The sequence below is a fragment of the Actinoplanes nipponensis genome, from assembly GCF_016862275.1.
GTDB classification, from domain to species: Bacteria; Actinomycetota; Actinomycetes; order Mycobacteriales; family Micromonosporaceae; genus Actinoplanes; species Actinoplanes nipponensis.
The window spans coordinates 56,030-111,100 of the sequence record NZ_BOMQ01000065.1 but is presented as its reverse complement, the minus strand read 5'-3'; the positions used below and the strand labels follow the sequence as shown (position 1 = coordinate 111,100).

General features: G+C 71.7%; 57 protein-coding genes, 1 tRNA gene and 1 other RNA gene (2 of these 59 only partly in view). 32 read left to right on the top strand and 27 right to left on the bottom strand.

All coding sequences use genetic code 11. From position 1 onward, the window contains the following. A protein-coding gene (locus tag Ani05nite_RS28620; protein ID WP_203773441.1) for a ComF family protein crosses the window boundary here: on the top strand, positions 1-731 show its 3' portion. 88 nt of this gene lie to the left of the window's left edge; 731 of the gene's 819 nt are visible here — the last part of the coding sequence; its start codon lies off the left edge, out of view; the stop codon is at positions 729-731. Between the two features lie 274 nt (positions 732-1,005). After that, positions 1,006-1,626: a ribosome hibernation-promoting factor, HPF/YfiA family gene (gene hpf, locus Ani05nite_RS28615; protein ID WP_203773439.1), complete on the top strand. Its 621-nt coding sequence runs from the start codon at positions 1,006-1,008 to the stop codon at positions 1,624-1,626. A 43-nt stretch (positions 1,627-1,669) separates the two neighbouring features. Here hpf and Ani05nite_RS28610 read toward each other — a convergent pair whose 3' ends face one another. Further along, entirely contained in the window at positions 1,670-2,803 is a 1,134-nt protein-coding gene (locus tag Ani05nite_RS28610) for a GNAT family N-acetyltransferase (RefSeq protein WP_203773437.1), read from the bottom strand. Next, positions 2,800-3,921 (bottom strand): GNAT family N-acetyltransferase, encoded by a 1,122-nt coding sequence (locus Ani05nite_RS28605; RefSeq protein WP_203773435.1) that lies wholly within the window; start codon positions 3,919-3,921, stop codon positions 2,800-2,802. The genes Ani05nite_RS28610 and Ani05nite_RS28605 overlap by 4 nt, the downstream gene beginning before the upstream one ends. 185 nt (positions 3,922-4,106) lie before the next feature. On the opposite strand from Ani05nite_RS28605, the gene secA reads away from it, so the two are divergent. Beyond that, positions 4,107-6,980: a preprotein translocase subunit SecA gene (secA, locus tag Ani05nite_RS28600; protein WP_203773433.1), complete on the top strand. Its 2,874-nt coding sequence runs from the start codon at positions 4,107-4,109 to the stop codon at positions 6,978-6,980. A gap of 964 nt (positions 6,981-7,944) precedes the next feature. Here the strand turns inward: secA and Ani05nite_RS28595 are convergent. From Ani05nite_RS28595 to Ani05nite_RS28585, 3 genes are all read right to left on the bottom strand, one after another. Continuing rightward, complete coding sequence (locus Ani05nite_RS28595; RefSeq protein WP_203773431.1) at positions 7,945-8,523, bottom strand: Rv3235 family protein; 579 nt, start codon at positions 8,521-8,523, stop codon at positions 7,945-7,947. 116 nt (positions 8,524-8,639) lie between these two features. Continuing rightward, entirely contained in the window at positions 8,640-8,852 is a 213-nt protein-coding gene (locus Ani05nite_RS28590; RefSeq protein ID WP_203773582.1) for a helix-turn-helix domain-containing protein, read from the bottom strand. A gap of 83 nt (positions 8,853-8,935) precedes the next feature. Then, complete coding sequence (locus Ani05nite_RS28585; protein WP_203773429.1) at positions 8,936-9,406, bottom strand: Lrp/AsnC family transcriptional regulator; 471 nt, start codon at positions 9,404-9,406, stop codon at positions 8,936-8,938. A 96-nt stretch (positions 9,407-9,502) separates the two neighbouring features. Here Ani05nite_RS28585 and Ani05nite_RS28580 point away from each other — a divergent pair, with 96 nt between their 5' ends. Both Ani05nite_RS28580 and Ani05nite_RS28575 read left to right on the top strand, forming a co-directional pair. Continuing rightward, a complete protein-coding gene (locus tag Ani05nite_RS28580) occupies positions 9,503-9,919 on the top strand; it encodes a rhodanese-like domain-containing protein (RefSeq protein WP_239130716.1) in 417 nt (138 codons plus the stop codon). 119 nt (positions 9,920-10,038) lie between these two features. Continuing rightward, positions 10,039-10,500 carry a DUF6912 family protein gene (locus tag Ani05nite_RS28575; protein WP_203773580.1) on the top strand — a complete coding sequence of 154 codons (462 nt, stop codon included), beginning with the start codon at positions 10,039-10,041 and terminating at the stop codon, positions 10,498-10,500. 6 nt (positions 10,501-10,506) lie between these two features. Here the strand turns inward: Ani05nite_RS28575 and Ani05nite_RS28570 are convergent, their stop codons facing one another. Next, positions 10,507-11,559, bottom strand: a complete 1,053-nt coding sequence (locus Ani05nite_RS28570) for a hypothetical protein (RefSeq protein ID WP_239130715.1) — start codon at positions 11,557-11,559, stop codon at positions 10,507-10,509. 124 nt (positions 11,560-11,683) lie between these two features. On the opposite strand from Ani05nite_RS28570, the gene pruA reads away from it, so the two are divergent. The 9 genes from pruA (at position 11,684) to ssrA (ending at position 20,126) form a co-directional block, all read left to right on the top strand. After that, positions 11,684-13,312 carry an L-glutamate gamma-semialdehyde dehydrogenase gene (pruA, locus tag Ani05nite_RS28565; RefSeq protein WP_203773425.1) on the top strand — a complete coding sequence of 543 codons (1,629 nt, stop codon included), beginning with the start codon at positions 11,684-11,686 and terminating at the stop codon, positions 13,310-13,312. A gap of 255 nt (positions 13,313-13,567) precedes the next feature. Beyond that, positions 13,568-14,083, top strand: coding sequence for a PadR family transcriptional regulator (locus Ani05nite_RS28560; protein WP_203773423.1), 516 nt, complete (start codon positions 13,568-13,570; stop codon positions 14,081-14,083). Positions 14,084-14,149: 66 nt separating this feature from the next. Further along, positions 14,150-15,262: a peptide chain release factor 2 gene (prfB, locus tag Ani05nite_RS28555; RefSeq protein ID WP_203773421.1), complete on the top strand. Its 1,113-nt coding sequence runs from the start codon at positions 14,150-14,152 to the stop codon at positions 15,260-15,262. Between the two features lie 164 nt (positions 15,263-15,426). Then, positions 15,427-16,107 (top strand): cell division ATP-binding protein FtsE, encoded by a 681-nt coding sequence (gene ftsE, locus Ani05nite_RS28550; protein WP_023358989.1) that lies wholly within the window; start codon positions 15,427-15,429, stop codon positions 16,105-16,107. Between the two features lie 64 nt (positions 16,108-16,171). Next, positions 16,172-17,047, top strand: a complete 876-nt coding sequence (gene ftsX / locus Ani05nite_RS28545) for a permease-like cell division protein FtsX (protein ID WP_203773419.1) — start codon at positions 16,172-16,174, stop codon at positions 17,045-17,047. 117 nt (positions 17,048-17,164) lie between these two features. After that, the gene (locus Ani05nite_RS28540; protein WP_239130713.1) at positions 17,165-18,430 is read left to right on the top strand and encodes a M23 family metallopeptidase; all 1,266 of its coding nucleotides are present in this window, start codon (positions 17,165-17,167) and stop codon (positions 18,428-18,430) included. A gap of 75 nt (positions 18,431-18,505) precedes the next feature. Next, positions 18,506-18,982 carry an SsrA-binding protein SmpB gene (smpB, locus tag Ani05nite_RS28535; protein ID WP_203773414.1) on the top strand — a complete coding sequence of 159 codons (477 nt, stop codon included), beginning with the start codon at positions 18,506-18,508 and terminating at the stop codon, positions 18,980-18,982. A 45-nt stretch (positions 18,983-19,027) separates the two neighbouring features. Further along, on the top strand, positions 19,028-19,696 hold the full coding sequence (locus tag Ani05nite_RS28530) for a cellulose binding domain-containing protein (protein WP_203773412.1): 669 nt from the start codon (positions 19,028-19,030) through the stop codon (positions 19,694-19,696). A 54-nt stretch (positions 19,697-19,750) separates the two neighbouring features. Continuing rightward, positions 19,751-20,126: a transfer-messenger RNA gene (gene ssrA / locus Ani05nite_RS28525) on the top strand. Positions 20,127-20,273: 147 nt separating this feature from the next. On the opposite strand, the gene Ani05nite_RS28520 is transcribed toward ssrA, so the two are convergent. Next, on the bottom strand, positions 20,274-20,621 hold the full coding sequence (locus Ani05nite_RS28520) for a type II toxin-antitoxin system VapC family toxin (RefSeq protein WP_239130711.1): 348 nt from the start codon (positions 20,619-20,621) through the stop codon (positions 20,274-20,276). Positions 20,622-20,624: 3 nt separating this feature from the next. Between Ani05nite_RS28520 and Ani05nite_RS28515 the strand changes: the two genes are divergently transcribed. Both Ani05nite_RS28515 and Ani05nite_RS28510 read left to right on the top strand, forming a co-directional pair. After that, positions 20,625-21,050, top strand: a complete 426-nt coding sequence (locus Ani05nite_RS28515) for a rhomboid family intramembrane serine protease (RefSeq protein ID WP_203773595.1) — start codon at positions 20,625-20,627, stop codon at positions 21,048-21,050. Continuing rightward, complete coding sequence (locus tag Ani05nite_RS28510; RefSeq protein WP_307836721.1) at positions 20,966-21,820, top strand: NADPH-dependent F420 reductase; 855 nt, start codon at positions 20,966-20,968, stop codon at positions 21,818-21,820. The genes Ani05nite_RS28515 and Ani05nite_RS28510 overlap by 85 nt, the downstream gene beginning before the upstream one ends. A 43-nt stretch (positions 21,821-21,863) precedes the next feature. Here Ani05nite_RS28510 and Ani05nite_RS28505 read toward each other — a convergent pair whose 3' ends face one another. After that, on the bottom strand, positions 21,864-22,295 hold the full coding sequence (locus tag Ani05nite_RS28505; RefSeq protein ID WP_239130709.1) for a universal stress protein: 432 nt from the start codon (positions 22,293-22,295) through the stop codon (positions 21,864-21,866). A gap of 239 nt (positions 22,296-22,534) precedes the next feature. Between Ani05nite_RS28505 and Ani05nite_RS28500 the strand changes: the two genes are divergently transcribed. The 4 genes from Ani05nite_RS28500 to Ani05nite_RS28485 all read left to right on the top strand — a co-directional run bounded on the left by Ani05nite_RS28500 (position 22,535) and on the right by Ani05nite_RS28485 (position 27,886). Then, the gene (locus Ani05nite_RS28500; RefSeq protein WP_203773408.1) at positions 22,535-24,433 is read left to right on the top strand and encodes an MFS transporter; all 1,899 of its coding nucleotides are present in this window, start codon (positions 22,535-22,537) and stop codon (positions 24,431-24,433) included. Between the two features lie 76 nt (positions 24,434-24,509). After that, positions 24,510-25,295 carry an endonuclease/exonuclease/phosphatase family protein gene (locus tag Ani05nite_RS28495; RefSeq protein WP_203773406.1) on the top strand — a complete coding sequence of 262 codons (786 nt, stop codon included), beginning with the start codon at positions 24,510-24,512 and terminating at the stop codon, positions 25,293-25,295. Positions 25,296-25,349: 54 nt separating this feature from the next. Further along, the gene (locus tag Ani05nite_RS28490) at positions 25,350-25,985 is read left to right on the top strand and encodes a hypothetical protein (RefSeq protein WP_203773404.1); all 636 of its coding nucleotides are present in this window, start codon (positions 25,350-25,352) and stop codon (positions 25,983-25,985) included. A gap of 89 nt (positions 25,986-26,074) precedes the next feature. Beyond that, positions 26,075-27,886 carry a sensor domain-containing diguanylate cyclase gene (locus Ani05nite_RS28485; protein WP_203773402.1) on the top strand — a complete coding sequence of 604 codons (1,812 nt, stop codon included), beginning with the start codon at positions 26,075-26,077 and terminating at the stop codon, positions 27,884-27,886. Here the strand turns inward: Ani05nite_RS28485 and Ani05nite_RS28480 are convergent. Next, on the bottom strand, positions 27,861-28,667 hold the full coding sequence (locus Ani05nite_RS28480; RefSeq protein WP_203773400.1) for an S-methyl-5'-thioadenosine phosphorylase: 807 nt from the start codon (positions 28,665-28,667) through the stop codon (positions 27,861-27,863). The genes Ani05nite_RS28485 and Ani05nite_RS28480 overlap by 26 nt on opposite strands. Positions 28,668-28,792: 125 nt before the next feature. Between Ani05nite_RS28480 and Ani05nite_RS28475 the strand changes: the two genes are divergently transcribed. After that, positions 28,793-29,350 (top strand): YqgE/AlgH family protein, encoded by a 558-nt coding sequence (locus tag Ani05nite_RS28475; protein WP_203773573.1) that lies wholly within the window; start codon positions 28,793-28,795, stop codon positions 29,348-29,350. Between the two features lie 83 nt (positions 29,351-29,433). After that, positions 29,434-29,506: transfer RNA gene (locus Ani05nite_RS28470), tRNA-Ala, on the top strand. 62 nt (positions 29,507-29,568) lie between these two features. Here Ani05nite_RS28470 and Ani05nite_RS28465 read toward each other — a convergent pair. Further along, positions 29,569-29,997 (bottom strand): MarR family winged helix-turn-helix transcriptional regulator, encoded by a 429-nt coding sequence (locus Ani05nite_RS28465; protein WP_239130707.1) that lies wholly within the window; start codon positions 29,995-29,997, stop codon positions 29,569-29,571. 76 nt (positions 29,998-30,073) lie between these two features. On the opposite strand from Ani05nite_RS28465, the gene Ani05nite_RS28460 reads away from it, so the two are divergent. Beyond that, positions 30,074-30,541: a hypothetical protein gene (locus Ani05nite_RS28460; RefSeq protein ID WP_203773398.1), complete on the top strand. Its 468-nt coding sequence runs from the start codon at positions 30,074-30,076 to the stop codon at positions 30,539-30,541. After that, positions 30,538-32,094: a multicopper oxidase family protein gene (locus tag Ani05nite_RS28455; protein ID WP_239130706.1), complete on the top strand. Its 1,557-nt coding sequence runs from the start codon at positions 30,538-30,540 to the stop codon at positions 32,092-32,094. Before Ani05nite_RS28460 ends, Ani05nite_RS28455 begins: the two co-directional genes overlap by 4 nt. Positions 32,095-32,129: 35 nt before the next feature. Here Ani05nite_RS28455 and Ani05nite_RS28450 read toward each other — a convergent pair whose 3' ends face one another. After that, positions 32,130-32,537: a MarR family winged helix-turn-helix transcriptional regulator gene (locus Ani05nite_RS28450; protein ID WP_203773396.1), complete on the bottom strand. Its 408-nt coding sequence runs from the start codon at positions 32,535-32,537 to the stop codon at positions 32,130-32,132. Between the two features lie 75 nt (positions 32,538-32,612). Between Ani05nite_RS28450 and Ani05nite_RS28445 the strand changes: the two genes are divergently transcribed. Next, positions 32,613-33,098, top strand: a complete 486-nt coding sequence (locus Ani05nite_RS28445; protein ID WP_203773394.1) for a YbhB/YbcL family Raf kinase inhibitor-like protein — start codon at positions 32,613-32,615, stop codon at positions 33,096-33,098. Between the two features lie 90 nt (positions 33,099-33,188). On the opposite strand, the gene Ani05nite_RS28440 is transcribed toward Ani05nite_RS28445, so the two are convergent. Next, positions 33,189-34,796 (bottom strand): cellulase family glycosylhydrolase, encoded by a 1,608-nt coding sequence (locus Ani05nite_RS28440; RefSeq protein WP_203773392.1) that lies wholly within the window; start codon positions 34,794-34,796, stop codon positions 33,189-33,191. 192 nt (positions 34,797-34,988) lie between these two features. On the opposite strand from Ani05nite_RS28440, the gene Ani05nite_RS28435 reads away from it, so the two are divergent. The 3 genes from Ani05nite_RS28435 (at position 34,989) to Ani05nite_RS28425 (ending at position 38,574) form a co-directional block, all read left to right on the top strand. Continuing rightward, positions 34,989-36,479 carry a hypothetical protein gene (locus Ani05nite_RS28435; RefSeq protein WP_203773390.1) on the top strand — a complete coding sequence of 497 codons (1,491 nt, stop codon included), beginning with the start codon at positions 34,989-34,991 and terminating at the stop codon, positions 36,477-36,479. A 31-nt stretch (positions 36,480-36,510) separates the two neighbouring features. Next, positions 36,511-36,900, top strand: a complete 390-nt coding sequence (locus Ani05nite_RS28430; protein ID WP_203773388.1) for a PadR family transcriptional regulator — start codon at positions 36,511-36,513, stop codon at positions 36,898-36,900. Positions 36,901-36,987: 87 nt separating this feature from the next. After that, complete coding sequence (locus Ani05nite_RS28425) at positions 36,988-38,574, top strand: Ig-like domain repeat protein (RefSeq protein ID WP_203773386.1); 1,587 nt, start codon at positions 36,988-36,990, stop codon at positions 38,572-38,574. A 106-nt stretch (positions 38,575-38,680) separates the two neighbouring features. On the opposite strand, the gene Ani05nite_RS28420 is transcribed toward Ani05nite_RS28425, so the two are convergent. Genes Ani05nite_RS28420 through Ani05nite_RS28410 form a run of 3 tightly spaced genes read right to left on the bottom strand, consistent with a single transcriptional unit; the run spans position 38,681 to position 40,646 of the window. Continuing rightward, positions 38,681-39,193 carry a hypothetical protein gene (locus tag Ani05nite_RS28420; protein ID WP_203773384.1) on the bottom strand — a complete coding sequence of 171 codons (513 nt, stop codon included), beginning with the start codon at positions 39,191-39,193 and terminating at the stop codon, positions 38,681-38,683. Then, complete coding sequence (locus tag Ani05nite_RS28415) at positions 39,190-39,570, bottom strand: nuclear transport factor 2 family protein (RefSeq protein ID WP_203773382.1); 381 nt, start codon at positions 39,568-39,570, stop codon at positions 39,190-39,192. Before Ani05nite_RS28415 ends, Ani05nite_RS28420 begins: the two co-directional genes overlap by 4 nt. Further along, positions 39,567-40,646, bottom strand: coding sequence for a class I SAM-dependent methyltransferase (locus Ani05nite_RS28410; protein WP_203773380.1), 1,080 nt, complete (start codon positions 40,644-40,646; stop codon positions 39,567-39,569). Before Ani05nite_RS28410 ends, Ani05nite_RS28415 begins: the two co-directional genes overlap by 4 nt. 227 nt (positions 40,647-40,873) lie before the next feature. On the opposite strand from Ani05nite_RS28410, the gene Ani05nite_RS28405 reads away from it, so the two are divergent. Continuing rightward, positions 40,874-41,581, top strand: a complete 708-nt coding sequence (locus Ani05nite_RS28405; RefSeq protein ID WP_203773378.1) for a winged helix-turn-helix transcriptional regulator — start codon at positions 40,874-40,876, stop codon at positions 41,579-41,581. Positions 41,582-41,666: 85 nt separating this feature from the next. Beyond that, positions 41,667-42,572 (top strand): LLM class flavin-dependent oxidoreductase, encoded by a 906-nt coding sequence (locus tag Ani05nite_RS28400; protein WP_203773376.1) that lies wholly within the window; start codon positions 41,667-41,669, stop codon positions 42,570-42,572. A 5-nt stretch (positions 42,573-42,577) separates the two neighbouring features. On the opposite strand, the gene Ani05nite_RS28395 is transcribed toward Ani05nite_RS28400, so the two are convergent. Then, the gene (locus tag Ani05nite_RS28395) at positions 42,578-43,228 is read right to left on the bottom strand and encodes a GntR family transcriptional regulator (RefSeq protein ID WP_203773366.1); all 651 of its coding nucleotides are present in this window, start codon (positions 43,226-43,228) and stop codon (positions 42,578-42,580) included. 74 nt (positions 43,229-43,302) lie between these two features. On the opposite strand from Ani05nite_RS28395, the gene Ani05nite_RS28390 reads away from it, so the two are divergent. Together Ani05nite_RS28390 and Ani05nite_RS28385 are read left to right on the top strand one after the other, a co-directional pair. Next, positions 43,303-44,598, top strand: a complete 1,296-nt coding sequence (locus Ani05nite_RS28390) for an outer membrane protein assembly factor BamB family protein (protein WP_203773364.1) — start codon at positions 43,303-43,305, stop codon at positions 44,596-44,598. Positions 44,599-44,644: 46 nt separating this feature from the next. Further along, a complete protein-coding gene (locus Ani05nite_RS28385; protein WP_203773362.1) occupies positions 44,645-45,214 on the top strand; it encodes a MerR family transcriptional regulator in 570 nt (189 codons plus the stop codon). 4 nt (positions 45,215-45,218) lie between these two features. On the opposite strand, the gene Ani05nite_RS28380 is transcribed toward Ani05nite_RS28385, so the two are convergent. From Ani05nite_RS28380 to Ani05nite_RS28330, 11 genes are all read right to left on the bottom strand, one after another. Further along, positions 45,219-46,721 carry a ricin-type beta-trefoil lectin domain protein gene (locus tag Ani05nite_RS28380; protein WP_203773360.1) on the bottom strand — a complete coding sequence of 501 codons (1,503 nt, stop codon included), beginning with the start codon at positions 46,719-46,721 and terminating at the stop codon, positions 45,219-45,221. Continuing rightward, on the bottom strand, positions 46,718-47,359 hold the full coding sequence (locus tag Ani05nite_RS28375; protein ID WP_203773358.1) for a PulJ/GspJ family protein: 642 nt from the start codon (positions 47,357-47,359) through the stop codon (positions 46,718-46,720). The genes Ani05nite_RS28380 and Ani05nite_RS28375 overlap by 4 nt, the downstream gene beginning before the upstream one ends. Continuing rightward, the gene (locus Ani05nite_RS28370; protein WP_203773356.1) at positions 47,359-49,068 is read right to left on the bottom strand and encodes a putative Ig domain-containing protein; all 1,710 of its coding nucleotides are present in this window, start codon (positions 49,066-49,068) and stop codon (positions 47,359-47,361) included. The genes Ani05nite_RS28375 and Ani05nite_RS28370 overlap by 1 nt, the downstream gene beginning before the upstream one ends. Before the next feature lie 128 nt (positions 49,069-49,196). Continuing rightward, positions 49,197-49,397 carry a hypothetical protein gene (locus Ani05nite_RS28365; RefSeq protein ID WP_203773354.1) on the bottom strand — a complete coding sequence of 67 codons (201 nt, stop codon included), beginning with the start codon at positions 49,395-49,397 and terminating at the stop codon, positions 49,197-49,199. A 2-nt stretch (positions 49,398-49,399) separates the two neighbouring features. Beyond that, positions 49,400-50,002, bottom strand: coding sequence for a type IV pilus inner membrane component PilO (locus Ani05nite_RS28360; protein ID WP_203773352.1), 603 nt, complete (start codon positions 50,000-50,002; stop codon positions 49,400-49,402). Further along, on the bottom strand, positions 50,002-50,715 hold the full coding sequence (locus Ani05nite_RS28355; protein WP_203773350.1) for a PilN family protein: 714 nt from the start codon (positions 50,713-50,715) through the stop codon (positions 50,002-50,004). Before Ani05nite_RS28355 ends, Ani05nite_RS28360 begins: the two co-directional genes overlap by 1 nt. Further along, entirely contained in the window at positions 50,715-51,740 is a 1,026-nt protein-coding gene (pilM, locus tag Ani05nite_RS28350; protein ID WP_203773348.1) for a type IV pilus assembly protein PilM, read from the bottom strand. Before pilM ends, Ani05nite_RS28355 begins: the two co-directional genes overlap by 1 nt. Before the next feature lie 12 nt (positions 51,741-51,752). Next, positions 51,753-52,538, bottom strand: a complete 786-nt coding sequence (locus tag Ani05nite_RS28345) for a prepilin peptidase (RefSeq protein WP_203773346.1) — start codon at positions 52,536-52,538, stop codon at positions 51,753-51,755. Between the two features lie 73 nt (positions 52,539-52,611). Next, a complete protein-coding gene (locus tag Ani05nite_RS28340; protein ID WP_203773344.1) occupies positions 52,612-53,058 on the bottom strand; it encodes a prepilin-type N-terminal cleavage/methylation domain-containing protein in 447 nt (148 codons plus the stop codon). A gap of 127 nt (positions 53,059-53,185) precedes the next feature. Further along, entirely contained in the window at positions 53,186-54,418 is a 1,233-nt protein-coding gene (locus tag Ani05nite_RS28335) for a type II secretion system F family protein (RefSeq protein WP_203773342.1), read from the bottom strand. A 1-nt stretch (position 54,419) separates the two neighbouring features. Continuing rightward, on the bottom strand, positions 54,420-55,071 hold the 3' portion of the coding sequence (locus Ani05nite_RS28330) for a type IV pilus twitching motility protein PilT (RefSeq protein WP_203773569.1). 485 nt of this gene lie beyond the right edge of the window; 652 of the gene's 1,137 nt are visible here — the last part of the coding sequence; the start codon falls outside the window, past its right edge; its stop codon occupies positions 54,420-54,422.

Sequence of the window (55,071 nt, the reverse complement as noted above, 5' to 3'; positions counted from 1 at the left end):
TGCCCCTGCGCTTCGGGGCGTGTGCCGATTGCGTGGCCTTCCTGGAGGCGCTGACGCCGTTTGCGACCGCGCCGGTGCCTCCGCCCCCGGGGATGCCGTTCTGCACGGCTGTCGGGCCGTACGCGGGGCCGCTGCGGGGCGCTCTGCTGGCGTACAAGGAAAGGGGCCGGCACCGGCTCGCCCGGCCGCTGGGCTCGCTGCTCGCCGTGTCGGTGGCCGCCGCGGCCCGGCAGGGCGGCGCCGACCGGGGCACGCCGCTGCGGCTGATCCCCGTGCCCTCGACCGCGGCCGCCGTCCGGGCCCGGCACGGCGACCACATGGCGCGACTGGCCACACACGCGGTGCGACGGCTGCGCGCGGCCGGCTGGAACGCTGACGTCTCTCAGCCGCTCCGGGCGCTCCCGCGACCGGACTCTGCGTCACTGGACGTAACCGCGCGGGCCGTCGCGGCTGAGAATTCGCTGCGAATCCGGGCGACACGGATCCGAATTCCGGGACGCGGGTCCACGATGAGAGGCACGCTGATAGTGGTTGACGACATCGTCACGACCGGGGCCACGCTGGCCGCCGTCGCGCGTCGTCTTCGGGAGGCGGACATGCAGGTCACGGGCGCTGCGGTGCTGGCGGCAACCCGGCTGCGCGGACGCCGGTCGGCCATCCGGGTCCGCTCGCCCACGGCGGGTGCCACCAGGGCCGAAAGTCATCAGGTCCGTTCCCCGAACGAGGGGTGACGAGCGGGCGTCGGCAGGTTAGCGTCTTGGTGACGAGGGTGAGTGTCCGTCACTCATCCGCCACCGGAGCGAAGTCGACGGCCCGCCGCCACAAGGACGGGCTCGGCCCGCCGCACCGGAAAGGAGCGTCCTCGTAAGCCGATTCGGTGATTGGCGCGGGTTCCGCTCCGTGATCCCGGTCAGCACCGAAGCCAGCATGCCGCGTCGTAGTACGGCGCCCCCGGCACCCCGTCGCAGGGCGCCCGCAGGTACGTAACGTTGGGGGAGGTCACGAGTGGACATTGTCGTCAAGGGCCGCAACGTCGAGGTTCCCGATCACTACCGGGAACATGTCGCAGACAAACTGGCGAAGGTCGAGCGCTACGACCAGAAGCTGATCAGAGTTGACGTGGAGTTGTTCCACGAGCGCAATCCCCGGCAGTCGGACATCTGCCAGCGCGTCGAGATCACCGTGGTGACCAGGGGACCCGTGATCCGCGCCGAGGCGTGTGCCAAGGACTTCTACGCCGCACTGGACGCCGCCATCACCAAGCTGGACGGGCGCCTGCGCCGCGCCGCCGATCGTCGTCGCGTGCACCGGGGACGGCACGCGCCGGTCTCCGTGGCCGAGGCCACCGCCAAGCTGCCGACCGACCTGCCGAGCCTGACGCCGCCGGCCGAGGACTCCGCGGTGGCCACGGATCTGCTGGAACACGACGACAACCAGCCCTGGCGCATCGTGCGCGAGAAGGAGCACCCCGCCGACCCGATGACCGTCGACGACGCCCTCTTCCAGATGGAGCTCGTCGGCCACGACTTCTATCTGTTCCACGACAAGGAGAGCGGCCGGCCCAGCGTCGTGTACCGGCGCCGGGGATACGACTACGGCATTCTCAGCCTGGAAGCAACGGCCTGAGCTGAGGAGAAGCCCTCCGGCTGGCGTGCGGCGATCCCGCGCGTCAGCCGTCGAGGCGCGCCGCGTCCGCCAGCAGATCCTCCGCCAGCAGCGCGAACTGCACGTCGTCGGTGCGCCGGCCGTGGGCGGCCGGCAACCGTGAGCGCAGGTACGCCTCGCGCCGGAAACCCGCCTTCTCCAGCACCCGCTGCGAGGCCAGGTTGGACGGCAGCGCGCCGGCGATCAGCCGGGCCACTCCCGTCTCGGCGAAGGCCCACAGCGACACCAGTTGCGCGGCCCGGGTCGGGAAGCCGCGGCCCCGCCACTCCGGCAGCATGCTGTAGCCGATCATCGCCTGTCCGGTGCGCGGCTCCTGGTAGTACAGCCCGATCTCGCCCGCGTTCGTCCCGGTCGCCGCGTCCATGATGATCATGTCGGCGCGGTCGCCGGCGAGCCAGTGCGACTGGGCCCAGGCGCACCGCCGGGCCATGTCGTCGCGGCTGGGCGCGACCGGCGGCACAGTGGTGGCCACGACGTCGGGCAGGCTGTGCAGCCGGGCGTAGAAGTCGACGTCGCCGGGGGCGAGCGGGCGTACCGTCACCACGCCGTCGGTCAGCTCGCCGCCGGGCAGGTCGGGCAGCAGGCGTTCGGTCGGTCCCGGCTCGTCGCCGGCCAGCCGGGCGTAGGCCAGCAGGTCGTCGCGCCCGCCCTCGCGGTTGGGCAGCACCGCGCGGCGTACCCCCTCGGGCCGGAAGCCGGTCGCGAGCGCGACCCGCTGGCTGGCCGTGTTCTCCCGGTGGGTGAGCAGCTCGATGCGGGCCATCCCGGTGTGGAACGCGTGCTCGGTCAGCGTCCGCACGGCCGTGGTCGCGACGCCCCGCCCGCGCGCCCACGGGCCGACCCAGTAGCCCACCTCGCACTGGCCGCGGTGCGGCACCACCTTGTCCAGGCCGATCCCGCCGAGCAGGCGGTCGGTGCCGGGGTCGGCGATCGCCCACAGGCCGCCGCCGTCGGCGAACATGCCGGGGGCCACGTCGCTGATGTACTCCCGCGCCTGGCCGGCGGTGAACGGCACCGGCAGCGGCGGCATGAACCGCTGCAGCAGCGGATCGGCGTATCCGGCGACCAGGTCGTCGACGTCGCGCGGGGTGAGGCCGCGCAGCCGGACGCCGGGGCCGGCGAGTGTGGGAACGATCATGACGCACCTTTCACCAGCGACCCGACCCAGCAGTCCCGCCGTCCTCCGGCGGTCCGCAGGGCCTGCCGCAACAGTCCTTCGACCGTGAAGCCTGCCTTCTCCGCCACCCGCCGCGATGCATCGTTGCCCACCTCGGCGCGCCACTCGATCCGGTGCAGGCCCAGTTCGGCGAAGCCCCAGCGGCAGATCTCGCGGACCGCGGCGCCCGCGTGGCCGCGCCCGCGCGAGCGCGGCCCGACCGCGAAACCGATCTCGCCCACCCCGGGGTCGTCGGCCCGCGGCCGGAGATCGACCGAGCCGAGGTACGCGTCCGCGGCCCCGGCGATCGCGAAGACCGCCTCGGCGCCCCGGGCCCACCGGCCGGGGACGTCGCGCTCGACGTGGGCCAGCGCATCCTCCGCCCGGTACGGCTGCCGCCCCCCGAACCAGCGGGCGGTCAACGGGTCGCGGCGGCATTCCACGATGCCCGGTACGTCGCGACGGGCCGGCGGGCGCAGGGTGACCGGGCCGGCGCTCAGCGTGGGATGGACCCCGCCGAACGTGTGGGCGGCCCGGCGTACCGGATCGGGAACGTCCGCGCCCGCGGCCGTGAGGTCGCCGGGCCGCAGGGCGGCCAGCCACCGCGCCGGGTCCGCCGGCCCGGCGCCGGGCCGCTCGCCGATCATCGTGAAGCCGAGCCGCAGCGCGGTCAGCCGGGAGGCGTGGTTGCCCACGGTGGCCCGCCAGTCGGCCCGGGCCAGGCCCAGCCCGGCGCCGAAGGCCCAGGCCAGCAGCGCCCGGCCGGCGCGCTCGGCGATCCGGCGCCCGCGGGCCCACGGCGCCGACCAGTAGCCGAGCTCGGCCGTGCCGGCGCTCCGGTCGATCGCGTTGAGCGCGACGCTGCCGGCCAGCTCCGCGCCGGCGAACACGCCCAGGTGCAGGGCGGTGCCCGCGGCCAGCCAGCGCGGCGCCAGCTCGCCGACGAAGGCGGCGGCGTCGGTCATCCGGTACGGCCGGGGCAGCCCACTGAGCCAGCGGTGCAGCCCCGGGTCCTGACACGCCCGGCACACCGCCTCGGCGTCCGCGGCGACCCACGGGCGCAGCAGCAGCTCGTCGGTGCGCAGCCGGACCGTTTCCACGCGGTCATCCTGCCCCGACACGCCCCGGGCCGCCAAAAGGTTGCGGGGCCGCGTCCCGATGCGCTGTCAGCGAACTTGCCGCCCTGTTTCGCCGCGTTTGCGAGGTTGATCGGAGGCTCGGGTCACGGTCACCCAGACAAGACGCCTACGATGGTTCGGCAGACCGTCTAGGGGAGCGTTGACCCGTGTCGATTTTGGAAAAATTCCTGCGCGCCGGCGAAGGCCGCATGGTGCGACGGCTCAAGGCGATCGCGAACGCGGTCAACTCGATCGAGGACGACTACACCGACCTCACCGACGACGAGTTGCGCGCGTGCACCGAGCAGTTCAAGGAGCGGGTCGCCGACGGCGAATCGCTCGACTCGCTGCTCGTGGAGGCGTTCGCCGTGGCCCGCGAGGGCGCCCGCCGGGTGCTGGGGCAGCGTGCGTACGACGTCCAGCTCATGGGCGGCGCCGCGCTGCACTTCGGCAACATCCCGGAGATGAAGACCGGTGAGGGCAAGACCCTGACCGGCGTCTTCCCGGCGTACCTCAACGCGCTCAGCGGCGAGGGCGTGCACATCATCACGGTCAACGACTACCTGGCCCAGCGCGACGCCGAGTGGGTCGGCCGGGTGCACGTGTTCCTCGGTCTCACCGTCGGCGTGATCCTGCCGAACAGGCCGGCCGCCGAGCACCGCGCCGCCTACGAGTGCGACATCACGTACGGCACCAACAACGAGTTCGGCTTCGACTACCTGCGCGACAACATGGCGTGGTCGGCGGCCGAGCTGGTCCAGCGCGGCCACAACTACGCCATCGTCGACGAGGTCGACTCGATCCTCATCGACGAGGCCCGCACCCCGCTGATCATCTCCGGCCCGGGCGAGCACTCCGCCCGCTGGTACGGCGAGTTCGCCGCCCTGGTCGGCCGCCTGCAGAAGGGCAAGGACGGCGAGGGCGACTACGAGGTCGACGAGGCCAAGCGCACGGTCGCGGTGACCGAGCGCGGCGTGGCCCGGGTCGAGGACCGCCTCGGCATCGACAACCTGTACGAGTCGGTGAACACCCCGCTGGTCGGCTACCTCAACAACGCCATCAAGGCCAAGGAGCTCTACCGGCGCGACAAGGACTACATCGTCGACGAGAACGGCGAGGTGCTGATCGTCGACGAGTTCACCGGTCGCATCCTGCACGGCCGCCGCTACAACGAGGGCATGCACCAGGCCATCGAGGCCAAGGAAGGCGTCGAGGTCAAGCAGGAGAACCAGACCCTGGCCACCATCACGCTGCAGAACTACTTCCGGCTGTACTCCAAGCTCGGCGGCATGACCGGTACGGCGCAGACCGAGGCCGGCGAGTTCAACCAGGTCTACAAGGTCGGCGTCGTGTCCATCCCGACGCACCGTCCGATGATCCGCATCGACCACCCGGACGTCATCTACAAGACCGAGAAGGCCAAGTTCAACGCGGTCATCGAGGACATCGCCGAGCGGCACGCGACCGGCCAGCCGGTCCTGGTCGGCACGGTCTCGGTGGAGAATTCCGAGATCCTCTCGACCCTGCTGCGCAAGCGCGGCATCCCGCACAGCGTGCTGAACGCCAAGTTCCACGCCCAGGAAGCGACGATCATCGCGCAGGCCGGCCGCAAGGGCGGCGTCACGGTGGCCACCAACATGGCCGGCCGCGGCACCGACATCCTGCTCGGCGGCAACCCGGAGTTCCTGGCGGCCAGCGAGCTGCGCCAGCGCGGCCTCGACCCGGTCGAGGACCCGGAGGAGTACGCCAAGGCCCTCGAAGAGGTCCTGCCCAACTGGAAGGCCGCCTGCGAGGCCGAGGCGGCCGAGGTCACCGCGGCCGGCGGCCTGTACGTCCTGGGCACCGAGCGGCACGACTCGCGCCGCATCGACAACCAGCTCCGCGGCCGCTCCGGCCGGCAGGGCGACCCGGGCGAGTCCCGGTTCTACCTGTCGCTGCAGGACGACCTGATGAAGCGGTTCCGCGCCGGCGCGGTCGAGGCGGTCATGGACCGCTTCAACATCCCCGAGGACGTGCCCATCGAGTCGAAGATGGTCACCCGGCAGATCCGCAGCGCGCAGACCCAGATCGAGGGCCAGAACGCGGAGATCCGCAAGAACGTCCTCAAGTACGACGAGGTGCTGAACAAGCAGCGCATGGTCATCTACGCCGAGCGTAAGCGCGTGCTCGACGGCGAGGACATGCACGACCAGGCCCAGCACATGATCAACGACGTGGTCGAGGACTACGTCCGCGCGGCCACCTCGGACGGCTACGCCGAGGACTGGGACCTCGACCAGCTCTGGGTCAACCTCAAGCGCCTGTACCCGGTCAGCATCACCGTCGACGATCTGGTCGAGGAGTCCGGCGGCGAGCGCAGCACGCTGGACCAGGACTTCCTGATCGAGGAGCTGAAGAAGGACGCCCAGGCGGCGTACGCGGCCCGCGAGGAGGAACTCGGCGAGGACGCGGTGCGCGAACTGGAGCGCCAGGTCCTGCTCGCGGTGATCGACCGCAAGTGGCGCGAGCACCTCTACGAGATGGACTACCTGCAGGAAGGCATCAGCCTGCGGGCGTACGCCCAGCGCGACCCGGTGGTCGAGTACCAGCGCGAGGGCTTCGACATGTTCAACCAGATGATGGAGGGCATCAAGGAGGAAGCCGTCGGGTTCCTCTTCAACCTCGAGGTCCAGGTCGAGGAAGCCCCCACCGTCACCGTCGACCCGTCCCAGGCCGTCCCGCTGCCGGGCGCCGAGCCGTCCGTCGAGGTCCGCGCCAAGGGCCTGGGCGGCAACCGCCGGCCGCAGGCGCTGCAGTACACGGCGCCGACCATCGACGGCGAGGCCGGAGCCGGCGCGCCGCAGATCCAGCAGGAGCAGCAGGCCCCGGCGCTGGGCCTCGGATCGCCCGTGGTCCCGGCCGGGCCGGCGCACACGTCGGCCGGGCGGGCCCGAACCTCCGGCCAGGCCGAGGCCAGCAACGGGCCGTCGCGGAACGCTCCCTGCTACTGCGGGTCCGGGAAGAAGTACAAGCGGTGCCATGGGGCGCCTGGGGCTGTCTGAGCCTGAGTTTTGGTCGCGGCCCGCCGGTTCTCTTTCTGAGCCGGCGGGCCGCTTCTTTCTGTTCGGCTGGGTGCCTGGTGGGGCTCCGTCCGGGGGCAGCTTCGATGGCCGCGTGGGCCATTCCTGCCCCGCCGCGCCGCTCCCGGTTCCGAACTGCCATGCTGCGTCTGGCCTGGCCTGGCCTGGCCTGGCCCGGCCCGGCCCGGACTGGCCCGGACTGGCCGCTGGCCAGCCCGGACCGCGGCGCGGTGGCCAGCCCAGCCTGCGTGTGGTGGCCAGCTTGACCCGCGGCGCGGTGGCCAGCCTGGCCCGCGGCGCGGTGCCGGGCTCCGCGGCGCCCACCGCCCCACGCCCATCGCGTGCCCGGTCAGGTCGCGCCCGCCGGGCCGGGCCCACCGCGGCCATCACGCCACCTGGCTATGTGCTCCTCCGCGCCACGTCGGTTCGTTCAGCGCTCACCAGCTGCGCCCAGCGCCCCGCCTTTCGCCGAGCCCGGCCGCCCGCCGGCCGAGCCCGCCCGCCCGCCGGCCGAGCCCGCCCGCCCGCCGAGATCACGTCGGCCGCCCGCCCGCCGCGCTCGCTCGCCGGGACCGCCCCGGCCGGTCGTCTGCCGGGACCGTCCCGGGCCGCGCTCGCTCGCCGGGATCACCCCGGCCGGTCGTCTGCCGGGACCGTCCCGGGCCGCGCTCGCTCGCCGGGACCGCCCCGGTCCGAGCCCGCCCGCCGAGCCCGCCCGCCGAGCCCGCCCGCCGAGCCCGCCTGGCCTGCCACGCCAACCCTGGCCCACGCCCCCAGCACCCATGCCCTGCCCAACCCGCCCACCCGTTCGAGCGGCCCCACCGCAGGCGGCGGGAATCAGCTCGGCCAGCGCCCGGTGCAGGTCGGTGCGACCGGCCGTGGAGCCCGGGACGGCCACCGCCTGAACTGCTCGGTAGACGCCCCGGGAGCCTGCCGCGCCGGCCGGTCAGATCAGGCGGAGCGTGGTCGCCTGCCAGACCTCGTCGTGCAGTTCCAGCCGGAGGGCCATGGCGTGCGTACGGTCGCCGATGACGAGCACCGCCGCCGCCTCCACCGCGCCCTCCCGGGGCTCGCACAGCTGCAGGCGGACCACCGCCGCCGGGACCGGCCGGCGGGGTCTCGCCGCCCGGCCGGTCGTGCGGGCCTGGCGGGCCTGCGTCACCCGGTACGCCCCGGCCAGCCCCTGGGCCACGACCGTCGCCGCTTCCCGGGGCTGGGACAGCCGGCGCAGGTGGGCGGCGGGCCGGTAGCCGTTGAGGACCTCGACGCAGGTGCTCACGAAGCGGCGGACCGCCAGCCTCGCCTCGGCAGACACGCCGGTCACCGCCGTGCGCCTGCGCGGGGGCGGGGGCGGCTGCGGTGGGGGCGCCGGCCTGGTCGGTGTCGGCCAGGTCAGGGCGAGTTGGTGGGGCGGCGGCCAGGAGTGCGGGTCGCGTTCGTCGTCGAACGGGGGCTCGTGGCGGGGCGCCGGGCGCAGCCGGATCGCCGGCCTCTGCTGTTGTCTGGTCACCTCGACCGTCGACATGGCATCCCGCCAATCCTTGCGTTTGCCTACGTTTGCCTGTGACTGCGAGTGTGGCCGGACGCGTCGAGCTACGTCAATGCCAGAAATCAGCCTGTGGACAACCGCGTAGCGGGGTGTCAGTCGGGCTCGCGGTCGGTCAGCGGGTTGCGTTCCACCCAGGCGGCCGTTTCCTCGTACTTCTGCGCGATGTACTGCTCGAGCTTGGCCCGCTCGACCCGCCACTGACCCCGGCCGCCGATCTTGATCGCGGGGAGCTCGCCGCTGCGGACCATGTGGTAGACCTGCGAGTCCGAGACGTTCAGCTCGGCTGCCACGTCGGACAGCAGCATGAACCTGGACTCCACGCCTGATCTCCCCACGCCGGGTCCACCCGGCCGCCGACGATGTGCGGCTTCAGTTTGCCACCGTTTGCCTACGACGGCTGACCCTGATCCCCACCCGCCAGCGCGCGGCCGGGCAGCGGGCTCGAGTAGACCACGCTCGTGGTGACCGCGCCCAGGCCGGAGATCCGGCCGGTGACCTCCTCCAGGTGGCGCATCGAGCGGGTCAGCACCTTGAGCACGAAGCAGTCCTCGCCGGTCACGTGGTGCGCCTCGATGATCTCCGGCGTGCTGTCCAGCAGCGCGTGGAACGGGCGGTAGTTCCCGGTCGGGTAGCGCAGCCGGACCATGGCCATCACCTGCAACCCCACCCGTTCCGGGTCCACCACCGCGCGGTAGCCGGCGATCACGCCGGCCTCCTCCATCCGGCGTACCCGCTCGGCGACCGCGCTGGGCGACATCGCCACCACCCGGGCCAGCTCCGCGAAGGAGGCCCGGCCGTCGCGCTGGAGTTCTTCGAGCAGTCGCCAGTCGGTCCGGTCGATGGTGGGATCCACGGTCATGGCGGCAACCTACCGTTGATTCGAGCGCAGTCTCAAGGAATGACCATTGACCGGCCATGCCGCCGCCGGCCCGCGGACAATAGCGTGGAGACCATGATGACCCCCACGAGAGCGGCCGAGATCTTCGCCGAGCGCCTGGCCACCCAGACCGACGTCGCCGATGTGCGGGCCGCCCTGAGCACCGCCGCGCCGGGCTTCGTGCTCGTCGACTCGCGCTCGGCCGCGGCCTGGACCCAGGGCCACATCCCGGGCGCCCTGCACCTGCCCACCGCCGACATCCCCGCCCGGGCCGCGAGCCTGCTGGATCCGGACGTCCCCGTGGTCACGTACTGCTGGGGGCCCGGGTGCAACGGCGCGACCCACGCCGCTCTCGCGCTCTCCCGGCAGGGGTACGCGGTGCGGGAGATGCTCGGCGGCGTCGAGTACTGGGCGCGGGAGGGCTTCCCCCTGCGGGGCCCGGGCGGCGAGGTCGCCCGGGAGGCTGATCCGCTCACGGCACCCTGTGGATGCTGAAAACCCCCGAAAGGCCTTCCGGTAGCCTCCCCGGCGGTGTACTACGGGGACGGTCAACCGCAGGGGGAAGAGTGCCGATCACCGATCTGGTCCGGGTCTACGTGCCGGCCACCGTACCGATGCTGGCCGAGATGCGGGCTTCCGGGCATCTCGGCGCGGGCGCGACGGTCGCGCATGCCGTGACCCCGGCGCTGCGCGAGTGGTACGCCGAGGGCGACGAGGAAGAGCTGGAGTACGTGGCCTTCACCCGCGCCGCCCAGGCTGCCCTGCAGCTGTTGCGCCACGACCCGAAGGCCCCGCGCCGGCGGGTGGTGGTCTCGGCCGACGTGGCCGCCGGGGCGCTGGCCCGCGAGGACGTCGAGCTGGGCTCCAGCACCGTGCGGCTGCCCCAGGCGGTCGCGCTGCAGGAGGTCGCGTCGATCCACGTCGACGGCGAGGGCGCCGCGGAGGACATCGGCGCGGCCGCCGACGTGGTCGAGGAGGCCCTGGCCGGGGATCCCGACGCCCAGTTCACCGTGGACAGCGCCGAGGACCACGAGCTCGAGTGGTACGCGGTCAGCGAGCTCGACGAGCTGGTCTGAGCCGGCTCAGTCGTCCTGCCGCGCCGGGACGGTCTGCGCCTCCTCGGCGCGCGCGGCCCGCTCGATCTCGTCGGGGTCGGCCGGCCGCGGCGGGGCGGACGGCGGCCCGCCCGGCGCCGATTCGGCCGGTTCGGCGGGGGCGGGGCCGAGCGTCCGACCCACCGCGATGATCGCCGTGAACGCGCCCACGAAGAGCACGATCAGGCCGTTGTTGAGCCGCGACCCGCTCAGCATCTGCTGGACCGTCAGCTCCAGCTCGCTCACCTTGCCGGCCAGCTCCAGCACCCGGGAGCCGGCCGTCCGGGTCAGCCCCTCGCCGACGACCAGCAGCAGGCCGGGGCCCGCGCCGGCGAGCGCGTACAGCGGCCAGCGCAGGTCCGGGCCCTGGGTGTGGCGCCCGGCCCGGCGCAGCACCCGGTAGCCCACCAGCCCGCCGGCCAGGCCGCTGAGCACCGACTGGACCAGGCTGAACCAGCTCGCGGCGCTGGTCTGCGAGGCGGCCGAGTCACCCGAGCCGAACACCGGCAGCAGCATGTCCTGGAGCACGTTGAGCACGAAGCCGACCACGAAGACGGTGACCGCGCCCCAGCACACCGCCGCGATCACCCGCGGGTAGCGGAACCCGGCGAGCGCGCCGCCGATCGTCGCCGCGGCCGCGATGGTGCCGCCGACGACCGCGTACAGCCAGCCCTCGGTGTTGATCGTGATGATCGCCAGGGCACCCAGCAGGCCCACCGCCAGCCCGGCCCCGGTCGCGATGATGAAGCGGACGGTGACGCCCGGCGTGCGGGCGCCGCGGGTCAGCAGGGCGAGGACGGCCAGCGCCACGGCCGCGCCCGCGACCAGGCTCGCGGAGATCGCGCCGGGCAGCGCGTACGCGGTGGAGGTGACCTCCATCTCGGCCTCGGCCCGGCCGGTGATCGTGGCCCGGGCGGACCACAGCATCGCCACCATCCAGACGACGCCGACCGCGGCCAGCAGCAACCCCCGCGAGGGTGCCCGCTCCGCGCCGTTCTGAGCGCTCTGGGCCGCGTTGACCTCGCTGTCCGCCTCACTCATGGCCCTCAGGGTACGCGGGCTCCCAGCGTCCCGTGAGGGCCCTGGACGGCGGTTGTCCGCGTGCGAGGATGAACCCGACACACAATGTCGGGACGAATGAACCCACAAGGTTGAGGAGTACGTGATGGACGCCCTGCTTGCCGTACCGGAGCCCCGGAACGAGCCGGTCCGCAGCTATGCCCCGGGCAGCCCCGAGCGGGCCTCGCTGCAGGCGCGGCTGGACGCGATGGCCGGCGAGCGCCTCGATCTGACGATGACGATCGACGGCAACCGCAAGCTCGGCGGCGGCGCTGCGATCGAGGTGGTGCAGCCGCACAAGCGCCACCACGTCCTCGGGGTCGCCGGCAACGCCACGCACGAGGACGCCACCGCGGCCGTGGCCGCGGCCAAGCGGGCCGCGCCGGGCTGGCGCGCCCTGCCGTTCAGCGAGCGGGCCGCGGTGTTCCTGCGCGCCGCCGAGCTGCTGGCCGGCGGCTGGCGCGACACCCTCAACGCGGCGACGATCCTGGGCCAGTCGAAGTCCGTCCACCAGGCCGAGATCGACGCGGCCTGCGAGCTGATCGACTTCCTACGGTTCAACGTCGCGTTCGGCGAGAAGATCCTGGGCGAGCAGCCGCAGTCCTCGCCGGGGGTGTGGAACCGCTTCGACCACCGCCCGCTCGAGGGCTTCGTCTACGCGATCACCCCGTTCAACTTCACCGCGATCGCCGGCAACCTGCCCTCGGCGCCCGCGCTGATGGGCAACACCGTGGTCTGGAAGCCGTCGCCCACCCAGCAGCTCTCGGCGCACTTCACCATGCGGCTGTTCGAGGCGGCCGGCCTGCCGCCGGGCGTGATCAACATGGTCACCGGCGACGGCCTGGCCGTGTCCGACGTGGTGCTGGCCGATCCCGACCTGGCCGGCATCCACTTCACCGGCTCGACGGCGACCTTCCGGCACCTGTGGCGCGAGGTCGGGTCGAACATCGACCGCTACCGGTCGTACCCGCGGCTGGTCGGGGAGACCGGCGGCAAGGACTTCGTCTTCGCGCACGCCAGCGCCGACGCCGACATGCTGCACACGGCGCTGCTGCGCGGCGCGTACGAGTACCAGGGTCAGAAGTGCTCGGCCGCGTCGCGGGCCTACGTGCCCCGCTCCATCTGGGAGGGCGGCCTGCGGGACCGGCTCGCGGCCTCGGTCTCCTCGATCCGGTACGGCGACGTCACCGACCTGTCGGTCTTCGGCGGCGCGGTGATCGACGGCCGGGCGTTCGCCAAGCACGCCGCGGCGCTCGACCGGATCAAGAACAGCGCCGCCTGCACCGTGCTGGCGGGCGGCACGGCCGACGACAGCGAGGGCTGGTTCGTCGCACCGACCCTGGTGGAGTCCAGCGACCCGGCGCACGAGATCTTCACGACCGAGTACTTCGGCCCGATCCTGGGCGTGCACGTCTACGAGGACGGCGCCTTCGCCGACGCGGTCGCCCAGGCCGAGTCCGTGTCGCCCTACGCGCTCACCGGCTCGATCTTCGCCACCGATCGCTCGGTCGTGGACTGGGCCACCACCGCGCTGCGCGACGCGGCCGGCAACTTCTACATCAACGACAAGCCGACCGGCGCGGTCGTCGGGCAGCAGCCCTTCGGCGGCGCGCGCGGCAGCGGCACCAACGACAAGGCCGGCTCGGTGCTGAACCTGCACCGGTGGGTCTCGCCGCGGACGATCAAGGAGACCTTCGAGGCGCCGACGTCCTGGCAGTACCCCCACATGGGGTGATTGTCGGGGTTTGGGGGCCGCTGCGTTTTCTTCACGCGGCGGCCCGCGTTCTTTGGGGGAGTTGTCGACCTGCAGCGCCGTCTGACCGTTTTCGTGCACCATCTTACCTCGGCGGAGTCCTCCTCACCGGCAAAACGCCCGGTCCCGACCCTCGTGGTCGGACTGTCTGTGCGGGACAGTCGCTTGTGGAGACGCAAATTGGACGGATCGGGCGAAATCCTGGACGCCGGGACGACAAAGTGGCAGCTTAGAGGCATGCCCGACTCTCAAATCAATCCCACGGCTGCCGCCCTTCTGGGCCTGCTCCACGAGGGCCCGATGACCGGTGGACAGCTCATGGCGGCTGCCGAACGCCGCCTCGGGCCGTACTGGTCGATGACGCGGAGCCAGGTCTACCGCGAATTGCCCGTGCTGGCCGAGATGGGCTTCGTCCGCCTCGGCAAGCCTGGACCCCGGTCCAGCCAGCCCTATGCCATCACCGCCAGCGGCAAGCGTGCCTTCAGCCGCTGGCTCGCCGAGTCACCCGGCCGCGACGCGATCCGCAACCCGGTCGCGCTGCGCGTCGCGTTCGGCCAGCAGCACTCCGGCAACCAGCTCAGGACGCTCTACACCGGCGCCAACGAGTACCACTCGGAGGCCCTGGCGATGGCCCGGGAGCAGGCCAAGGAGGCCAAGAAGGCCGGCGACGCGTACGGCGCGGCCGCCCTCGAGTTCGCCGTGGCCTACCACAAGGCGGCCCTGAGCTGGCTGAAGGTCGCTCCGGCGGAGTAGCTCCGCAACCAGGAAGTACCGGCCGCCCGGCCGGACGACCGGCCGGGCGGCGTATTCTCGACAGTCGTGAGTGCAGCCGACTTCCCTGAACAGCTCAAAGCCCTCGACGCCACCCTGCGCAACATCGAGAACGTCCTCGACGTGGACAAGCTGCGCCGAGACAAGGCGGAGCTCGAGGAGCAGGCCTCCGCCCCCGACCTGTGGGACGACCAGGCCCGCGCCCAGGAGGTCAACTCGCGCCTGTCGTACCTCAGCGGCGAGATCGCCCGGCTGGAGAAGCTCCGCCAGCGCATCGACGACGCGGAGCTGCTGCTCGAGATGGCCCGCGAGGCCGCCGACGAGGAATCCATCGCCGAGGTCGGCCACGAGCTCGTCTCGCTGAGCAAGGCCGTCGAGGAGATGGAGGTCCGCACCCTGCTCTCCGGCGAGTACGACTCCCGCGAGGCCGTGGTGGCCATCCGTGCGGGCGCCGGTGGCGTGGACGCCGCCGACTTCGCCGAGATGCTGATGCGGATGTACCTGCGCTGGGCCGAGCGCCACGGCTACCCGACGGAGGTCTACGAGACCTCGTACGCCGAGGAGGCGGGCCTCAAGTCCGCGACCTTCGCCGTCAAGGTCCCGTACGCCTACGGCACCCTGAGCGTGGAGTCGGGCACCCACCGGCTGGTGCGGATCAGCCCGTTCGACAACCAGGGCCGGCGCCAGACCAGCTTCGCCGGCGTGGAGGTCATGCCGGTGGTCGAACAGACCGACCACATCGACATTCCGGACAACGAGCTGCGGACGGACGTCTACCGTTCGTCCGGGCCTGGTGGACAGAGCGTTAACACCACCGACTCGGCTGTGCGCCTCACGCACATTCCGACGGGCATCGTGGTGACGTGTCAGAACGAGAAATCTCAGCTGCAGAACAAGGCCTCCGCGATGCGGGTGCTCCAGGCGCGACTGCTCGAACGCAAGCGCCAGGAAGAGGAGGCGAAGATGGCCGGCCTCAAGCAGGACACCACCGGATCGTGGGGCGATCAGATGCGCAGCTACGTCCTGCACCCGTACCAGATGGTCAAGGATCTGCGCACTGAGCAGGAGACCGGCAATCCGAGCTCGGTCTTCGACGGCGAGCTCGACGAGTTCATCGAGGCCGGCATCCGGTGGCGCAAGCAGACCCAGATCAAGGCCTGAGCGGGCGCCGACACGCCGCCTGAACGAACGGTCAGGCGGCGTTCGCCGGGCCGGTGGTCCGGGTTGCCCGCACGGGGGAGGGGCGACTGGTCGGCACCGAATGTGCCAAAATCCTGACCCCGCCGGGCTTGGCGTTTTCGTTACACCGCGTAGACTCTCGACCCGTGATTCAGCTCGAGAACGTGACGAAGACGTATCCGAAGGCGTCTCGGCCGTCGTTGGACGATGTCAGCGTCGGTATCGAGAAGGGTGAGTTCGTCTTCTTCATCGGCCCCTCCGGTTCCGGCAAGTCGACGATCATCAAGCTCCTGCTGCACGAGGTGGCCCCCTCGCGCGGCAAGGTCGTGGTGAACGCGAAGGATGTCACCACCATGCGGTCGTGGAAGATCCCACACTTCCGGCGCTCCATCGGATGTGTGTTCCAGGACTTCCGCCTGCTGCCCAACCGCACCGCGTACGAGAACGTGGCGTTCGCCCTCGAGGTGATCGGCAAGACCAAGGCCGTCGCCCGCCGGGTGGTGCCCGAGGTTCTCGAGCTGGTCGGCCTGGGCGGCAAGGAGCACCGCTACCCGCACGAGCTGTCGGGCGGTGAGCAGCAGCGGGTCGCCGTGGCGCGGGCGTTCGTCAACCGGCCGCTGATCCTGCTGGCCGACGAGCCCACGGGCAACCTCGACCCCGACACCTCCATCGAGATCATGCGGCTGCTGGACCGGATCAACCGAACCGGCACGACGGTCGTGATGGTCACCCACGACTCCAACATCGTCAACCAGATGCGCCGCCGGGTCATCGAGATCGAGAGCGGACGGATCGTCCGCGACCAGGCCCGGGGCGTGTACGGCTGACCGCCGGGCCCCGCCCCCCACACTGCATCTGAAGTAAGCCGCGGAGTCCCGGAAGGAACCCCCGATGCGTTTCAAGTACGTCCTCAACGAGGTGCTGGTCGGCCTGTGGCGCAACGTCACGATGACCATCGCCATGATCATCACGATGTCGGTCTCCCTCACGATGCTGGGCGCCAGCGTGCTCATGTACATGCAGGTCGACCAGATGAAGAACTACTACTACGGGGAGATCGAGGTCTCGATCTTCCTGCGTGAGGACGTCACCGACGCGCAGCGCGCCACGATCGAGCAGGCGATCACCTCCAGCCCGCTGGTCGCCGAGAAGGTGTACGAGACGCGCGAGCAGGCCTTCGAGAAGTTCAAGGTGCTCTGGCGGGACTCGCCCGACTTCGTCAAGTCGGTCACCCCGGACAGCCTGCCGGAATCGTGGCGGGTGAAGCTCAAGGACCCGGAGCAGTACGAGGCGTTCCACGCGCAGATCGAGGGCACCCCGGGCATCCAGGACATCGTCGACCAGCGCGAACTGCTGGACAAGGTCTTCAAGATCTTCAACGCAATCCAGGTGGGGGCGCTGGTGGTCGCGGGCTTCATGGCCCTGGCGGCGCTGTTGCTGGTCGGCAACACGATCCAGGTGGCGGCGTACAGCAAGCGGCGCGAGGTCGCGGTGATGAAACTGGTCGGCGCGTCCAACTGGTTCATCCAGGCGCCGTTCGTGCTCGAGGCGGTGGTGGCCGGCCTGATCGGCGCGATCCTGGGGTTCGTGTTCATCTTCGTCGGCAAGGTCGTCCTGCTCGACGGCCGATTGCAGGCCCTGACGAACGTGCTGACGCCCATCCCGGACGGCAACGTGTGGCTGATGTTGCCGCTGCTGGCCGGCGTCGGCGCCGGCGTCAGCGCGATCACCGCCTGGATCACCCTGCGGTTCTACCTCAAGGTCTGACCCTGTTCCTGCCCATCGCCGCGCGTCCTTGTCGGGAGACGCGCGGCGATGGCGTTTTCGGGGGATTAGCCGGCTAACCGCGAATTGTCACGGATGGTCGGAGTACGGTGACTCTTCGTGGACTCCAGTCACTCGCGACCCAGCCGGTTCACCGCGGCCCTCGCCGCCGGCCTGAGCCTGCTCTGTGCCGCCACCGTGGCGCTCGCGGCGCCCGCGGCCGCCGCCGGCCCGGGGGACGACGCCAAGCGCGCGAGCCGGGCGGTGGACCGCGCGGAGGCGATCCTCGAGCACGCCACCGCGACGGCCCGCAACGCCGCCCGCCGCCTGGCCGCGGCCACCGCGGCGCTGCCCGCGGCGCAGCAGAAGGTCGCCACCAGCCGCGGCGTCGTCGTCGCGGCCTCCGTCCAGGCCGGCACGGCCCGGCGCAAGGCCGACACCGCCCGCGCCGCCTACGACGCGGTCGCCGGCCGCTTCGAGCACGCCCAGCATCGGGTCGTCGAGGCCCGCGACCGGGTCGACGAGATCGCTGCCGCCTCGTACATGGGCGGCAACTTCGCCGCCCTCAACGTGCTGGTCGGCGCGCGCGGGCCGCAGGACGCCATGGACCGCCTCGGCCTGGTCGACCAGGTCATGCAGAAGCAGCGGGGGAGCGTGGACGAGCTCATCGGGGCGCGGCGCGCCGCCCGTACCGCCCAGGACCGTGCCGGGCTCGCCAAGCGGGCCGCCGAACAGGCCGAGCAGGAGGCTGTCGACAAGCTCGCGGCGGCCAAGCGGGCGCAGGTCGCCGCCCAGCAGGCCCGCGCGGCGGTCGTCCGGCTGGCCCAGAGCCGGCGCTCCGCCCTGATCGTCGCGCGCTCCCAGCGCGCCGCCGTGCTCGCCGAGTACGAGGCCGCCAAGGCCGAGGAGGCCCGGATCCAGCGCGCCCTGCGCGCCTGGGGCGCCAAGAACGACGACGACGGCGGCGACTACGTCGGCGGCGACCTGCTGATGCCGGTGCACGGCTGGAAGTCCAGCGACTTCGGCAACCGCTACGACCCGTTCTACCGGGTCTGGCAGCTGCACGCGGGCACGGACTTCGCCGCCGGCGGCGGCACCCCGATCCACGCGGCGGCCGGCGGGCGGGTCGTGCGGTCCGGCTGGGCCGGCGGGTACGGCAACTACACCTGCATCAGCCACGGCCGGCGCGACGGCCGCAACTTCTCCACCTGCTACGGCCACCAGTCCAAGATCCTGGTGCACGACGGCGAGTACGTGCGGCGCGGCGAGGTGATCGGCCGGGTCGGCACCACGGGCGCCTCCACCGGCTTTCACCTGCACTTCGAGACGCGCTTCGACGGCGTACCGAAGAACCCGCTGCAGTATTTACCCGGATGCCTCTGCTGAGCGTCCGCGCGTACCATGGAGGGGTCCGGCCGGTCGGCCGGGCCTTTTCTTTTGCCACCCGCAAGGAGCCCACCGATGCCACGCGAACAGGGGCGCAAGGTCGTGGCCTCGAACCGCAAGGCTCGGCACGACTACGCCATCCTCGACACCTACGAGGCCGGCATGGTGCTGACCGGCACCGAGGTCAAGTCGCTGCGGGCCGGGCGGTCCTCGCTGGTCGACGCGTTCGGCCACGAGAACAACGGCGAGATCTTCCTGCACGGGATGCACATCCCGGAGTACACCCAGGGCACGTGGACTAACCACGAGCCGCGCCGGGTGCGCAAGCTGCTGCTCAAGCGCGACGAGATCCACAAGATGATGGGCAAGCTGCGCGAGGACGGCCTCACCCTGGTGCCGCTGTCGGTCTACTTCCACAACGGGTACGCCAAGGTCGAGCTCGGCCTGGCCAAGGGCAAGAAGGCGTACGACAAGCGCCAGGACCTCGCCGCCCGGGACGCGCAGAAGGAGATCAACAAGGCGCTGGGCCGCCGTAGCAAGGGCATGGTCTGACCGGTAGTGTCGCCGCGGCCCACCCGTCGCGCGAAGGGACCGCAGTTGCCCGGCAAGCACACCACCGTCTTCCCCCTGCGCCGGTACAGCTTCATCGCGGCGGCGGCCACCCTGCTCGTCGTCCTGGTCTCCTGGGTCGCGGTACGGGCGGTCGGGCCGGCCCAGCCGGACAACCGCGTCCCCCTGCTGGTCCAGCCGACGGTGCCCCTGGGCGGCGCGACCCCGGCGGCCCTGGTGTCCGCCTCGCCCGCCGCCGCCTCGACCCCGCCGCCGGCCTCGCCCAGCCCTTCCCGTTCCGCCTCCGCCTCCGCGTCGGCCCGCCCCACCGCCAAGCCCACCGAGAAGACGACGACCAAGCCCGCGCCGCGCCGCACGACGGCCGCCCCGCGACCCCCGGCGGCGTCGTTCACCGCGGCCTACCGGACCGGCGCGAGCTGGGAACGCGGCTTCATCGGCGCGGTCCAGGTGACGAACACCAGCGGCCAGCCGCGGGCCTGGACGGTCCGGATCGCGTACCCCGCGGCCGCCGGCGTGCGCGTCGGCAACGTCTGGAACGCCCAGCTGACCCGGCAGGACGACGCCTTCGTCCTCACCGGCGGCCCGCTCGCCCCGGGCGCCACGGCCAACCTCGGGTTCGAGGCATCCAAGCAGGTCAGGGACGCGATCCAGCCCACCGCGTGCACCGTCGACGGCGCGCCGTGCCGGGTGAGCTGATACCGGGATGAAGTCCCGGGAGCGACGCGTTAGAGTTGAGCGGGTACACAACCGGGGGGTGACTGGTTTCGACTTCGTACGTGGAGACAGGGGAAGCGAGCCGAGGAAGCCGACGTCGTCTCGAGAATCGGTCGTCGGAAACCAATAAGCGCCGATTCCAATCGCGCTGAGTTCGCTCTCGCCGCCTGAGGCGAGTAGCGACTCTGTCGGGCTGAGAACACCTTCGTCTCAGACTTCCGGCATCAGCTAGAAGGTTGGCCAACCGGTCCCGGTCGCGGGGGCCGCGCGGCGAGATTAATCAGCGACTGGGCCCGTCACGGCATCTTGCTCACGTGAACGCCGGGGCCGAGTAGAGGCATAGTGAGCTGCGCTCGGAGAAGCCCTGACAAAACAACGAAGGACCCGGGTTCGATTCCCGGCACCTCCACGGCCGACGGCCCCTTGTTCGCGGACTGCGCGAACCGGGGGCCGTTCCGTATGTCTGCTCCGAGGGCCGAGCCCCCGGACGCCCCGCGGTGCGGTGGTTGCGCTCGGCTTTGCCGTCGCGCTCTCCGCTGCTCGGGTTGCGCCGAGTGGGTCAGACGGCAAGCGTCTCGACGTCGTACTTCGGGATCTCGGCGTCTCGGGTGACCAGCGTCAGGCGCTCTACTTGAGCTTGGGCGATGAGCATTCGATCGAATGGATCTCGATGTATGAGAGGAAGCCGTTCGGCGACGAGAGCGTGCTCGGCGTTGATATTCAGGTGCCGGAAGCCGCTGTCGCGGATGCGCTCCGGGAGGTCGGCTGGTTTGTCGAGCTTGCCGATCGACTGCTTGAGGGCCACCTCCCAGATCGTGGCCGGGCTGACGTAGACGTCCGGTTCGTGATCGAGCCGGTCCTTGATCTCCGTGGCGAGCGTGGGGTCATCCGTGAGCCACCACAGCACCACATGAGTGTCGAGGAGCAGGCCGGTCTGGTCGGGCTGATGGCGGCCATGGCTGTCGCGCAGGCCGTGCAGCCGGCGCTCGTCGGCGCCCTCCAGCGGGACCCGGACGGCGGCTGGTGGCGCTGCCTGACCGCGGTGCTGGTGCAGTCGGGCGGCTGGTTCCAGTTGTTGTTCAACTTCGCCGCGCTGCTCGTGGTCGCCCCGGTCGCGGCCCGCACCTTGGGCAACGCCTGGACCCTGACCGTCTACGTGGTCGCCGGGCGTCTCCTGGCGGTTCTCGTCCCGGTCGCCACCGTGGTCCTGCTCCTGCTGGCCAACAACCACGGCGTCGGGTTGACCGTCGGGTGCCTGTTCGGTCTGCTTCTTGCCGCGCGGCCGGCGCAGGCGGCGGCGCTGGCCGGCGGACCAGCCGGGGCCGCCCGACGGTGAACGGCCGGGCCACGGGGCGCCGGCCGGTGTGCCGCCGATCACGGTGGGCCGCCGGCCGGAATCGGCCCGGGAGTGCCGGGGTTCCCGCTGACATGACGACGATCGGACTCATCGGCAGTGGCAACATCGGCAGCACCGTGGCCCGGCTGGCGGTCGCCGCCGGTCATGACGTGGTGCTGAGCAACTCGCGTGGCCCGCAGACCCTGCAGGACCTGGTGGCCGAGCTGGGGCCGAAGGCGCGCGCCGCGACCCCGGCGGAGGCGGCCGCGGCCGGCGACATCGTGGTGGTCACCGTGCCGCTGCGGGCGTACCGGGACGTCCCGGTGGAGCCCCTGGCGGGCAAGGTGGTCATCGACACCAACAACTACTATCCGGAGCGCGACGGCGTCTTCGACGCGCTCGAGGACGGCTCCACCACCACCGGCGAGCTGCTGCAGCAGCACCTCCCGCAGGCCCACGTGGTGAAGGGTTTCAACAACATCTGGTTCGACCACCTGCGGACGCTGGCGCGGCCGGCGGGCAGCGCGGACCGGTCGGCGCTGCCGATCGCCGGTGACGACCCGGCGGCCAAGCGGGCCGTCACCGAGTTCTTCGACAGTCTCGGCTACGACACCGTGGACGCGGGCCCGCTCGCGGAGAACTGGCGCGCCCAGCGCGACACCCCGGTCTACGTGACCCCGTACGGCGTCTTCGGGGAGCTTCCCGGCACGCCGGCGAGCGCGCAGGTGGTCCGGGAGGCGCTGGCGGCGGCGAAGCCCACCGCGGCCTGACGTCCCCTCGGGCCGGTGCGCCGGCCGGCGGCGAGCACGCCGGTCAGCGCACCACCGTGACCGTGCATTTCGCGTAGGCGGCCACGTGCTGGCTGACGGAGCCCAGCACCAGGCCCTTGAACCCACCGTGCCCGCGCTTGCCGACCACCAGCATGTCGGCGTCCGCCGATTCCTCGATCAGCACCTTGGCCGGGCGGCCCTGCTTGACGTGGGACTTGACGAGGATCGGCGGTTCCGCGCCGAGTTCCTCCTTGATGATCGCGAGGAGGTCCTCGGTGGTGCGCTGGCTCGGTTCCGGCACGTAGTGCTCCGACACGCTGACGTTGCCGGCCGGGGGCAGCAGCGTGTGCTCCCACACGTTGATCACGACGAGGTCGGCGCCGTGGTCCGCGGCCTCGGCGGCCGCCCAGGTCAGTGCCTTGCGACTGCTCGGTGATCCGTCGACGCCGACCACGATGGTCTTCCATGCGCTCACCGTCGTCTCCTCTCCAGTGTCGACCGACGGCGCCGGTCGGCGGCGGCACGCCTGGCGGAGATGACGATCCACCTTGCGTCCGTGACCTCCGTGACCTCGGCTCGTCCGGCCTCGTTTCGCACGCTATTGCATGGTGTCCGGCTCGTCGAGGGGTGCGGCGGGCACCGGTTGCGGGGGGTCCCCGGCGGGTTTAGCGTCGATCGCAGGTGACTTGGATCACATCGCCCGAAGGGGTCGCCATGACCACCACCGCATCGGAGCCCGTAGCCGCTGGCGTCGGCCCGGCCGAGCGCCGGCCGTTGATGACGGGGCCCGCCCTGCTGATGATGAATCTCGGATTCTTCGGGGTCCAGTTCAGCTTCGGCCTCACCCAGTCCGCGGTGAACCCGCTGTTCCTGCTGATCGGCGCCGATCCCGACCAGCTTCCCCTGCTCAACCTGGCCGGACCGGTCACCGGACTGCTGATCCAGCCGCTCATCGGGGCGGTCAGCGACCGGACCTGGCATCCCCGCTGGGGCCGCCGGCGCCCGTTCATCACCGTGGGGGCGCTGCTGTGCGCCGTCGTGCTGTTCGTGTTCCCCTTCGTCGGCATCCTCTGGCTGGCCGTGATCTGCTTCTGGCTGCTCGACGCGGGCAACAACACCTCGATGGAGCCGTACCGGGCGTTCATCTCCGACCGGCTGCCGAAGTCGCAGCTGGCCCGCGGGTTCCTCACCCAGAGCATGTTCACCGGGGCCGGCGCGGTGCTCGCCAACCTGTCGCTGTTCGTGCTCCAGAAGGTGCCGGCGCTGGAGAAGGAAGCCGGCAACGGCGTGCCCTACTGGATGTACGTCTGCTTCATGATCGGCACCGTCTGCATCCTGCTGACCGTGCTGACCGCCATGGCCCGTACCCGGGAACTCACCCCCTCCGACGAGGAGCTCCGCGAGATCCGCTCGGCTCCGAAGGGCCTGCACCACGCGGTCGCGGAGATCGCCGACGCTGTCCGGTCGATGCCGGTCGCCATGCACAAGATCGGCGTGGTCTTCCTATTCCAGTGGTACGCGATGTTCATCTACTGGCAGTTCCTGGCGGTCAGCCTGGGCGAGACGATCTTCGACGCCACGCCGGAGGAGGGCGGGGCCGGCTGGGACGCCGCGATCGGCTGGAGCGGGCTGCAGAACGCCGCGTACAACTTCGTCACCATGGTCTCCGCGCTGTTCCTGGTCGGCTTCGCCCGGCGGATCGGCGCGAAGCGCGTGCACGCCGTCGCCCTCGGACTGGCCGCGCTGTCGCTGGTCTGGCTGTCCCGCATCGACAACCAGTACGTCGCGCTGCTGCCGATGATCGGGGTGGGCATCTTCTGGGCCAGCGCGGTCGGTGTGCCGTACCTGATGGTGGCGAGCATGGTGCCGGCCAAGCGCACCGGCGTCTACATGGGCATCCTGAACATGATGATCGTGGTGCCCATGCTGATCCAGACGATCACCTTCGGCTGGATCTTCCAGCACCTGCTGGGCGGCAAGGGCAACAACGCGATCATGCTCGCCGGCGTGCTGCTGGGTATCGGGGCCCTGGCGATGCTCTGGGTGAACCCGCCCGACGAGGCGGACGAGTCGCCGATCGTGCCGCTGGGCAGCCGGCGCAGCATCACCGTCTACGACCGGGTCGTGGTGGGCTCGGACGGCACCCCGACCAGCCTGTACGCGGTGGACCGGGCGGCCGAGGTGGCCCAGGCCGCGCAGGCCCGGCTGGTCGTGGTCACGGCGTACCGCGAGGACGGGCCGGCCCCGGCGGAGGGCGCTGCCGGGGTGCACCGCGACATCCGCGGCGCCGGGGCCGCCCGCGAAGCCCTGGAGAAGTCGGTCACCGGGCTGACCAAGGAGCGGGCGCGCTACATCGAGCAGCGGCTGGTGGCCGGGGATCCGGCGCAGGCCCTGCTCGACACGGTCGGGGCGAACCCGGCGAACCTCATCGTCGTGGGCAACCGCGGGCTGGGCGCCAGCCAGGGTCAGCTGCTGGGGTCGGTGCCGGCCGGGGTGGTGCGGAACGCCGTCTGCGACGTGCTCGTGGTGCAGACGTCGGCGCTGGACGAGGACCGCATGTTCGCCGCCGGCACGTCCGGCCCGGTCAAGGAGGGTGAATCATCGGCCGGGTGACCCCGGTGGCCCGGTGCACCACGATTGCTCCCGGCGGCGCATCGAGCCCGTACGCGGCCGTCGCCACAATCGTGGCATGGCCCGAAACCCGCTGAGGACCTCGCGCGCGCTTCTCGTCGTGCTCTGTGCGCTGGCGATGGTGCTGGCACCGACGGCCGCGCACGCCGCGCCGAGAGTGCTGATCCGTTCCCTGGCCTTCAACCTCTGCGGAGTGATGTGCAGCAAGGGCTCGATGGCGCCGGCCGCGTACACGCTCAAGCAGATCACGCGCCGGTCCATCGACGTCGCCTCGCTGCAGGAGGTGTGCTACTCGCAGTACCGCTACATCAAGGATCGGCTGCCCCGGGGCTACTCGGCCGTCTTCACCGCCACCAAAACCCTCGAAACCTGCAATAACCACGACAAAAAACACGGCAAAAGGTACGGCATCGCCCTGATCGTCAGGGGTTCCATGATCGGATCCCGGCACGTCAAGGTGCTGCCCTCGGGCCGCCACGCGGTCGGCATGTACGCCCGCGTCAAGGGGGTCGAGCTGTTCGCCACGAGCGTCCACAACGCCACCAGCGTCGCTCTCGGCAACGAGGAGGACCTGGCGTCGCTGTACGACTGGCTGCGGACCCAGAGCGGGCCCGTCATCTCCGCCGGGGACTACAACGCCTTCCTCGACCAGCCCGGCGTCGCCCGCTTCAAGACGTACTTCACGGATGCCGACCACGCCGACAACGAGATCACCTTCAACCCGTACGGCGGCCGGAAGATCGACTACATCTTCACCTCCCCGCACTTCACGGGGGCGACCGGTGACACGCTCTACACCCCGGCCAGCGACCACCGCATCTATGTCGGATCCGCCTGGCTGTAGGCCGGGCTCGCCGATCGGGAAGCCGCCGGCATCCGCGCCTCATACCCTGAGCGGATGACATGGCTCGACTTGATCGGCTGGACCGGCTCCGCCCTGCTCGTGTGGTCGCTGCTGCAGAACCGCCTGCTGCGCCTGCGCGCGCTGAACCTGCTCGGCTGCCTCGTGCTCATCGGCTTCAACGCGGCCGTCGGCGTGTGGCCGATGGTGGGCCTGAACGTCGTCCTCACGGCGATCAACATCTGGTACCTGGCCAGGATGCTCGTCACCCGGCACGACACGAAGGCGTACCAGGTCGTCGAGGTCCGCACGGACGACGATTTCCTCGCGCACACGCTGCGGCTGCACGACCGCGACATCGCCCGGTTCAATCCCGGCCTGCGCTGGGATGCGAAGGCCGGCAACGCGGCCGCCTTCCTGATCGTCAACGGGGACGAGGTGGTCGGAGTCGTGCTGTTCCGCACCACCGGTGACGGCGTCGCACAGGTGGAGCTCGACTACGTCACGCCGCGGTACCGGGACTTCACGCCGGGCGAGTTCGTCTACCGGCAGAGCCAGTACTTCCGCAAGCACGGCTGCCGGACGGTGGTCACGCCGCCCGGCATGGTCTCGCCGTACTACGGCAAGCTCGGCTTCCGCCGCGAGGGGGACTCGTACGTCCTCGACCTGCCGCAGGCCCCGGCGGCGGTGTGAACGTCGGCTGATCCCCTCAAGCGGCGGCCGTTGCCGTCGATCGGGTGGACGTGGAAGGGCCCTCGCTGACGCGTGATCCGGTGCTTCGGGTGCTGGTGCCCGTCGCCGCCGGAGTGCTGGGCTTCTTCCTGCTCGGCTGGGGCAGCGACCGGCTGCAGGTGCTGGTCGGCTGGCTCACTCTGCTCGGCACCGATGTCGGGCTGTTCGTGCTGGCCCGCCGGATCGTCCGGCTGCCGCAGACTCCGGCGGCGCCCCGGCGGTTCTGGAACGCCGTCGCGTTCGCCGGGGCCGTCTTCGCCGTCGGCGACGGCTCCCAGACGGTGCAGACCTTGCTGGATGCCACCGTGACCACGGTCGTCTTCGGCGCCGTGCAGACCGTGGCGGTGCTGATCGGCGCGGTGGCCGTGACGGGCGTGACCCTGACCTACCCCACCGGCCTGGGCGCCGGGCGCGCCCACGTCCGTTTCCTGCTCGACGCGGCGACCACCATGACCGCGGTGGCCGTCGTCGCCTGGTGCCTGGTCACTTCCTCCGCGGTCACGGCCGGGGCGGACACGCTGGCCGGCGCGGTCTTCGGATCCGCACTGATCATGGCCGGCGTCTTCGCCGCGGTGAAGCTCAGCCGCAGCGGGGTGAGCCCGATGTCGCGCCACGCCGCGCTGCCGATGCTCACCGCGGCCGGCGTACAGGGTCTGGGCACCACCGTGCTGCCCGGCACCGACCTCAACGGGCCGCTGTCGTTCCAGCTCGTCGTGCTGGCCGTACCCGCGATCCTGTTCATGATCGGGCCGCGCGTCCAGGCGCTGGAGCTGCGGCGTGACCCCGCGGCGTTCACGCCGTCCGGCCGCGGACGCCGCTACAGCGTGCTGCCCTACGCGGCCACGCTGGTGACCTTCTCCGCGCTGGTCGCCGTGCTCCTGCACAACGGGCTGGGCTACCCGGCGTGGGGCGCGCTGGCCGGGCTGGTGGTCAACGTCGCGCTGGTCATCGTGCGGCAGCTGCTCGCCCTGGCGGAGAACACCGTCCTGCTGGACAAGCTCGACGAGAGCCTGCTGGAGATCACCCTGCGTGAGCGGCGGCTGGACTCGCTGGTGCGGCACTCGTCCGACATCACCTCGATCACGGACCGGTCCGGGCGGCTGGCGTACGTCAGCCCGGCGCTGCACCGTACCCTCGGCCTGGACGCCACCACGATCCTCGGCCGGCGCATGACCGACTTCCTGCACCCGGACGACCTGGCCGAGCTGCGCCCGCAGCTGGCCCACCTGCTGACCACCGCCGGCGCCACGCTGACCTATCAGACCCGGTTCGCGCACGCCGACGGCTCCTGGCGCTGGCTCGAGGTGATCGCCACCAACCTGCTCGGCGAGCCTGGCATCGACGGCGTCGTGGCCAACGCGCGCGACGTCACCGAGACCCGCGAGCTGCACGCCCGCCTGCGCCACCAGGCCGCGCACGACCCGCTGACCGGGCTGGCCAACCGGCGGCTGTTCGCTGAGCGGATGCAGGCCGTCGCCGACCGCCGGGCGGCGGTGCTGCTCATCGACCTGGACGGCTTCAAACAGGTCAACGACACGTACGGGCACCACACCGGCGACGAGGTGCTGCTGTACGTGGCCGCGCGGCTCCGGGAGGCGGCCGGCCCGGAGGACGTGGTGGCCCGCCTGGGTGGTGACGAGTTCGCCGTACTCGTGTCGGCCGACGACGAACTCGCCGCGCGCCGTGTGGCGGACCGCTTCCTGGACCTGATCGCGGAGCCCGCACGGATCGACGGCCGGACCATCGCGGTGCGGGCCAGCGTAGGCCTGGTCGCCGGCGATGCCGCCGACGACCTCATCCACGCGGCCGATCTGAAGATGTACGAGGCCAAGCGCCTCAGGGCAGCGCGAAGGGGAGTTTGATCCCGTCCAGCGCGCTGCCGCAGGGGCAGGTGCGCTCGGTCGGCAGGGCCCGCACCGCGTCGAGCAGGACGTCGCGCAGCCGCGCCGTGTTGGCGGCGAAGACCGAGAAGACCTCCTCCTGGGTGACCCCGTGGTCGCCCTCGACGCCGGCGTCCAGATCCGTCACCAGCGCGATCGACGTGTAGCAGAGGGCCAGCTCGCGGGCCAGCACGGCCTCCGGATGCCCGGTCATGTTGACCACGGTCCCGCCGATCCCGGTGAACCAGCGCGACTCGGCCCGGGTCGAGAACCGCGGCCCCTCGACCACGATCATGGTCCCGCCGTCCACCGGAGCGATCCGCTCACCGGCCCGCAGCACGGCCCGTCGCCCGTCCGGGCAGTACGGGTCCGCGAAGGACACGTGCACGGCGCCCGAGTCGTAGAAGGTCTGCTCACGCCCACTGGTCCGGTCGATGAGCTGGTCAGGCACCACAAAGGTGCCGGGACCGAGCTCCGGGCGCAGCCCGCCGACGGCACAGGGCGCGATGATCTGGCGTACGCCCAGCGACCGCAACGCCCACAGATTGGCCCGGTACGGGATCTTGTGCGGCGGAAACCGATGATCCCGGCCGTGCCGCGGCAGGAAGGCGACCCGCCGCCCGCCGACGTCGGCCACGGTGACCGGATCCGACGGCGCACCGTAGGGCGTGGACACCTCATGTTCGGTCGCGCCGTCGAGGAGGGCATAGAGGCCCGATCCGCCGATGACGCCGATCTCCGCCTCCGCGGGTCGCTCGTTCATGCGCCAGACCTTATCGGGGGCCGGAAACGCAGGCTAATGTCCAAGCATGGCGTTGACCGAAGGCCTGGAGGGGCGAAGGTGGGGCTGCCGTGTTCAGTGAAGAGCAGCGCATCGGAGGCCGCTCGATGGAGTCGATGACCGGTCAGCTCCTGGTCGCGACCCCGACCCTGAAGGACCCGAACTTCGACCGCACGGTGGTGCTGCTGGTGGCCCACGAGACCGGCGGGGCGCTGGGCGTGGTGCTGAACAGGGCGACCGAGGTGCCGGTGGCCGACGTCCTGGGCAACTGGGGCGAGCTGGCCGGCGACCCGGCGGTGCTGTTCGAGGGCGGCCCGGTACAGCCCGAGTCGGCGATCTGCCTGGCCCGTACCCGCCCGCAGACCAAGAAGCGGATCTCCGGCTTCCACCAGGTGGCCGGCGCGCTGGGCACGGTCGACCTGTCGGCCGACCCGGACAGGCTGCGCGAGAACGTGGCCGGCATCAGGGTCTTCGCCGGCTACTCGGGCTGGTCCCCGGGCCAGCTCGAGGAGGAGATCGCGGCCGGCTCCTGGTTCGTCTTCGACGCGCTGCCGGGGGACCCGTTCGTCAGCCGCCCCGACGACCTGTGGGCGATGGTCCTGCGCCGCCAGGGGGACATCCTGGCCGCGGTCGCCCACTTCCCGCCGGACGTCTCGCTGAACTGACACGCTTGCCGCCCCCTCCGCACGCGGGGGCCCGGACGGTGTGTACTATTCCGTGAGTGCCCGGGGATCCCGGGGGCAGGCAAGGGGCTGTGGCGCAGCTGGTAGCGCACCACACTGGCAGTGTGGGGGTCAGGGGTTCGAGTCCCCTCAGCTCCACCCTTGCGCAAGGCCCGGACAAATGTCCGGGCCTTTGCTGTGTTCGGGCCGGTCCTACGTCCTCAACGAGGGCCGACAAAACGGACGAGCGAGTCGCGCATCACGATCATTTCGTCGGCGCTCATGGCGCTGAACAACTCGGCTGCTGCGTGGCGGGCGATCTCTTCCGCGGCAGTCAGGCACTTCCGGCCGTCCGGGGTGAGGGCGATGATCCGCGCTCGCCGGTCTCCCGGGACGGGCCGGCGCTCGACGAAACCGCGCTGTTCGAGGTCGTCGACGGTGCGCAGCATCGCGGACTTGTCGGTGTCCAGGGCGTTGACCAGGCTGGCCTGCGTGGCCGGGCCGTGCCGGCCCAGCGCCGAGAGGACGCCGAAGAGCCGGCCGTCGATACCCAGCGGCGCCAGCGCCTCGGCGAACGTGCGAGCCGCGCGCTGGTGCGCCAGCCGGAGCAGCTGGCCGATCTGGGGGCCGAGAACACCGACATCGCTCACGGCGGTCAGCTTAGCGACCGGAAGTTCGGATCACTGGAGAAATTCTCATCTGAGAACTTCTGCTACCGTGACGCCCATGAGCGTTCGCCTGCTTCACTGGCCGTTCCGCCTGAGCATGAGCGTGGCCGCGTTGATGCTCCTCGACCAGTCCGTCTTCGCCGGACAGTTCCTCTCGGGCTCGTTCACCGCACTGCACACCCACCGCGAGAACGCGACGTACGCCGGGATCGCCGTCCTCGTCGCCGCCGCGAGTGCGGTGCTGTTGCGCTGGCCCGGCCCACCGGCCGGCCGCGGGCCGGTGTGGCCGCTGCTCGCCTGTCTCGCCCTCTTCGGCCTGATCGCCCTGCAGATCGTTCTCGGCTTCGCCCGCACGCTGACCGTGCACGTCCCGCTCGGTGTCCTGATCATCCTGATGGCTGTCCGGCTGGCCGTCTGGGCCTGGCGGTATCAACCCGCCCCCGTCCGGCCCGCGCCGGGGCCGCTGCCCGTCGGCACCCCGGTCCCGGATGCGCCGGTCGCGGCGGCGCCCGAGGCGCGGCCGTGAAGATCAGCCGACGCGCCCTGCTCTCGCTCCTCGGCGGCACCGGGGCGGCCGCAGCGGTCGGCGTGCCGCTCGTGTCCGGCCTGCGCGGCGCCACATCGACCGGCGCCCTGTTGAGCAGCCGGCTGCCACTGCCGCCGCCGTTCACCCGGCCGTTCCGGGTACCGCCGGTGCTCACACCGACCCGCCGCGACGAGTCCGGCGACCATTACGAGATAACGCAACGGGCCGCCCGCGTGGAGATCCTTCCCGGTGTGCGCACCCCGATCTGGGGCTACAACGGGATCTTCCCCGGTCCCACGATCATCTCCAGCCGAGGCCGGCCGGTCGTGGTCACCCACCGAAACGAACTACCGGTTCCCGTCGTGGTCCATCTGCACGGCGGGCACACGCCGGCGGCGCACGACGGGTTCCCCACCGATCTGCTCTACCCGGTCGGAATGCCACCCGCGCCGCACAACCACCCGCACGCCGGCGCCCTGTCCTACGGCGCCCGCGAGTACCGCTATCCGATCGACCAGTCGGCGGCCACCCTGTGGTACCACGACCACCGGATGGACTTCACCGGACCAGCCGTGTGGCGCGGACTGGCCGCGTTCCACCTGATCCACGACCCGGCGGAGGACCGCCTGCGGCTACCGGCCGGCGACCGTGACCTGCCCATCATGATCACCGACCGGGCCTTCGCCGCGAACGGCACGCTGCGCTATCCGAGTCTCGACCCGACCCTGTCCCACACGCCCGGCGTCACCGCGCCGTACGCGGCCGGCGTCCTCGGTGACGTGCTGTTGGTCAACGGCGTTCCGTGGCCGCTCGCCGACGTGCCGGCCGCGCGACACCGGCTCCGGCTGCTCAACGCGTCCAACGCCCGGCGGTACAGGCTCGCCCTCGACCCGCTCCCGCGCGGCGGATCCGGGCTGATCCAGATCGGCACGGACGGCGGGCTGCTCACCGAGCCCGTCGTCCACGAGGCAGTGGAGCTGGCTCCCGGGCAACGCTGCGACGTCATAGTGGACTTCTCCCGGTACCGGACCGGCCAGCAGGTGACCCTGCGCAACGAGTTCGGCGACCGGACCACCGCCGTGGTGATGCGCTTCCGGGTGACCGGCCCCGCGGCTGATCCCAGCCGCATCCCGGACAGTCTCGCCCCGGCTCCGGCGTCCGCCCGAACGGCTGCCGTGCGTGACTTCCACTTCCGGCACGACACTCTGCACGGCAGGCCAGGCTGGACCATCAACGGCAACCCGTTCAGCCCCGCGCAGAGCAACGCCGACCCGCTGCTCGGCACCACCGAGGTCTGGCGACTCACCTCCGACTTCCACCATCCGGTACATCTGCACCTCGGTCACTTCCGCATCCTGTCCCGGGGGATCGGCGGGCCCGGACCGTACGACCACGGCCCCCGCGACACCATCGATCTGCGACCGGGCGAACAGGCGACGATCGCGGTGTCCTTCACCGACTACGCCGGCCGCTACGTCTTCCACTGCCACAACCTCGAACACGAGGACATGGCCATGATGGGCGTGTTCACCACCCATCCCCGGACCGACTGACGATCGGGGCGCCCGGCGCGTCCTCTGTGATCACGTCAGGGCTGGAGTTTGCGGAGCAGCTCCGGGAGGCGGCGGATGAGCTCCCGCTCGGTGTCGTCGAGGCCGTGGATCGCGCGGGCCATCCCGGCGGCCCGGCTCCGGCGGGCGCTCGCCAGCGCGTTGCTGCCGGACGGGGTCAGCGTCAGCACGACCTGGCGGCGGTCGGCTTCGTGCCGGCCCGGGGAGACCAGTCCCTGATCGGCCAGCAGGCCGACGGTGCGGGCCATCGACTGGTGCTTGACCCGCTCGAGGCGGGCCAGGTCGGCGATCGACAGCGGTCCCGAGCGGCCCAGGTGGCCCAGTACCGCGGCCTGCCCGGGCGGCATCTCGTCGTGGACGCGAGCACGGCGCACGAAGTCGCCGATCGCCGCGCGGAGCTCTTCGGCGAGATCCAGGTCACTCATGCCGACAAACATACAGCATTGCTGTACTTTCCTCCGGAGCACAGCAATGCTGTATATCTGACCCGAGGAGCATGGATGACCTACGACCCGTACGCCCTGGCCTTTCCCGCGCCCGCATTCACCGTCACCAGCCAGGACTTCACCGACGGTGGGGCGCTGCCCGACTCCGCCTACCAGCCGCTGAACGAGTCGCCCGAGCTCTTCTGGGGTCACCCGCCCGAGGGCGCCCGGAGCCTGGTGGTGACCGCGTTCGACGCCGACGCCCCGATCCCGGGCGGGCTGTGGCACTGGGCGGTCAAGGACATCCCGGCCACCCTGAGCGGACTCCCGCACGGTGGCGGCGCCGGCATCGCCCTGGTCAACGACCTTGGCGGCGTGGGTTACACCGGGGCCAATCCGCCGGCCGGGACCGGCGTCCACCGGATGTACATCTGCGTCACCGCGCTGGCCGTCGAATCGCTGGAGATACCCGAGGGCGCGAGCCGGGCGCTGCTGAACATCGCGCTGATCCCGCACACTGTGGGCCGGGCGATCCTCGTGGGGACCAGCAGGCCCCGGTAAGGCGTGGGATTCGCCGCCGCCCCGCCGGCGTAGCGCACGACGGGCCGGGACCACCTCGGCGGCCCCGGCCCGTCGGCCCCGTTTCGTGCGTCAGCTGCAGGCGACGCCGTTGAGCCGGAAATTGGTCGGCGCGGCGGCGTTGCCGCTGTGGTTGGCCTGGTAGCCGATGGCCGCCGAGCCGCCCGGCGCGAGCGTGCCGTTGTAGCCGGCGTTGGTCGCGGTCACCGTGCCGCTGGTCGGAGCGTAGGTGGCGCTCCAGCCGGAGACGATGGTCTGGCCGGCGGCCAGGGTGAAGGCCAGGCTCCAGCCGTTGATGGCGGCGGTGCCGGTGTTGGTGATGGTGATGCTGGTGGTCAGGCCCGTGTTCCACGCGTTGACCGTGCTGCTGACCCGGCAGGCCCCGGCGCCGCCCGGGCTGGTGGTCGGCGGCGTGGTGGGTGGCGTGGTCGGCGGGGTGGTGGGCGGTGTGGTGGGCGGGGTCGTCGGCGGGGTGGGCTGGCCGCCGACGGCGCTCATGATGGCGTCGATGATGCCCTGCTGGGTCACCGTGGTGGTGCTGCGGTTGAACAGGCCGAAGCCGTGCTGGCCGTTCCAGCCGTTGTCCCAGTAGGCGGTGGCCGCGCCGTACTTCTTGGCGGTCGCCACCACGGCGCGTGCGTAGTCCGCGCGGTAGCGGTTGTTGGTGGAGTCGTACGTCGTCTTGTCGATCGAGCCGTACTCACCGACGAAGACCGGGTATCCGCGCGTGACGAACTTGTCGTACATCTTCTTCATCTGCCCGTCCAGGAAGTCCTCCTGGCCCCAGACCGACTTCTTCGCCGGGTTGGTCGCGCCCGCGCCCCACTGCGTGATGGTGCCGTCTTCCTGGCCCGCGAAGTCCCACGGGTCGTAGTAGTGCACGGAGATCATGATCCGCTGCTCGTTGGCCGGGACGGACGACGACCGGTTCTGGTCGGTGGGAAGCACGAATCCGCTGCCCACGGTGTGGTCGATGTTCGTGTTCCAGCCGGGCACCAGCAGCCACCGGGACGCGTTGGCGCCGCCGGTCCGGCGCACGGTGTCCACGAAGACCTGGTTGTACGCGTTGATGTTCGAGTAGCACGGCTGGGTCGGGTTGCCGTACTGGCCGTCGAAGTTCTCGTTCATGGACTCGAAGATCAGATGGTCGTTGTAGCTCTGGAACCTGGTCGCGATCTGCTGCCAGACCTTCTGGTACTTGTCCCTGATCGTCGTCTGGTCGGCCGCGTCGCAGATCAGCCAGGAGCCGGTGACGCTCTTGTACCCGTCGCCGTGCATGTTGATCAGCACGTACAGGCCCCGGCTGTGGGCGTAGTCGACGACCTCCTGGATGCGGTTCAGCCAGGCGGCGTTGACCGGGTAGTTCGGGCCGGCCCCGATGTTTCCCAGGTACGAGACGGGGATGCGGATCGTCTTGAAACCCGACGCCCGTACCCGGTCGATGAGGGCCTGGGTCACGACCGGGTTGCCCCATGCCGTCTCGCTGGGGATGCCGTTGTTGTTGGCCTCGAGCGCGTTGCCCAGGTTCCAGCCGGCGCCCATGTCGGCGACCAGCTGGGTGGCGTTCAGCTGGGCCACGACGTCGGCCGCGGCCGGCCTCGTCACGCCGTACGCGGTGCCGGCGAAGGTCAGGGTGGCGGCAAGGAATGCGAGCCCGGCCTTCCTTACTCTCGAACTCATCGTGGTTCCCTCTCGTCGGTCTCGAGCGTTGGGGCTGGCCGAGCTCGGGCTCGCAGATCAGGCTGATCGACCGGGCGGAATCGACCAGCGGTACGAACACGGGGCTGGGAGCGCTCCCATCATCGCAAACCATCTATGTGTTGTCACGAGCCTCCTTGACCCGATAGTCAGATCAACTCTATATTGGCGCCCATGTCCGCCGACCTCGGCCGCGCCTACCGCCGCTTGCTGCGCGCCTACCCCAGGGGGCCGCGCCGCGACGAACTCCTGGACACCCTGCTCGACGCCGCCTCGCCGGGGCAGCGTCGGCCCACGGCGCGCGAGGCCGTCAATCTGATCCGGTACGGCCTGCGCGCCCGCCTCGGCTACCCGCGTACCTCGACGGTCGTGGTCCTCTCGGTGCTGGCCGCCCTGGCCGGGGCCTACTTCGGCGGGGCGGCGGCCCACCGGCTGGGCCTGGAGTTCTTCTCCGCCACGCCGCCGGCCGCGGTCACCGCCGAGCTCACCCGCACCGTCTTTCCCGGCCAGCACGTGTGGGGCGGGGGCGAGGCCGAGCCGATCGTCGAGCAGGGCGACGGCGAGGGCATCGAGTACGGCTACGTCACCTACTGGCTCCGGCACCGCGACGCCACCACCCGGGACGTCCCCGGCTACTCCACCGCCGCCGTGGACCGGCTCACCGCCGCCGGCTGGGAGGTCCACGACTACCTGTACGAGCCGCCCACGCCGATGGTCGACCGCGGGGAGTCCAGCGGCGCGACCTTCTGGGCGACCCGGGACGGCCTGGTCGTGGGCTACGCGAACTACCTGTACAGCGGGATGCCCGCGTACGACGGCGACGGCGGCCTCACCCTGACCGTGCGCCAGGAGACCCCGCCCCGGCTGCTCTGGATCGCCCGGGCCGGCGCGCTCCTCGGCTTCGTCCTCACCTGGTTCCTGGCCGCCTGGGTCAGCCGCCGGTTCTGGGCCGCCGAGTACTCCGGGGGGCTCCCCGGCTCGCTCACGGTGATGGCGCTCGTGCTGCTCCTGCCGGCCATGACGCTGACCCCCGTGCCGGACGTGCCGGGCGACGCCCCTTGGTGGGGCGGCCTGGTGGGACTGGGGAGCGGCTTCCTGCCGGTGGCGGCGGTACCGGTGGTGCTGCTGCTGCTCGGTGCGTTGCTGCTCGGGCCGAGCCCGTGGAAGAGCGTTCTGGGGCGCGGGGTCGCGTACCTGCGCCGCAGGCCCCGCGCCGCGGGTGGCACCCTGCTGGCGCTGACCCTCCTGCTGGTGGCCGGCTTCCTCCTCCCGGCGCCCTGGTCGGCGACGGCGACCCCGCCGCTGGCCCGCCCGGACTGCCGGCCCGCCCCCGGGCCGCCGCCCGCCGCGCCGCCGGGCGAGGTCGCCGGCAGCCGGGCGGCCCGCGTGTACGTCGACCCGTCCTCCACCCCGGACCAGCGCAATCTGATCACCGCGGCGATCCGGCGCAGCTGGGCCGGCAGCGACAGCGGCCTGATCTGGGACCCGGCTTCGCCCGAGTTCCGCGCCGAGTACTGCGACGGCGCCGAGGTTCCGGCCGCGGCGGTGGCGGGCCTGCCGTACTTCTTCGCGGTTGAATTGAACGTGGCGACCGACTACCCCGCTCTGCTTCAGGAAGTGGACGGTATGCCGGGCGTCGTCACCGTCCGCCAGGTCCGGGACTGATCTCCCCTCAGCTAGAGAAACGGCCGCCGTCATGCGCGAACCCACGTTCTGGATCCTCACCTGCCTGGCCACCGAGGCGCGGCACGGCTACGGCGTCATCCAGGAGGCCGCCCGGCTCTCCGACGGCCGGGTGCGGCTCCAGGCCGGCACCCTGTACGCGGCCCTCGACCGCCTCGTGGCCGAGGGCCTGGTCGAGCCGGACCGCGAGGAGGTCGTCGACGGGCGTACGCGCCGTTACTACCGGCTCTCCGACGACGGCGCCCTGGCCCTCAAGGCGGAGGCCGGTCGGCTGCGGGCCAGCGCCGAGGCCGCCACCGCCCAGTTGAGCAGCCGGAAACGCCGTGACCTGGGTCCGGCCGCCGGTGGCAGTCCGGGCCTCGCGCTGCGGTGGGGCGCGGGCCTGGCCGTCCCCGGGAACTGACCAGGGGCACCCGGTTTCTGTCGGACCTCGCCGCTATCCTCGGCGCACGATCCCATCGAGGGATCCTGATACACGGGGAGAAAGTGGATGAAGTCCTGGCGCCTCCGCGCGCTCGTCACGACCCTGGCCGCCGCCGCGGTCGCCCTGTCCATCACGACTCCGGCCCGGGCGGCGTCGGCGGCCGGCCCGGTTCTCGAGCTCACATCGATCGCCTTCGACCGCCCGCAGGTCGACGTCACGCAGGACAACGCCGTCGTCAATCTCACGTGGACGATCACCGACCGGGCCGCCAAGGCCCAGCGGGTCAGCGGCGCGGTCGAGCTGCGCCAGTTCGCCGGGGCCGAGCAGGTCGGCCAGCCCCGCACGGTGAGTTACGACCTGGACTGGGGCCAGTCGCAGGTCGAGGGCTCCGGCACGGCACAGGAGTCCTCCTACGCCTACGCGTTCGCGGTGCCGCGCTACTCGACGGCGGCCGAGGCGGTCTGGCGGGTCACGAAGGTGACCATCGCCGATGACGTCGCCCATGCGCGCACCGTGCGTGACCCGGGCCCGGCCGCGCTGGCCGTGACCCAGCTCGTCGACACCGCGGGGCCGGTGGCCGAGCAGCTCTTCTTCGACTTCGACCAGCCGCGCGGCTTCTACGACGACGGTTCCGGGGTGACCCTGCGCTACCGCGCGCGGATCGTGGACGAGTCCGCCTTCAAGCGGGGCAAGCTCACCCTGGCCGGCCCGGGGGGCACGCGGGTGAGCACCACCTTCCAGCTCACCCAGAGCGGTTCGCGGTGGTCCTGCAACGACGAGACGGCGTACGACCCGAGCTGGGTGACCTGTCCCGTCTCGATCGCCGTGCCCGCCGGCTCACCGTCCGGCACCTGGCGCGTCGCCCGGCTCGACCTGACCGACACCTGGGGCAACACCCGGGCCGACACCTCACCGCAGGGGCCGGCGCCGATCCAGGTGAGCCGCAACGACGTGGTCAGCGCGTCGGACTTCGCGCTCACCGAGCCGCAGGTGAACAACTGGCGCAAGCAGGCGTCGACGGCGCTCACGTTCAAGCCGCACGGCGCGGTCGGCGGCCTGGCCTCCGTCGACGTCGACCTGTCCTGGTGCTCGCAGCCGTCGCACACGCCGGTGGTGGGCGACGACGGCACCGTCTCGGTGGAGATCGTGATGGGATCCGGCTGGGCCAGCCGCTGCGACATCGACGGCGTCAAGCTGACCGACGGGGCCGGCAACGTCGCCTTCTACGGCACGGCCTACGGCGCGCCCGCCGTCGGCCTCACGATCACCCAGGTGCCGGACGACAAGGCGCCGGTCGTGCTCTCGGCCAAGCTGCCCAAGGCGACCTGGACGCCGCAGGAGACCGAGGACGCCTGGGGTCTCGGCTTCGACGTCACGGTCGAGGTGGACGATCTCGCCCCGATCTCGCAGTTCAGCGCGACGATCTACGACAGCACGGGCGCCTCGCAGGGCGGCATGTACGGCGGCCAGCACGACGACGGCACCGGGATCTTCCACTTCGCCGTGTCGACCGGCCGGCTGGCGCCCGGGCAGTACACGATCGGCTTCTCGCTGACCGACGAGGCCGGGAACACCAGCAGCTGGGGCTATCCCGGTGACACCGGCAACCCGATCCCCGGCGGTCCGCTGATCCTGACCGTGACCGCCGACTGACGGCCGGACCGGCCTCGGGGCCGGCTGTCATGGCCGCCGGGCGCCGGCACACCACCCGGCGAAGGCCCGGACCGCGGTCCGGGCCTTCGCCGGGGTGCGGCGGGTCTCAGCAGTAGGCGACCCACTGCACGCCGTTGATCTGTGCGTAGAACGCCGAGGTCATCGGGAAGACGATCGAGTGCTTGGTCCACCCGTAGACCTGCCAAGCCGTGCTCATCTTGTCGCTGTCCACCCTGGTCGGGACGAGGTAGCTACCGCCGTCCGCGCCCAGCAGCGTGAGCTCGCTGTGCCACTGGTCGTAGTTCTTGGTCTTCTGGGTGTACGCCCGTTGCGTCCACGCCACGTACGTCAGTCCCGAGGCGGACGGCCGTGGCACCTGCAGGGTGCCGCCGCTCAGCGCCACGCAGTCGCCGACCGCGGTGTCCGCGGTGAGCGTGAAGGTCACGACATCGGGATTCGACCGGTCTGTCGTCAGCGCGAGAAAGTCGCCGGGATTCGGCGCGGAGGCGTACGCGGCCGCCTGCGTCACCGGCATGCCCGCGAGCACCACGCCGAGAATCATCGCGAGGACCGGGCGCGCCAGGAACACCCGGGAGAAGCGACCGGCTCGGGTGCTCATGACGCCTCCCGGCGGTGGTCGTCGGCGGGCGCCGCGTACATGGCGAACGTCTGGGAGACGATCTTGCCGTTGCCCACCACGAAGGTGTCGGTGCCGAGCGGGATGTCGCTGCCCACGCACCAGGTGATGCAGGCGACGTCCCGGTCGACCTGCAGGCTCCTGAGCGTGAAACGGTCGACCGCCCGGCTCGGCAGGGCCGCCATGAAGTCCTCGAAGAAGCCGCGGATCTCCCGTTTCCCGCGGTAGATCCGGTCGGCGCTGTAGAAGTGCGCGTCCTCGTCGTAGTCGCTCACTATCGCGGCGACGCCCCTTTGTTCGAGGAACGCCCGCAGGTGCTGGCGGACCACGGCTTCGGTGACGGTTGCGTCGATGGTCATGACGGGCGGGCCTCCAGGACGATGCTGAACGGGGTTTCGGCGACCCGCCGTACGCGGCTGAACCCGGCCTCCCCGAGCACGGCCGCGAGCCGGTGTTCGCCGGCCTGCGCGCCGAGCCCGAGGCCGACCTCCTGGGCCAGCGAACCCGGGGTGCAGACGGCCGTGGACAGGCCGTAGAAGGTGCGGCCGACGGGGTTGAGGTTCTGCTCGAGGGCGTCACCCGCGTTGGGCTCGACCAGCAGCAGGGTGCCGTCCGGGGCCAGCGCCTGACGGATGCGGCGGGCGGCGCCGACCGGATCGCCCATGTCGTGCAGGGTGTCGAACAGGCACACCAGGTCGTAGCCGTGGCCCGGCAGGTCCTGGGCGGCGGCGACGTCGAAGGTCGCCCGCGTCCGCAGGCCGGCCTCGGCGGCGGCGGCGCGGGCGGACCGGATGGAGGGCTGGTGGATGTCGAAGCCGGCGAACGTGGAGTGCTCGAAGGCCCGCGCCATGATGATCGTGGACGCGCCGTACCCGCAGCCGACGTCGGCGACCCTCGCGCCGGCCCGCAGCTTGTCGACCACGCCGTCGAGCGCCGGCAGCCATTCGCTGACGAGGTGGGCGGCGTAGCCGGGCCGGAAGAGCCGTACGACGCCGGAGAACAGCCGCTCGTCGTGGGCGTGCCAGCCGATTCCGGCGCCGGTGCGGAACGCGTCGAGGAGTACGGCGTGATCGGCGTAGCAGGCGGCGATGGTCTCGAACGCGCCGGCGAGGAAGACCGGGCTGTCCTCGTTGGCGACGACCATGGCCTGTTCGGCGGGTAACTCGTAGGTAAGGCCGGCCGGGTCGTAGACGACGTAGCCGCCGGCGGCCTGGTTGGCCAGCCACTCGCGCACGTACCGCTCGGCCGTGCCGGTCCGCTCGGCCAGCGTGGCCGAGGTCATCGGGCCCGCGCCGGCCATCGTCTTGTACAGACCCAGCCGGTCGCCCAGGTGCACCAGCAGGCCCGAGATGGCCGCGCCCATGTCGAGCACCGCCTGCCCGACGAAGGCCTCGAGCTTCGCCTCGTCCAGGGCCGGGACATCCGTTGTCGTCATGTGTGTCTCCGCTCGTCGGCCCGGGCCCACGACGGACCCGGATGAATGCCTGAGCCGAGGATGCGGGGACCCGCGCGGCGGCGACCAGTGACGATGTCGTACCGCCCCGGGCCGCCCCCGCCGGGCCGCGAAGGGTGACGAATCGGGCCGATCGCCGGGCCGGCCCGCCGGGCGGCGGTACAGAATTCGTACTACCCGGCGGCCGTTTCAGGGAGCACGCTGGGCGGATGGACCGCAGGGAGTACTGCCCGATCGCCGCCGGCGTCGAGGTGCTGGGGGACCGCTGGACCCCGTTGATCATTCGCGAGGTGATGGTCGGCGCCGGCGGCTTCAACGAGATCCACCGGGGCATTCCCCGGATGAGCCGCACCATGCTCGCCCAGCGGCTGCGCGAGCTGCAGCGACGGGGGCTGATGACGCACGAGGCGAGCCGGGCCGGACACCCGGGCGTCTATGCGCTGACCGCGGCCGGTCAGGCGCTGACCCCCATCGTGTGGGCCATGGGCTCCTGGGCGGCCGAATGGATGTTCGGCGACCCCAGCGCCGAGGAATGCGACGGCCTGACGCTGATCTGGCGTACCCATCAGGTCGCCATCCCGGCGAAGCTCCCCGAGACCCGCACCGTGGTGCACCTCGTCCTCACCGGGGCCGGCGGCGCCCAGGGCTGGCTCGACATCCAGCGCCCGGGCATCACGGTCTGCAAGGACGACCAGGGCCTGGCCGTCGACCTCGCCCTGGAGGCCGACACCGCCCAGATGCACCGCTGGCTCATCGGGCTCGTGCCCTTCCGCGACATCGTCAGCAACGGGCACGCGCGATTCCTCGGGCCGAGCCGCCTGGCCCGGGCCTTCCCCACCTGGTTCGACACCACGCTGTTCGCGCACAGCCTGCGGCGGGCCGAACAACGCCGGCGCCGGGAGGTCCTGACCGCCTGAACGACCGGCGCGGCCGCGGGTACGCCGACAGCGAAACGAGGGCCGACGGGTCGGCGCCACCGCCCGGGCCGGGCCAGAATCGCCCATGGCCGACTTCGCGCTCCAGGCGCAGCCCACCGACGCCGCCGACTGGCTGGAGCTCGCCCGCCGCGCGGAGGCCGCCGGCTTCGACACGCTGCTGGCGGCCGACCACCCGGGCTCCTGCGCCTCGCCGTTCGTGGCGCTGGCGGCCGCCGCCGCGGTCACCAGCACCCTCCGGCTGGGGTCGTACGTCGCCAACGCGGCCGTCCGCGAGCCGATCCTGCTGGCCGGCGACGTGGCCACCCTGGACGTGGTCTCCGGCGGCCGCGCCCTGCTCGGTCTGGGCGCCGGGCACACCGGCGCCGAGTGGGACGCGATCGGCCACGTCCGGCCGGGTGTGCGCGGCCGCGTCGACCGGTGCATCGCCGTCGCCGAGGCGACCACCCGGCTGCTCGCCGGGGAGAAGGTCACCGTGGCCACGCCCGAGCTGACGATGCTCAACGCGCTGCTGGAGCAGCCCCGGCCGGTCCAGCAGCGCATCCCGCTGCTGATCGGCACGGCGAACTCCCGGTTGCTGCGCTGGGCCGGTGGGCACGCCGACATCGTGGGGCTGACCGGCTTCGGCCGCACCAAGGCCGACGGGCACCAGCACGAGGCCCGCTGGCGGCTGGCCGACATCGACGCGCAGGTCGAGCTGGCCCGGGCCGGCGGCGACGCGGTGCTGGAGGCGCTCGTGCAGCTGGTCGAGGTGACCGACGACGCCGACGGCTTCCTCGCCGAGCACGCCGGGCGGCTCGAGATGAGCGTCGAGGAGCTGCGCCAGGTGCCGTTCCTGCTGGTCGGGACGGCGGACGAGATCGTCGCGGCGGTGCGGGCCCACCGGGAGCGGTGGGGGATCACCCGCTATGCCGTACGCCGGGCCGGCCTGGACGCCCTCGGTCCGCTCCTGCCGCGCCTGGCCCGGGCGTAGCCCCGCTACTCGGCGAAGAGGGTCGGCTCGATCCTGGTCCGGAACTCGACGTAGATCTTCTTGTAGCGCTCCAGGGCGCCCGTCGTGTCGCCGGCCTCGAGATGCTCCAGCACCTCCTCGTGGCCGGAGATCCAGACCTCCCAGAGGTTGCTGTCCGCGCCCATCGCCAGGATCCGCAGCGTGCGGGCCACCACCAGGTCGACCATGGACTGCAGCTCGCGGTTGCCGCTGGCCAGGATCGCGACGGTGCTGAAGTCGGCGCCCGCCGCGCCCGCCGCCAGCACGTTGCCGGTGCGCAGGCCCTCGACGAACTCCTTCTGCCGCTGGCGCATCAGATCGATGTGGGTCGCGGTCAGGTTCTCCACGCCCCACTCGAAGCCCGCGCACGCCAGCACGCCCATCACGTCGATCAGCTCGAGCGCGTTCTTCTGGGTCATCTTGGTGACGTGCCGGGTGCGGTTGGGGGCGATGTCGATCAGGCCCTCCACCGACAGCTGGGCGATGGCCTCCCGCACCGGCGTGATGCTGACGCCCAGCCGGGCCGCCAGTTCGGCATCCTTGATGAGCGTCCCGGGTGGCAGCTCGCCCGTGACGATCTCGTTACGGAGCTGTTGGACGACCGCGGCCGTGCGGGTCGGCGGCACCGTGTAAGACATACCGGCAGCCTACCCACAGTGATGATCGGCAGCGGACCGTACCCACTGCCCCCTTCACCAGGCATGCTGAACCCGTGCCCGACGCCGTACCTCTCATCGATCTCGACGCGCCGCCGCGCGCCGAGCCGGGAGCGGCGGCGGCGTCGCTGCGGCCGCGTGCCCCGCGGCCCGTCCTGGTTCTCGCCGTGCTGGTCGCCGCGCTGGCCACGCTGGTCGCGGCCGCGCCGCCGGCCGGGACGCTGCGGCCGGTCCTGGCCGCCGGGGGTACGGCCGCGGCGGCGTTCACCCTCGGGGCGGACGCCCTCTACACCGCCAGCTTCGGCGCGAGCCCCGCCAGCGAGTCGGGCATCCGCCGTTACGCGCTGCCCGGCGGGGAGCAGCTGTGGGCGACCTCCCTGCCGCACGACACGCAGAACCTGATGCTCGACGGCGGGGTGCTGCTGGCCCGGTCCGGCACCGCCCCGCGGATGTCGTTCCTGGACGCCACCACCGGCAAGGTGCTGTGGCACCTCGCCGAGCCGGACGCCACGGTGGTCGCCCTGAGCCGGGGGCGCGCGCTGCTGCGCCTCGACGCCGGCGACGGCAGCACGGAGCTGAGGCTCGCCTCCGCGCGCACCGGCGCGACGATCTGGCGCCGGGTCGTCGACGGGGTCGGCGAGATCCTCAGCGACGACCTGTTCACCGCCGACCCCGACCGGATCGTGGTGCTCGGCGTCGACGGGCACGTCACCACGCTGCAGTTCGCCGACGGTTCCGTGCTGGGCGAGGGCGACCTCGGCGTACGGCTGCCGGCGGAGTCGGAGGGCACGTTCCAGGGCGACTTCGTGGGGGTCACCGTCTCCGGCGACCAGCTCTACATGTCCCGGCGCGACCAGGGGCGGGCGTCGCTGACCGCGTACCGGTTGCCCGACCTGAGCCGGCGGTGGCGCACCGCGGACGGACCGACCGGTTTCGTGCACGACTGCGGGCCGGTGCTGTGCATCTCGGACACCCGCTGGGTGAGCGGGCTCGACCCGAGCGACGGCTCGGTGCGCTGGTCCGACCCGGCCTGGAGCGACGCGTTCGAACAGGGCGACGGGACGCTGCTCGCCTGGGACCAGCAGGAGGTCCCGGAGTCGGCGATCCTCGACGCCCGGACCGGGGCGGTGCGGCGCAAACTCGGCCGCACGTACCCGGTGGGCGGGCTGGAGCTGCGCGAGGACACCGAGGCGGCCGGCCGGGTCTGGGTCACGGTGCCGGACCCGGGCGGCGGCCCGGCCCACACCGTCGGGGCATTGCAGACCGGGGCGCCGTACGGCTGCCTGGTCCGCCGTCCCTACCTGGCCTGCCCGACGAGCGCCGGACCGACGACGGTCTGGCGGATCCCCTGACCGCGGGCTTGCTCCTGACGTAACGGGAGGAACTAGCGTCGGGCGCATGAGCACCTGGAGCGTCGGTGAGCTGGCCACGGCCACCGGCCTGACCGTGCGCACCCTGCACCACTACGACGAGATCGGGCTCGCGCGGCCCTCCCTGCGCACCGCGGCCGGGCACCGGCGGTACACCGGCGCCGACGTCCGCCGGCTGCACCGGGTGGTCGCGCTGCGCGGCTTCGGCTTCTCGCTGGCCGAGATCGCGGCGCTGCTGGACGGCTCCGGGCCCGAGCCCCGCGAGCTGCTGCGCCACCAGCTGGATCAGGTCCGCGACCGGATCGCCCGGGCGACCCGGCTGCGCGACCGGCTCGCGGTGGTGCTGGGACAGTTCGACGCCGCGGGCGCCCCGTCCGCGGCGGTCCTGATCCGATTGATCGAGGAGATGACCGCTGTGGAACACACCTACACACCCGAGGAATTCCGGGCGATGGCGCAGCGTCGGCAGGCGGCCATGGCCCGGCTCAGCCCGCGGGAGCAGGCCGAGATGGCGGAACGCCGCCGGGCCTGGCACGACCGCATGACGCCGGAGGAGGTCGCCGAGTTGCAGCGCAGCCGCCCGTCCCCACCGCGGTGACGCCCTACTTCTCCCGCGTGTTGGTCAGGGCCAGCGGCTGGTTGAGGTTGGCCGGGGCGTTCCACTTCTGCAGCTCCGCCTTGCTGCAGGCGGCGACCTTCACCTTGGCCGTGCCGTCGGTGTGGGTGTCCGGGTTGGTCACGGTCAGGTCGGTCGGGGTGAGGCAGTAGCCGAACGAGTCGACGATGCGGTAGCTGGTCGTGTACTCGCCGGTGTCGCCCAGCACGGTCCACTTCATGGCGGCGATGGTGGCGGCGTCGGTCGAGTCGCAGCGGGCCATCGTGACGTACTTGGTCGTGGCGGTGGAGCCGGGACTGAGCAGGCAGTACGCCGGGGCCGTGGGATTGCCCGACCGGATCTGGCCGGGTACGGCGGTGGCCACCGACGCGGCCTGGGCCGGCATGTACCACTTCTGGTTCCACGGCACGTTGCCGTCGGGCGACTGCTTGCAGAACCACACGATCATGTAGCTGAAGGTGGGCGTGAAGTTGGTGACGTCCAGGCAGCGGCTGAACTGCTTGAAGTTCACCAGCTGGTTGACCTTGGCCGAGGCCATGCCGGCGCCCACCCCCGGCTGCGGCCGGAAGATGTTCTGGTTCGCGGTGCCGCCGCAGCTGCCCAGCACGATGGGCGTGCCGGCGGTGCCGGCCACCTTGAGCGCCAGGCAGAAGTCACCCAGCTTGACGGTGGTCTCCCGGGTGCTGCTGAAGTTGGAGCTGTCGTTGAGGCTCCACTGCTGGCGCGGCGCCAGGCCCAGGCACGGCTGGAAGACGGCGGCGTCGCCGGTCGCGCGCGGGTACGGGACATCCACGCACATGCCTTCGGGCGCCGCTGCCGTCTCGGAGCCGACCAGCTTGATGTTCAGGTCCGCGGTGTAGGCGAACCGCTGGTCGCTGCTGCCGCCGGCCTTGCAGAGCTGGACCTTCAGCGGCGCGCCGGCCGCGGGCGACGAGTCGGCGCCGGCGTCCATGCAGAGCGGGTTGGTGGTGGGCGAGGCCAGCTGCAGCGCCCCGCCGGTGATGTTCTCGTTGTTGGTGTGGAACGTGTACGTCGACTCGATCGTGCGGGAACCGGCGCTGCCCACGGTCAGCGAGGCGGCGGGCGCCCGGCCGCCGGTGGCCGTCAGGGTGGCGCTGACCGGCACGTAGATCGGCGGGCAGGCCTGCGGCACCGGGTCGCTGGCGTCCTCGCCGAGCTGGTAGTACGTGATGGTCACCCGGTAGTTCCAGCCGTCGGTGCCGGCGCCGGTCAGCGTGCAGGGCGGCAGCTTCTCGAGGTCGCCCGCGCCGGCCGTGGCGGCGGCGCGCAACTGGCCCAGGGCCATGTCGATGCCGGCCTGGGCGACCTGGAGCTCCTGGGTGCGCCCGGAGACGATGCGGGTGCCGCCGATCTGGTTGACCACCACCGGGACGAGCGCGGTGCTCACCAGCATGCCCACCATGGCGACGAGCATGGCCAGCGGCATCGAGCCGTGGTCGTTCCCGGTACGGCGCCGAAAGCTGATCATGATGGCCTTCCTGCGCTGCAGGCGTGGGTCGACGGGGTGTTGCGGGAGGTGTTCAGGGCGGTGAAGGTGGTGCTCACCGTGGCGGTGCTGACCCCGACGCGGGCGGTCAGCTGCACGCGCAGCGCCTGGAAGTCCGGCGTGAAAGACGGATCGGCGGTGCTGGAGACGCCGGCCGGCACCAGCGTGAACGGGCCGGCGGCGTCGGTGACCAGCTGGGAGGCGATGGTCTGACCCGGCTGGTTCTTGGCCGGCGGCGCGCCGGGAGTCCAGCGCAGCAGCTGCAGCACGCCGGTCCCGTCGGTGTTGTTGTCCTTGGCCTGGGCGGGCGCCGTCTCCAGCCGCAGTTGCAGGCACTGCTTGGCGTCCGAGGAGGCGAACTCCACGTACCAGGCCGTGTCGACCTTGCCGGGGGTGGCGATCCAGGACGCGTACCGCACCTCCCGATCGAACCGCTGGAACGCCTGGTTGAGCTGGGACCGGGAGGCGGCGATGGTCTGCGCCGTGTTGCTGTTGCCGTAGATCTGCAGGACGGCGGTGGTGAACATGACCATCACCACGCTCATCACCGACAGGGTCACCAGGATCTCGACCAGCGAGAAGCCGGCCTCGTCGGCGTCCGCGGCACGGGACCGGGCCATCACGTCACCGTCCAGACGAACATGGAGTGGGCGAGCTTGCCCGTGGCGTCCTTCACCGTGAGCCGCACGACGGACGAGCCCTTCGCGGTGGGCTTGCCGCTGATCAGCCCGGCCGCGCTGATCGTGATGCCGGGCGGCAGGTTGGTGCCGGTCCAGGTGCGCGAGGCGGCCCCGCCGGCGGCCGCCGCGGAGAAGGACGTGAGGGCCACGTTGACCGGGCTGCTGCGGTCGGCGAGCGGACTGGTCACCGTGAGCTCCGCGGTGCGCGGTGTCACGTTGCAGACGACGACGATCGTCCCGGTGCCGCCCGCGCTGTCGGTGGCGACCGCGGTGACCACGTACCGGGTGGGGTTGACCGCGGTGCCGGACACCACGCCGGAGGTGCTCATGGTGAGACCGTCCGGCAGGTCGGTGGCCTGCCAGGTGTACGGGGGCAGCCCGCCGGACACCGGCACGCTGAAGTTCGCGCTGGACGAGCCGCTGCTGAAGGTCTGCGTGCCCGGGTTGACCACCGACACGGGAGTGAGCACCCGCCAGTTGAAGGTGACCGAGGCGGTCTTCGTGCCGGCGTCGGTGACCGTGACGGTGACCGGCTTCATGGTCTTCGCCTCGGTGGTCGGGGTGCCGGTGATCACGCCGGTCGTCGCGTTGACGGTCAGCCCGGCCGGCAGGCCGGTCGCCACCCACGACATCGGCTGGTGGCCGCCGGTGACGGCGACGGGCAGCGAGACGGCGGTGCCGACCCGGCTGGTCTGGTCGCCGGCGCTGGTCAGCGCGGGCAGCGCGGCCACGGCCCAGGTGAACGTCGCGTCATCGGTCTTGTTGTCCCGGTCGGTCACCAGGATCGTGACCGGGTAGGAGCCGGCCGTCGTCGGGGTGCCGGCGATGGCGCCGGTGGACGCCGTGAGGGTGAGTCCGGGCGGCAGGCCGGTCGCCGTCCACGTGCGTGGCAGCCAGCCACCGGTGGCGGCGAGCTGCAGGCTGGTCGAGAGGCCCAGGTAGGCGAGCTGGTTGCCGGGCGGGGTGGCGGTGGGCGCCGGGCGCTTGGTGTCGAAGACGAGGTCGGTGCCCGTGCTGACCAGCGTCGTGGCGACGTAGACGCACGCGCCCTGGACGCACGGGCCCCGGTTGATCGACGAGGGGACCGACCAGGACACGGCGACCACGACGCGGAAGAACGGCACGTAGCCGGTGGTCTCGGTGGCCCCGCAGGTGGCGATGGTGGCCGTCGTCAGGGTCGGGTCGACCTTGGGCTGCCAGCAGCGGCCCACGTACCACTGCTGGGTGTACTTCTGCGCGCCGACCGTCACGGTCCGCGGGGTGGTCGGCAGGGCCGCGGTGGCCCCGGCGTCGGGGTCGGCGGCGTTCGAGTCGAGCTTCATCAGCGCCAGGTAGGTCTTGACCGGCGCCGGGGCGGCCGCCCACTGCGCCTGGGCGGCGTTCGCCCCGCGACCGACCAGCAGCGACGACGGCTTGAGGGCCCGGGCCCGCTCGAGGGCGTCGTTGGTGACCTCGACGGCGGCCTGCTCGATGCGCTGCTCGCGCACCACGATCATGGACTGGGCGAGGAAGGGCGCCATCGCGGTCATCACCGTGCCGATGACGGCCAACGCGACCACCATCTCGATCAGCGTGAAGCCGGCGTCGTCGTCGCGCCGGGCGCGGCGGGGACCGCGCGACAACGCGACGGTGGCTCGATCGGTCGGCATACCCTTCCGTTCCTCGGGGTCGCGGCAGGCCCACCGGGCCGTGCACCAGGAGTGTCACCGTTGTATCGGCCGGGGCCGGGCGGGGTTGAGGGTTCGCCGCCGGGCGCGGCCGGGCCGGCCGGCGGGCGCTACGCGGCCGGGTCGGTCTCGACCAGCAACCGCCGGTCGACGCCGGCCTGGTCGAGGATGCGCTCCACCGAGGCGATGGTGAGCCAGTCGATGACGTCGTCGCCGTGCACGATCCGGTACCACCGGGTCTGCCGGCGGCGCACGATCTCCACCCGCCAGGCGCCGTCCGGCGTGTGCATGGCCCCCTCGACGTGCTCCACGCTCAGTCCGAGGTGACCGTCGGCACCCCGCCGCCGGCCGGCGGCGCCACGAACGCCTTCACGCTCAGGCTGAGGCTCAGCTCGCGCGCCGCATCGGCGGTCGAGCTGTCCCCGCCGCCCAGCGCGGCGGTCTGGATCAGCACCGCCCGCTTCTGCCCGGCGCCCTGCAACTCGTCGAGGAACGCGCTGAGCTGGGCGGCGGTGCCGTCCGCGGTGAGCTGGATGGGCAGGGACCACACCCCGGCCACGTCCTTCTCGGCCGACGGCAGGCCGACGGTGATGCCGCTGACGTCGACCCCGGCCTTGATGCCGGAGCCCTGGAGCTGGCGCAGGAACGCCGGCACGCCGGAGCCGGCGGGCAGGGCGGCCGCGCGGGCGTCCCGGGTGCGGGTGAGCTCGCCGATCGTGCTCTGGGCGGCCGCCAGCTTGGCCGTCCGCGCACGCAGCTGGGCGGCCTGGGCCTCGGCGGTGCCGGTCTGCTCCCGCAGGTCGTCGGCCTCGGCCCGCTGCGGGTTGACCAGCAGCAGCCAGGTGACGGCGGTGAGCAGGGCGACCACGGCCACGCCGGCGATCAACCACAGCCGGTCGGCGTGACGGGTACGCATCACTTGCCTCCTGCGGGCTTGCACGCGACGGTGAACCGGCCGCAGAGCGCGTTCTGGGTGATGTCGACGGTCAGGCTGAAGGTGACGCCGGTCTTCTCGTCGGTCGCCACGTTGGTGACGTACGGGTTCGCGACCACGGTCAGCTTGGCCAGGGCATCGACGTACGCGGCGACGGCCTGCTTGTCCGGCCCGGTGCCGGTGACCGTGAGCGCCCCGATCGTGGTGGCGCCGTTGGTGGCGGGCAGCGGGTTGGACACCGCGGCGCCGCCGCCGTCCGCCCCGTTGAGCTGGCCGTTCACCCCGTCGACGCGGATGCCCGAGGGGGTGCCGGTGCTGCGCACGGTGTCGAGCAGCGCGCTCCAGTCCAGGTCGTTCGCCATCACCGTCTTGAGCTGGCCGTCGAGCGTGGCGATCTCGTTCTGCACCTGCACGGTCTTGGAGTACGTGCGCTGTTCGCGCTGGAGGTCGCTGACCGTGACGGTGGCCGCGTCGAGCTCGTGCTCGGCGGCCTGCTTGTCGCGGTAGGCCAGGGCGAACCACGCCGCGCACAGGCCGGCGACGACCACGACCATCACGACCACCCAGATCAGGGCGCGGCGGGCGTTGCGGCCGGCGACCGTCTCCTCGGGCAGCAGGCTGGCCGAGATCGCCGGGATCCGGTTGGCCCGCAGCGGGGACACGGCCGGGTCGATGGGCATCAGGGTGGTGGGCATCAGGCTGCCGCTCCCAGGGTGAGGCCGATCGACACCGCGGCCGACGGGACGAAACTGTCGAAGCCGCGCTGGCGGGCCGCGCGGGTGTCGCGCAGCCGGCTGGCCGCGTCGGCGTACATGACCTGGACGCCCAGCTGCTGCTGGATGTGTTCGGCCAGGCCCGGCATCAGGGAGCTGCCGCCGCAGCACGCGATCCGGGTGACCTGCTTCTGCCGCTCGCCCGAGGCGAGGTAGGTGAACGAGCTGCGCAGCTCGTTGACCAGCGGGCGGATCGCGTCGGCGACCGCCTCCGCGGAGCCCGGCCGCTCGTCGCCGTGCAGGCCGTAGCGGCACTTGAGCGCCTCGGCCTCGGCCGGCGTCAGTCCGAGCCGGGTGGCGATGCTGGCGGTGATCTCGGTGCCGCCGCGCGGCACGGTCCGCACGATCAGCGGCTCGCCGTCGGCGTGCACGACCACGCTGGTGATCTCGGCGCCGATGTCGACGATGGCCTCGACCTGGGCGTCCAGCCGGGAGGCGGCGCGCAGCATCGCGAACGAGGCGAGGTCGACGTCGACCACCCGCAGCCCGGCCTTCTCGACGGCCTCGACCAGCGCCATCACGGCGTCCTTGGGCATGGCGATCAGCAGCCCGCGCACGGTCGGGTTGTCGCCCGGCTCCTCGAGCGGGCGGAAGTCCAGCAGCGACCGTTCGACGGCCAGCGGCAGCATGTCGCGCACCTGGAAGGGCAGCGACCGGCGCATCTCCTTGGCGGGCAGGTTGGAGACGGACGTCTCGCGCACCACCAGCTGCGGGTTGGTCACGCCGAGGCGGACCTTCTTGGTGGTGAACTTGCAGGCGGCCCAGAGCTGCTTGAGCGCCGAGGTGACCGCGAGCGGGTCCTCGAGGCTGCCGCCCTGCACGGTGCCGGGCGGCAGGGGCACCTGGCCGAAGTTGGTGAGGGAGTACTCGTCCTTGGTGCGGCGGACCTCCACGGCGCGGATGGAGGACGAGCCGATGTCGAGCCCGATCGGAGTGACGCCAGCCATCGGTTTCCTTCCTCAGGCGGTGGGGGTGAGCAGGGATGCGTACCAGTCGGTGATCGGCGCCGCGGCGAACACGGCCAGGAACGCGCCGGCGAGCATGGCCGGGCCGAACGGGATGCGGCTCTTGCGGCCGGCCAGCCGGGTCGCCATCAGCGTCGCGCCGACGGCCCCGCCGAGCAGGAACGCCGCGAACGCGCCGACCGCGACCGGGCCCCAGCCCAGCCAGCCGAGGTAGAAGCCGAGCAGCGGGGCGAGCTTGACGTCACCGCCGCCCATGCCGCCGAAGTGGGCCAGCAGGCGGTAGAACGCCCAGAGCAGAACGGCGGCGGCGAGCCCGCGGAGGATCGGGGCCGGGCCGTCGCCCAGCAGCGCGACGGGCGCCAGCAGGACCACCGCGACCAGGTACGAGGGCAGCACGATGGCGTTCGGCAGCCGCATCACGTCCAGGTCGATCAGCGCCAGGGCGATCGCGATCGCGGCCAGATAGAGGTACGCGGGCAGGGTCCAGGAGAGGCCGAACCGCGCGGTCACGGCCACGAACAGCGCCGCGGTGCCGGCCTCGACCAGCGGGTAGCGGACGCTGATCGGGGCCCGGCAGTCGGCGCACCGGCCGCGCAGCAGCAGCCAGCCGAACACCGGCACGTTGTGCCGGTGGCGGATCTCCGAGTCGCACCGCGGGCAGTGCGAGCCGGGCCGGACCAGGGACTCGCCCCGCGGTACCCGGTGGATCACGACGTTCAGGAACGAGCCGACCGCGAGACCGAGCAGGGCCACGATGCCGAACAGCAGGGGCTGGGGCACGGCGGTCCTCCTCGGTCTCGCGGGTGGTCGGCTGCGGGTGACGCCGGCGTCGGCGCCACCCGTGGGGCATCCGTCAGGGAGCGCAGGCGTCAATCTTGATCTTGTCGTCGGCCTTGACCGAGCCGCCCTTGAGGCTGTCGTACAGGTAGATCTTGCCGGTGCCGCCGCTGTTGGTGGCACAGATCAGGTAGCTGCCGGCGGTGCCGGTCTTGCTGACCGGGACGTAGGTCATGGTCGTGTTCTCCGACAGCGTGACCTGGCTGGGGTTGGTGCCGCCCAGGTCGAAGCTCTTGGTCTGCTTGGCGATCGCGGCGGCCGGGTAGGCGTTGCCGTTGTCGGTGTACCACTGCTCGAGCGCGCTGACCGCGCCGCGCACGTCGGACTGGGCCGACTTGTCGGCGGCGCCCTGGCGGTAGTTCAGGTAGACCGGGACGGCGATCGCGACCAGGACGCCGATGATGACCACGACGACCAGGAGCTCGATGAGGGTGAAGCCCTCGTCCTGCTTCTTGGCGCGCATCCGGCTGATGATGTCGTGCATTGGGGGTGCCTCCAGTAGGGCGTCAGGGTGGGGCGGGGATGGGTTGTTCCGGGCTCGGGTGCCCGACTCCGCGACCGGAGACCGGTCGTTTTGGTGCTCCGGGGCGTCAGTTGCCCTGGATGTTCTGGTAGATGGTGAACATCGGCAGGTACAGACAGATCACCATTCCGCCGACCACGGAGCCCATGACGAGGACCATGATCGGTTCGATCGAAGCGGTCAGGGACTCGGCGGCGCTGTCGACTTCCCTGTCATAGAAATCGGCAACCTTGTCGAGCATCTGACTGATTTGACCGCTTTCTTCGCCCACTTCGATCATCTGCGTGACCATCTCGGGGAAGACCTTGTGCTTGCGCATGGCCGAGGACATCGGCTGCCCCTCGCGGACGGCGGACTGCACGTCGCGCATGGCGATGTTGATGATCTCGTTGCCGGTGGTCTCGCCGACCACGGCGAGCGCCTGCATGACGGGCACGCCGACGTTGAGCAGCAGGCCGAGGTTGCGCGAGAACCGGCTCATCGCCAGCTTGCGGAAGAGCGGGCCGAAGACCGGCATGCCGAGCTTCAGCTTGTCGACCTTGAGCCGGAAGTCCTCGCTCGCCCGGAGCTGCCGCTTGAAGGCGATGCTCCCGCCGATGCCCAGGGTCAGCGCCAGTGGCCCGATCCACCACATGTTGTGGCTGGTGTCGACCAGGAACTGGGTGATGCCCGGCAGCTCGCCGCCCAGATTCTTGAACATCTGTTCGAAGATCGGGACGATGAAGATGAGCACCGCGGCGATCATCACGAAGGTGAAGGCCAGCACGATGGCCGGATAGGTCAGCGCACTCTTGATCTTGCCGCGGAGCGCGGTGTCCTTCTCCAGGCTGTCCGCGATCTGCTCCAGCGCCCGGTCGATCATGCCGCCCGCCTCGCCGGCGCGCACCATGGCGACCATCAGGCGCGGGAAGACCTTGTCGTGCTTGCCCATGGCGGCCGACAGCGAGACGCCCGCGGCGACGTCCGTGCTCATCTCGCCGGTCGCCTTCTTCAGCGTCAGCGCGGTGGTCTGCTCCTCGAGGATGGCCAGCGAGCGCAGCAGCGACATGCCGGACGCGGTCATCGTGGAGAACTGCCGGGCGAACACGGCCAGATCCTTGAGCTTGGTCCGGTTGCCCAGGCCGGGGATCTTCAGATCCCGGTTGAGGCCCTGACCGGCCTGGCTCAGCTCGAGCGGGGTCTCGCCGCGCTGGCGCAGCAGGTGCGTCGCCGCGGTCTCGTTCGCCGCCTCGACCGTGCCCTTGGTCTTGCGCCCGTTGGCGTCGATGCTGTTGTAGTGGAACGTCTTCGTCGCCGGCATGTCACATCCGTCCGATCAGGCGCTTGAGCTCTTCCTGGGAGTGGCAGATCTCCAGGGCGGCCTGCATCGAGACCAGGCCCTCCCGGACGCGCTCGGCCAGGTGCTGGTCGAACGCCAACATGCCGTCGTTGCCGCCGGCCTGCATGAAGGACGGGATCTGGTGCGACTTGCCCTCGCGGATCAGGCTCCGGATGGCCGGCGTCGCGGTGAGGATCTCGCAGATCACCGTCCGGCCCTTGCCGTCGGCCCGCGGGGCCAGCGCCTGCGTGACGACGCCCTGCAGGCTGGCGGCCAGCTGGGCGCGGATCTGCAGCTGCTGGTGCGGCGGGAAGATGTCGATCACGCGGTCGATGGTCTGGGTCGCGCTCTGCGTGTGCAGCGTCGCCAGGACGAGGTGACCGGTCTCCGCGGCGGTCAGCGCCGTCGCGGTCGTCTCCAGGTCCCGCAGCTCGCCGACCAGGATGATGTCGGGGTCCTGGCGCAGCGCGTGCTTGAGCGCCTGCGGGAAGGTCTCCGTGTCGGAGCCCACCTCACGCTGGTTCACCAGGCTGCGCTTGTGCGGGTGCAGGAACTCGATCGGGTCCTCGATGGTGATGATGTGCGCCGACCGGCTGCGGTTGGCCAGGTCCAGCACCGAGGCGAGGGTGGTGGTC

Coding starts and splice junctions, on each gene's coding strand:
- Ani05nite_RS28360 (WP_203773352.1), bottom strand. CDS start 50,002: ATGCGTACCCGTCACGCCGACCGGCTGTGGTTGATCGCCGGCGTGGCC.
- Ani05nite_RS28515 (WP_203773595.1), top strand. CDS start 20,625: ATGAGTGTCGAGGAGCAGGCCGGTCTGGTCGGGCTGATGGCGGCCATG.
- pilM (WP_203773348.1), bottom strand. CDS start 51,740: ATGGCTGGCGTCACTCCGATCGGGCTCGACATCGGCTCGTCCTCCATC.
- smpB (WP_203773414.1), top strand. CDS start 18,506: ATGCCACGCGAACAGGGGCGCAAGGTCGTGGCCTCGAACCGCAAGGCT.
- Ani05nite_RS28495 (WP_203773406.1), top strand. CDS start 24,510: ATGGCCCGAAACCCGCTGAGGACCTCGCGCGCGCTTCTCGTCGTGCTC.
- pruA (WP_203773425.1), top strand. CDS start 11,684: ATGGACGCCCTGCTTGCCGTACCGGAGCCCCGGAACGAGCCGGTCCGC.
- Ani05nite_RS28420 (WP_203773384.1), bottom strand. CDS start 39,193: ATGAGCACCCGAGCCGGTCGCTTCTCCCGGGTGTTCCTGGCGCGCCCG.
- Ani05nite_RS28335 (WP_203773342.1), bottom strand. CDS start 54,418: ATGCCGGCGACGAAGACGTTCCACTACAACAGCATCGACGCCAACGGG.
- Ani05nite_RS28380 (WP_203773360.1), bottom strand. CDS start 46,721: ATGATCAGCTTTCGGCGCCGTACCGGGAACGACCACGGCTCGATGCCG.
- Ani05nite_RS28570 (WP_239130715.1), bottom strand. CDS start 11,559: ATGAGTGAGGCGGACAGCGAGGTCAACGCGGCCCAGAGCGCTCAGAAC.
- Ani05nite_RS28475 (WP_203773573.1), top strand. CDS start 28,793: ATGGAGTCGATGACCGGTCAGCTCCTGGTCGCGACCCCGACCCTGAAG.
- Ani05nite_RS28400 (WP_203773376.1), top strand. CDS start 41,667: ATGGCCGACTTCGCGCTCCAGGCGCAGCCCACCGACGCCGCCGACTGG.
- Ani05nite_RS28355 (WP_203773350.1), bottom strand. CDS start 50,715: ATGCCCACCACCCTGATGCCCATCGACCCGGCCGTGTCCCCGCTGCGG.
- Ani05nite_RS28450 (WP_203773396.1), bottom strand. CDS start 32,537: ATGAGTGACCTGGATCTCGCCGAAGAGCTCCGCGCGGCGATCGGCGAC.
- Ani05nite_RS28580 (WP_239130716.1), top strand. CDS start 9,503: ATGACCCCCACGAGAGCGGCCGAGATCTTCGCCGAGCGCCTGGCCACC.
- Ani05nite_RS28430 (WP_203773388.1), top strand. CDS start 36,511: ATGCGCGAACCCACGTTCTGGATCCTCACCTGCCTGGCCACCGAGGCG.
- Ani05nite_RS28435 (WP_203773390.1), top strand. CDS start 34,989: ATGTCCGCCGACCTCGGCCGCGCCTACCGCCGCTTGCTGCGCGCCTAC.
- Ani05nite_RS28425 (WP_203773386.1), top strand. CDS start 36,988: ATGAAGTCCTGGCGCCTCCGCGCGCTCGTCACGACCCTGGCCGCCGCC.
- Ani05nite_RS28590 (WP_203773582.1), bottom strand. CDS start 8,852: ATGCTGCTGTCCGACGTGGCAGCCGAGCTGAACGTCTCGGACTCGCAG.
- Ani05nite_RS28445 (WP_203773394.1), top strand. CDS start 32,613: ATGACCTACGACCCGTACGCCCTGGCCTTTCCCGCGCCCGCATTCACC.
- ftsX (WP_203773419.1), top strand. CDS start 16,172: ATGCGTTTCAAGTACGTCCTCAACGAGGTGCTGGTCGGCCTGTGGCGC.
- Ani05nite_RS28405 (WP_203773378.1), top strand. CDS start 40,874: ATGGACCGCAGGGAGTACTGCCCGATCGCCGCCGGCGTCGAGGTGCTG.
- Ani05nite_RS28375 (WP_203773358.1), bottom strand. CDS start 47,359: ATGGCCCGGTCCCGTGCCGCGGACGCCGACGAGGCCGGCTTCTCGCTG.
- Ani05nite_RS28370 (WP_203773356.1), bottom strand. CDS start 49,068: ATGCCGACCGATCGAGCCACCGTCGCGTTGTCGCGCGGTCCCCGCCGC.
- Ani05nite_RS28490 (WP_203773404.1), top strand. CDS start 25,350: ATGACATGGCTCGACTTGATCGGCTGGACCGGCTCCGCCCTGCTCGTG.
- Ani05nite_RS28460 (WP_203773398.1), top strand. CDS start 30,074: ATGAGCGTTCGCCTGCTTCACTGGCCGTTCCGCCTGAGCATGAGCGTG.
- Ani05nite_RS28585 (WP_203773429.1), bottom strand. CDS start 9,406: ATGACCGTGGATCCCACCATCGACCGGACCGACTGGCGACTGCTCGAA.
- Ani05nite_RS28575 (WP_203773580.1), top strand. CDS start 10,039: ATGCTGGCCGAGATGCGGGCTTCCGGGCATCTCGGCGCGGGCGCGACG.
- Ani05nite_RS28480 (WP_203773400.1), bottom strand. CDS start 28,667: ATGAACGAGCGACCCGCGGAGGCGGAGATCGGCGTCATCGGCGGATCG.
- Ani05nite_RS28395 (WP_203773366.1), bottom strand. CDS start 43,228: ATGTCTTACACGGTGCCGCCGACCCGCACGGCCGCGGTCGTCCAACAG.
- Ani05nite_RS28385 (WP_203773362.1), top strand. CDS start 44,645: ATGAGCACCTGGAGCGTCGGTGAGCTGGCCACGGCCACCGGCCTGACC.
- Ani05nite_RS28415 (WP_203773382.1), bottom strand. CDS start 39,570: ATGACCATCGACGCAACCGTCACCGAAGCCGTGGTCCGCCAGCACCTG.
- Ani05nite_RS28440 (WP_203773392.1), bottom strand. CDS start 34,796: ATGAGTTCGAGAGTAAGGAAGGCCGGGCTCGCATTCCTTGCCGCCACC.
- Ani05nite_RS28610 (WP_203773437.1), bottom strand. CDS start 2,803: ATGATCGTTCCCACACTCGCCGGCCCCGGCGTCCGGCTGCGCGGCCTC.
- Ani05nite_RS28560 (WP_203773423.1), top strand. CDS start 13,568: ATGCCCGACTCTCAAATCAATCCCACGGCTGCCGCCCTTCTGGGCCTG.
- Ani05nite_RS28410 (WP_203773380.1), bottom strand. CDS start 40,646: ATGACGACAACGGATGTCCCGGCCCTGGACGAGGCGAAGCTCGAGGCC.
- Ani05nite_RS28340 (WP_203773344.1), bottom strand. CDS start 53,058: ATGCGCGCCAAGAAGCAGGACGAGGGCTTCACCCTCATCGAGCTCCTG.
- Ani05nite_RS28595 (WP_203773431.1), bottom strand. CDS start 8,523: ATGTCGACGGTCGAGGTGACCAGACAACAGCAGAGGCCGGCGATCCGG.
- Ani05nite_RS28500 (WP_203773408.1), top strand. CDS start 22,535: ATGACCACCACCGCATCGGAGCCCGTAGCCGCTGGCGTCGGCCCGGCC.